59 protein-coding genes and 1 tRNA gene (1 of these 60 only partly in view) are annotated in these 57,671 nt (G+C 39.8%); 38 read left to right on the top strand and 22 right to left on the bottom strand.

The window, feature by feature from the left end; translation table 11 throughout:
- Window positions 1–82: 82 nt before the first annotated feature.
- From J8L71_RS07520 to J8L71_RS07505, 4 genes are all read left to right on the top strand, one after another.
- Window positions 83–457: an Hpt domain-containing protein gene (locus tag J8L71_RS07520; protein ID WP_210999986.1), complete on the top strand. Its 375-nt coding sequence runs from the start codon at window positions 83–85 to the stop codon at window positions 455–457.
- 9 nt (window positions 458–466) lie between these two features.
- Window positions 467–1,864 carry a sigma-54 dependent transcriptional regulator gene (locus tag J8L71_RS07515; RefSeq protein WP_210999985.1) on the top strand — a complete coding sequence of 466 codons (1,398 nt, stop codon included), beginning with the start codon at window positions 467–469 and terminating at the stop codon, window positions 1,862–1,864.
- 112 nt (window positions 1,865–1,976) lie between these two features.
- Window positions 1,977–2,507 carry a redoxin domain-containing protein gene (locus tag J8L71_RS07510; protein WP_210999984.1) on the top strand — a complete coding sequence of 177 codons (531 nt, stop codon included), beginning with the start codon at window positions 1,977–1,979 and terminating at the stop codon, window positions 2,505–2,507.
- Between the two features lie 236 nt (window positions 2,508–2,743).
- The gene (locus J8L71_RS07505) at window positions 2,744–3,190 is read left to right on the top strand and encodes an Hsp20 family protein (protein WP_210999983.1); all 447 of its coding nucleotides are present in this window, start codon (window positions 2,744–2,746) and stop codon (window positions 3,188–3,190) included.
- Between the two features lie 59 nt (window positions 3,191–3,249).
- Here J8L71_RS07505 and J8L71_RS07500 read toward each other — a convergent pair whose 3' ends face one another.
- Window positions 3,250–4,806, bottom strand: coding sequence for a cryptochrome/photolyase family protein (locus J8L71_RS07500; RefSeq protein WP_210999982.1), 1,557 nt, complete (start codon window positions 4,804–4,806; stop codon window positions 3,250–3,252).
- Between the two features lie 326 nt (window positions 4,807–5,132).
- Entirely contained in the window at window positions 5,133–5,594 is a 462-nt protein-coding gene (locus tag J8L71_RS07495) for a globin domain-containing protein (protein WP_210999981.1), read from the bottom strand.
- A gap of 404 nt (window positions 5,595–5,998) precedes the next feature.
- Here J8L71_RS07495 and J8L71_RS07490 point away from each other — a divergent pair.
- The 24 genes from J8L71_RS07490 (at window position 5,999) to J8L71_RS07375 (ending at window position 29,930) form a co-directional block, all read left to right on the top strand.
- Window positions 5,999–6,075: transfer RNA gene (locus J8L71_RS07490), tRNA-Met, on the top strand.
- A gap of 282 nt (window positions 6,076–6,357) precedes the next feature.
- Entirely contained in the window at window positions 6,358–6,813 is a 456-nt protein-coding gene (gene rimP, locus J8L71_RS07485) for a ribosome maturation factor RimP (RefSeq protein WP_210999980.1), read from the top strand.
- Window positions 6,814–6,851: 38 nt separating this feature from the next.
- Entirely contained in the window at window positions 6,852–8,351 is a 1,500-nt protein-coding gene (gene nusA / locus J8L71_RS07480) for a transcription termination factor NusA (RefSeq protein ID WP_210999979.1), read from the top strand.
- Window positions 8,352–8,376: 25 nt separating this feature from the next.
- A complete protein-coding gene (infB, locus tag J8L71_RS07475; RefSeq protein ID WP_058547406.1) occupies window positions 8,377–11,037 on the top strand; it encodes a translation initiation factor IF-2 in 2,661 nt (886 codons plus the stop codon).
- Between the two features lie 109 nt (window positions 11,038–11,146).
- Window positions 11,147–11,554 carry a 30S ribosome-binding factor RbfA gene (gene rbfA / locus J8L71_RS07470; protein WP_210999978.1) on the top strand — a complete coding sequence of 136 codons (408 nt, stop codon included), beginning with the start codon at window positions 11,147–11,149 and terminating at the stop codon, window positions 11,552–11,554.
- Window positions 11,554–12,513, top strand: a complete 960-nt coding sequence (truB, locus tag J8L71_RS07465) for a tRNA pseudouridine(55) synthase TruB (protein ID WP_104642273.1) — start codon at window positions 11,554–11,556, stop codon at window positions 12,511–12,513. The genes rbfA and truB overlap by 1 nt, the downstream gene beginning before the upstream one ends.
- A gap of 144 nt (window positions 12,514–12,657) precedes the next feature.
- Window positions 12,658–12,927: a 30S ribosomal protein S15 gene (gene rpsO, locus J8L71_RS07460; RefSeq protein ID WP_004585888.1), complete on the top strand. Its 270-nt coding sequence runs from the start codon at window positions 12,658–12,660 to the stop codon at window positions 12,925–12,927.
- A 338-nt stretch (window positions 12,928–13,265) separates the two neighbouring features.
- Entirely contained in the window at window positions 13,266–15,392 is a 2,127-nt protein-coding gene (gene pnp / locus J8L71_RS07455; protein WP_210999977.1) for a polyribonucleotide nucleotidyltransferase, read from the top strand.
- Window positions 15,393–15,533: 141 nt separating this feature from the next.
- The gene (gene nlpI / locus J8L71_RS07450) at window positions 15,534–16,412 is read left to right on the top strand and encodes a lipoprotein NlpI (RefSeq protein WP_210999976.1); all 879 of its coding nucleotides are present in this window, start codon (window positions 15,534–15,536) and stop codon (window positions 16,410–16,412) included.
- Window positions 16,399–17,520: a hypothetical protein gene (locus J8L71_RS07445; RefSeq protein ID WP_211000095.1), complete on the top strand. Its 1,122-nt coding sequence runs from the start codon at window positions 16,399–16,401 to the stop codon at window positions 17,518–17,520. Before nlpI ends, J8L71_RS07445 begins: the two co-directional genes overlap by 14 nt.
- Window positions 17,521–17,791: 271 nt before the next feature.
- Complete coding sequence (locus J8L71_RS07440; RefSeq protein WP_210999975.1) at window positions 17,792–20,584, top strand: monovalent cation/H+ antiporter subunit A; 2,793 nt, start codon at window positions 17,792–17,794, stop codon at window positions 20,582–20,584.
- Window positions 20,584–20,937, top strand: a complete 354-nt coding sequence (locus J8L71_RS07435; RefSeq protein ID WP_210999974.1) for a Na+/H+ antiporter subunit C — start codon at window positions 20,584–20,586, stop codon at window positions 20,935–20,937. Before J8L71_RS07440 ends, J8L71_RS07435 begins: the two co-directional genes overlap by 1 nt.
- Complete coding sequence (locus J8L71_RS07430) at window positions 20,934–22,451, top strand: monovalent cation/H+ antiporter subunit D (protein ID WP_210999973.1); 1,518 nt, start codon at window positions 20,934–20,936, stop codon at window positions 22,449–22,451. The genes J8L71_RS07435 and J8L71_RS07430 overlap by 4 nt, the downstream gene beginning before the upstream one ends.
- Window positions 22,451–22,987 (top strand): Na+/H+ antiporter subunit E, encoded by a 537-nt coding sequence (locus J8L71_RS07425; protein ID WP_210999972.1) that lies wholly within the window; start codon window positions 22,451–22,453, stop codon window positions 22,985–22,987. Before J8L71_RS07430 ends, J8L71_RS07425 begins: the two co-directional genes overlap by 1 nt.
- Window positions 22,981–23,250, top strand: coding sequence for a K+/H+ antiporter subunit F (locus tag J8L71_RS07420; RefSeq protein ID WP_210999971.1), 270 nt, complete (start codon window positions 22,981–22,983; stop codon window positions 23,248–23,250). Before J8L71_RS07425 ends, J8L71_RS07420 begins: the two co-directional genes overlap by 7 nt.
- Window positions 23,251–23,259: 9 nt before the next feature.
- Window positions 23,260–23,592, top strand: a complete 333-nt coding sequence (locus J8L71_RS07415; protein ID WP_210999970.1) for a Na+/H+ antiporter subunit G — start codon at window positions 23,260–23,262, stop codon at window positions 23,590–23,592.
- A 305-nt stretch (window positions 23,593–23,897) separates the two neighbouring features.
- Window positions 23,898–24,338: a MerR family transcriptional regulator gene (locus J8L71_RS07410; protein WP_210999969.1), complete on the top strand. Its 441-nt coding sequence runs from the start codon at window positions 23,898–23,900 to the stop codon at window positions 24,336–24,338.
- A complete protein-coding gene (locus J8L71_RS07405; RefSeq protein WP_210999968.1) occupies window positions 24,331–26,574 on the top strand; it encodes a heavy metal translocating P-type ATPase in 2,244 nt (747 codons plus the stop codon). Before J8L71_RS07410 ends, J8L71_RS07405 begins: the two co-directional genes overlap by 8 nt.
- A 10-nt stretch (window positions 26,575–26,584) precedes the next feature.
- Complete coding sequence (locus J8L71_RS07400; protein ID WP_210999967.1) at window positions 26,585–26,938, top strand: cupredoxin domain-containing protein; 354 nt, start codon at window positions 26,585–26,587, stop codon at window positions 26,936–26,938.
- Window positions 26,939–27,034: 96 nt separating this feature from the next.
- Window positions 27,035–27,250 carry a TIGR02450 family Trp-rich protein gene (locus J8L71_RS07395; RefSeq protein WP_210999966.1) on the top strand — a complete coding sequence of 72 codons (216 nt, stop codon included), beginning with the start codon at window positions 27,035–27,037 and terminating at the stop codon, window positions 27,248–27,250.
- Between the two features lie 621 nt (window positions 27,251–27,871).
- Window positions 27,872–28,084: an EF-hand domain-containing protein gene (locus tag J8L71_RS07390; RefSeq protein WP_058547421.1), complete on the top strand. Its 213-nt coding sequence runs from the start codon at window positions 27,872–27,874 to the stop codon at window positions 28,082–28,084.
- Window positions 28,085–28,253: 169 nt separating this feature from the next.
- On the top strand, window positions 28,254–28,454 hold the full coding sequence (locus tag J8L71_RS07385; protein ID WP_210999965.1) for a calmodulin: 201 nt from the start codon (window positions 28,254–28,256) through the stop codon (window positions 28,452–28,454).
- An 81-nt stretch (window positions 28,455–28,535) separates the two neighbouring features.
- Window positions 28,536–28,751, top strand: a complete 216-nt coding sequence (locus J8L71_RS07380; protein WP_058547423.1) for an EF-hand domain-containing protein — start codon at window positions 28,536–28,538, stop codon at window positions 28,749–28,751.
- Window positions 28,752–28,982: 231 nt separating this feature from the next.
- Window positions 28,983–29,930, top strand: coding sequence for an EAL-associated domain-containing protein (locus J8L71_RS07375; protein WP_138683528.1), 948 nt, complete (start codon window positions 28,983–28,985; stop codon window positions 29,928–29,930).
- 43 nt (window positions 29,931–29,973) lie between these two features.
- Here J8L71_RS07375 and J8L71_RS07370 read toward each other — a convergent pair whose 3' ends face one another.
- Both J8L71_RS07370 and J8L71_RS07365 read right to left on the bottom strand, forming a co-directional pair.
- On the bottom strand, window positions 29,974–31,593 hold the full coding sequence (locus J8L71_RS07370) for a M28 family metallopeptidase (protein WP_210999964.1): 1,620 nt from the start codon (window positions 31,591–31,593) through the stop codon (window positions 29,974–29,976).
- 202 nt (window positions 31,594–31,795) lie between these two features.
- Complete coding sequence (locus tag J8L71_RS07365) at window positions 31,796–32,035, bottom strand: RNA recognition motif containing protein (protein ID WP_058547426.1); 240 nt, start codon at window positions 32,033–32,035, stop codon at window positions 31,796–31,798.
- 214 nt (window positions 32,036–32,249) lie between these two features.
- Here J8L71_RS07365 and J8L71_RS07360 point away from each other — a divergent pair, with 214 nt between their 5' ends.
- Entirely contained in the window at window positions 32,250–32,759 is a 510-nt protein-coding gene (locus J8L71_RS07360) for a VCBS domain-containing protein (protein ID WP_348771790.1), read from the top strand.
- 59 nt (window positions 32,760–32,818) lie between these two features.
- Window positions 32,819–32,965 carry a hypothetical protein gene (locus J8L71_RS18625; protein WP_348771789.1) on the top strand — a complete coding sequence of 49 codons (147 nt, stop codon included), beginning with the start codon at window positions 32,819–32,821 and terminating at the stop codon, window positions 32,963–32,965.
- Between the two features lie 85 nt (window positions 32,966–33,050).
- Here J8L71_RS18625 and lipA read toward each other — a convergent pair whose 3' ends face one another.
- From lipA to leuS, 13 genes are all read right to left on the bottom strand, one after another.
- A complete protein-coding gene (gene lipA / locus J8L71_RS07355) occupies window positions 33,051–34,016 on the bottom strand; it encodes a lipoyl synthase (RefSeq protein WP_058547427.1) in 966 nt (321 codons plus the stop codon).
- Complete coding sequence (gene lipB / locus J8L71_RS07350; protein ID WP_104642286.1) at window positions 34,013–34,666, bottom strand: lipoyl(octanoyl) transferase LipB; 654 nt, start codon at window positions 34,664–34,666, stop codon at window positions 34,013–34,015. The genes lipA and lipB overlap by 4 nt, the downstream gene beginning before the upstream one ends.
- A 19-nt stretch (window positions 34,667–34,685) precedes the next feature.
- Window positions 34,686–34,964, bottom strand: a complete 279-nt coding sequence (gene ybeD / locus J8L71_RS07345) for a DUF493 family protein YbeD (protein ID WP_058547429.1) — start codon at window positions 34,962–34,964, stop codon at window positions 34,686–34,688.
- Between the two features lie 179 nt (window positions 34,965–35,143).
- Window positions 35,144–36,304 (bottom strand): serine hydrolase, encoded by a 1,161-nt coding sequence (locus tag J8L71_RS07340; RefSeq protein WP_058547529.1) that lies wholly within the window; start codon window positions 36,302–36,304, stop codon window positions 35,144–35,146.
- Window positions 36,305–36,357: 53 nt separating this feature from the next.
- Window positions 36,358–37,122 carry a septal ring lytic transglycosylase RlpA family protein gene (locus J8L71_RS07335; protein WP_210999963.1) on the bottom strand — a complete coding sequence of 255 codons (765 nt, stop codon included), beginning with the start codon at window positions 37,120–37,122 and terminating at the stop codon, window positions 36,358–36,360.
- Entirely contained in the window at window positions 37,122–38,228 is a 1,107-nt protein-coding gene (rodA, locus tag J8L71_RS07330) for a rod shape-determining protein RodA (RefSeq protein ID WP_210999962.1), read from the bottom strand. The genes J8L71_RS07335 and rodA overlap by 1 nt, the downstream gene beginning before the upstream one ends.
- Complete coding sequence (gene mrdA, locus J8L71_RS07325) at window positions 38,228–40,105, bottom strand: penicillin-binding protein 2 (RefSeq protein WP_210999961.1); 1,878 nt, start codon at window positions 40,103–40,105, stop codon at window positions 38,228–38,230. The genes rodA and mrdA overlap by 1 nt, the downstream gene beginning before the upstream one ends.
- An 8-nt stretch (window positions 40,106–40,113) precedes the next feature.
- Window positions 40,114–40,584, bottom strand: coding sequence for a 23S rRNA (pseudouridine(1915)-N(3))-methyltransferase RlmH (gene rlmH / locus J8L71_RS07320; protein ID WP_058547433.1), 471 nt, complete (start codon window positions 40,582–40,584; stop codon window positions 40,114–40,116).
- A 36-nt stretch (window positions 40,585–40,620) separates the two neighbouring features.
- Window positions 40,621–40,938 carry a ribosome silencing factor gene (rsfS, locus tag J8L71_RS07315; protein WP_210999960.1) on the bottom strand — a complete coding sequence of 106 codons (318 nt, stop codon included), beginning with the start codon at window positions 40,936–40,938 and terminating at the stop codon, window positions 40,621–40,623.
- A 54-nt stretch (window positions 40,939–40,992) separates the two neighbouring features.
- Complete coding sequence (gene nadD, locus J8L71_RS07310; protein ID WP_210999959.1) at window positions 40,993–41,628, bottom strand: nicotinate-nucleotide adenylyltransferase; 636 nt, start codon at window positions 41,626–41,628, stop codon at window positions 40,993–40,995.
- A gap of 14 nt (window positions 41,629–41,642) precedes the next feature.
- The gene (gene holA, locus J8L71_RS07305) at window positions 41,643–42,680 is read right to left on the bottom strand and encodes a DNA polymerase III subunit delta (RefSeq protein WP_210999958.1); all 1,038 of its coding nucleotides are present in this window, start codon (window positions 42,678–42,680) and stop codon (window positions 41,643–41,645) included.
- Window positions 42,680–43,171 (bottom strand): LPS assembly lipoprotein LptE, encoded by a 492-nt coding sequence (gene lptE, locus J8L71_RS07300; RefSeq protein ID WP_210999957.1) that lies wholly within the window; start codon window positions 43,169–43,171, stop codon window positions 42,680–42,682. Before lptE ends, holA begins: the two co-directional genes overlap by 1 nt.
- Window positions 43,172–45,760, bottom strand: coding sequence for a leucine--tRNA ligase (gene leuS / locus J8L71_RS07295; protein ID WP_210999956.1), 2,589 nt, complete (start codon window positions 45,758–45,760; stop codon window positions 43,172–43,174).
- 174 nt (window positions 45,761–45,934) lie between these two features.
- Between leuS and J8L71_RS07290 the strand changes: the two genes are divergently transcribed.
- From J8L71_RS07290 to J8L71_RS07275, 4 genes are all read left to right on the top strand, one after another.
- Window positions 45,935–46,393, top strand: coding sequence for a hypothetical protein (locus J8L71_RS07290; RefSeq protein WP_138683536.1), 459 nt, complete (start codon window positions 45,935–45,937; stop codon window positions 46,391–46,393).
- A gap of 78 nt (window positions 46,394–46,471) precedes the next feature.
- Entirely contained in the window at window positions 46,472–48,895 is a 2,424-nt protein-coding gene (locus tag J8L71_RS07285; protein WP_247655233.1) for an ATP-binding protein, read from the top strand.
- Window positions 48,896–49,372, top strand: coding sequence for an FKBP-type peptidyl-prolyl cis-trans isomerase (locus tag J8L71_RS07280; protein WP_138683538.1), 477 nt, complete (start codon window positions 48,896–48,898; stop codon window positions 49,370–49,372).
- A gap of 138 nt (window positions 49,373–49,510) precedes the next feature.
- Window positions 49,511–50,023: a hypothetical protein gene (locus tag J8L71_RS07275; RefSeq protein ID WP_210999954.1), complete on the top strand. Its 513-nt coding sequence runs from the start codon at window positions 49,511–49,513 to the stop codon at window positions 50,021–50,023.
- A gap of 18 nt (window positions 50,024–50,041) precedes the next feature.
- Here the strand turns inward: J8L71_RS07275 and J8L71_RS07270 are convergent, their stop codons facing one another.
- Together J8L71_RS07270 and J8L71_RS07265 are read right to left on the bottom strand one after the other, a co-directional pair.
- Window positions 50,042–50,566: a CIA30 family protein gene (locus J8L71_RS07270; RefSeq protein WP_210999953.1), complete on the bottom strand. Its 525-nt coding sequence runs from the start codon at window positions 50,564–50,566 to the stop codon at window positions 50,042–50,044.
- 64 nt (window positions 50,567–50,630) lie between these two features.
- Window positions 50,631–50,846, bottom strand: coding sequence for a hypothetical protein (locus J8L71_RS07265; protein ID WP_247655232.1), 216 nt, complete (start codon window positions 50,844–50,846; stop codon window positions 50,631–50,633).
- Between the two features lie 117 nt (window positions 50,847–50,963).
- Between J8L71_RS07265 and J8L71_RS07260 the strand changes: the two genes are divergently transcribed.
- The 4 genes from J8L71_RS07260 (at window position 50,964) to J8L71_RS07245 (ending at window position 54,801) form a co-directional block, all read left to right on the top strand.
- Window positions 50,964–52,031, top strand: a complete 1,068-nt coding sequence (locus tag J8L71_RS07260; RefSeq protein ID WP_210999952.1) for an RDD family protein — start codon at window positions 50,964–50,966, stop codon at window positions 52,029–52,031.
- A gap of 82 nt (window positions 52,032–52,113) precedes the next feature.
- The gene (locus J8L71_RS07255) at window positions 52,114–52,365 is read left to right on the top strand and encodes a type II toxin-antitoxin system Phd/YefM family antitoxin (RefSeq protein ID WP_210999951.1); all 252 of its coding nucleotides are present in this window, start codon (window positions 52,114–52,116) and stop codon (window positions 52,363–52,365) included.
- Window positions 52,366–52,498: 133 nt separating this feature from the next.
- Window positions 52,499–53,779, top strand: coding sequence for a P-loop NTPase fold protein (locus tag J8L71_RS07250; protein WP_210999950.1), 1,281 nt, complete (start codon window positions 52,499–52,501; stop codon window positions 53,777–53,779).
- Window positions 53,776–54,801 (top strand): hypothetical protein, encoded by a 1,026-nt coding sequence (locus J8L71_RS07245; protein WP_210999949.1) that lies wholly within the window; start codon window positions 53,776–53,778, stop codon window positions 54,799–54,801. Before J8L71_RS07250 ends, J8L71_RS07245 begins: the two co-directional genes overlap by 4 nt.
- 79 nt (window positions 54,802–54,880) lie before the next feature.
- On the opposite strand, the gene lnt is transcribed toward J8L71_RS07245, so the two are convergent.
- The 3 genes in view from lnt to ybeY are tightly spaced (at most 22 nt apart) and all read right to left on the bottom strand, a layout consistent with a single transcriptional unit that may run on beyond the window.
- Window positions 54,881–56,443, bottom strand: a complete 1,563-nt coding sequence (lnt, locus tag J8L71_RS07240; protein WP_210999948.1) for an apolipoprotein N-acyltransferase — start codon at window positions 56,441–56,443, stop codon at window positions 54,881–54,883.
- Entirely contained in the window at window positions 56,424–57,308 is an 885-nt protein-coding gene (gene corC / locus J8L71_RS07235; RefSeq protein ID WP_058547447.1) for a CNNM family magnesium/cobalt transport protein CorC, read from the bottom strand. Before corC ends, lnt begins: the two co-directional genes overlap by 20 nt.
- Window positions 57,309–57,330: 22 nt before the next feature.
- Window positions 57,331–57,671, bottom strand: partial view of an rRNA maturation RNase YbeY gene (gene ybeY, locus J8L71_RS07230; protein WP_104642303.1) — the 3' portion only. 118 nt of this gene lie beyond the right edge of the window; only the last 341 of its 459 coding nucleotides appear in the window; its start codon lies off the right edge, out of view — the gene reads right to left on this strand; its stop codon occupies window positions 57,331–57,333.

The following is a 57,671-nucleotide window of genomic DNA, read 5'->3' as shown; positions in this document are numbered from 1 at the left end:
CTCTTATAATATAAATATTTAAATTTATCAGCTAATAGAGTGTATTAGATAAGCTTATTATAATAAAAATTAAAGGACTTTTATGCCCATATCAGAGAAATTTGTTGATAAAAGTATCACAGAGCTCAATGTATTAGCTCAGCTTGAGAAAGATGTCGGGGTTGAGGTTTTAGCTAAATTAATAAAGCTATTTATTGATGAATTAATCACCATGAGTGAACAAATAAAAATAGCAATTGATAACGAAGATACTGTTAAGATTAAAGAAATAACCCATATATTAAAAAATTCAGCTGCTTTATATGGGGCAGCTCCTTTAGCAGCATTAGCAACTCAACTTCACGACTCACCGCCCGCCACCACGGCAGAAAACCTTCACTTAGCACTTATTATTCAGCACAATTTAGATAAAACCCACGATGCGTATCAAATCATCATTAACAATATAGGGATTTAAGGAGCTACCATGAATAATATAAATGATAAAAGGCTTGTATATATTGTTGAAGATAGCATTGCAAGTGGGGCTCTTTATGCGAGTCAGCTTGAACAAGCTGGGTATGAATGCAAGCATTTCACTGATGGTTATTCCGCTTTAGTCGGTATAAAAGAAGAGATGCCAGCGGTAATAGTGCAAGATGTATGTTTACCCGATATTAGTGGTCTAGAAGTACTTCAGTTCGTTAACAAACAGAAAACCCCAGCGAATGTGGTAATGATCACCTCAAACAGTTCTATTGATGTAGCTGTAGAAGCTATGCGATTAGGCGGTTTTGACTTTTTGGAAAAGCCTTTTACAGGACAGCGATTAATTAGCTCAGTAGAGAGCGCGTTAACTCCAAAAGAGCAAGTAAAGACAAAGCCATCTGTGGATAAAAACACTAAAAATCAAGACTTTGTTGGTGAGTCTTTAGCAATGAAGACTGTTTTTAGGCTTCTTGACAGTGCAGCAAGAAGTAAAGCATGTGTATTTATAACGGGAGAAAGTGGCACAGGTAAAGAAGTCTGTGCACAAACCTTGCACGATGCAAGCCCCAGAAATAAAGGCCCTTTTATCGCAATTAACTGTGCGGCTATTCCTGCAGAATTATTTGAATCTGAGTTTTTTGGCCATGTTAAAGGGGCATTTAGTGGTGCTCTAAGTGACAGAAAAGGTGCTGTAGAAGTTGCCAATGGAGGGACTTTATTTTTAGATGAACTGTGTGAAATGGAGCTTAATTTACAAGCAAAATTATTACGCTTTTTGCAAACAGGTATCTTTAGCCGCGTAGGTAGTAGTGAGGTGTTGCACAGTGATGTACGTTTAGTGTGTGCTACAAACAGAAACCCGATTATTGAAGTGGCAGAGGGGCGTTTTAGGGAAGATCTATATTACCGTCTGAACGTTATACCTGTAAAACTGCCACCACTGAGAGAACGTGGCAACGATATATTGCTTTTAGCTGATTACATACTTAAACAAAAAAGTGACAGTAACGCTAAAAGTTTCATTAGCTTTTCTGAAGACGTTAAATCCTTGTTTTGTAATTATGATTGGCCAGGAAATATCCGAGAGCTGCAAAATGTAATAGAAAATACGGTTGTTATAAATGATGCTCAAGTAATAGAAAGAGAGATGCTACCAAGCTCATTCGGCTTAACTGCTTCTGTACCATCAACTAAGTCAATGCCATCTGCGAATATGAGCTCTTCAAACTCAATGCCTTCACCTATGGCTGTGCATGATATAGAACCATTATGGCAGGTAGAAAAAAGGGCCATCGAGAATGCAATTCAGGTGTGCGATGATAATATTCCTCTTGCCGCGGCTTATTTAGGAGTGAGTGCCTCAACCATTTATAGAAAAATAAAGGGGTGGTCTTAAATATTTATAGCGTTGTGATTACATTTTTCAGGTTGAATTAATATAAGTTACCCTAAGGTCTATGGGTAAGAGCAAAATTAATTTTTAATCTGAAAAGTAAAAGGAGATCGCCATGAGTAACACTAGTTTAAAGCCTGCGGATATTATGCCATCACTAATAGTGAGTGATGTAGACGAGCAAAAAATAGACTTAGTAGACAGAGTAAGTGACTCCCCTTGGAAAATGATTGTTGTTTATAGAGGTCAACACTGTCCTAAATGTACTGTGCAACTTAATGAACTGGCTAAAATGCATGAAGACTTTAAAGAGGCTGGCGTTGAAGTTGTTGCCGTTAGCGGCGATAGTCATGAGCAGCTTAATAAGCATTTTGAAAAAATAGATATCAACTTTCCAATTTACTACGGCTTAACCATTAAGCAAATGACCGATTTAGGGCTACATATTAGTGAGCCACGAAGTGATGCCGAAACTGATCACCCATTTGCAGAGCCAGGTATTTTTGTACTTAACGAAAAAAATCAGCTGCAAATGCTCGATATTTCAAACAGCCCTTTCGTTCGTCCTGATTTAGAGCAGTTGTTAGGTGGGATTAAGTTTTCACGAGAAAACGATTACCCAATCCGAGGCACGTTTATTAAATAGTCATATTTTTAAATGAATTAAAAAAGGCACAGTTATGTGCCTTTTTTATTTTATTTAAAATTTTTTTATTTAATTACTTGAAAACAAAATTACTGCCCATAAATAGTTAAGTGAAGACGCCTGATGGGTCTTTATTTAACAGAAGTAATTGAAATTTATATTATTAATTTAATTGTGTTGTACTTGTTCAAAAGAAAAGTAGCAACATTATATCGCTTAAATATGAGGATATTATTATGCGTACAGTAGACTTATCACCACTATACCGTTCATTCATTGGCTTTGATCACTTAGCATCTTTAATGGACGCAGCAGCACGTACAGACAAGCAACCGAGCTTTCCTCCGTACAACATAGAAGCACTCGATAAAGACAAGTACCGTATCACAATGGCGGTAGCAGGTTTTAGTGAAAGCGAGTTAACTATTGAGTCTGAAAACAACACGCTTAAAGTTGCAGGCACTAAAGCAAACAAAGATGAAAACACAGAGCGTAAATTTATTCATCAAGGTATTGCTGAGCGTAACTTTGAACGTAAATTCCAGTTAGGAGATCATGTAAAAGTACTTGGCGCAGATTTAGCCAATGGCTTACTAAGTATTGACTTAGAACGTGAGATCCCTGAAGCGTTAAAACCACGTAAAATTGAAATTGGTAATAGCAACCTAATAGAAGGTAAATAATCTTCTAAAGTACATTTTCCCCTGATTATTTAGCCGCCTCATTTGAGGCGGTTTTTACGTTATAAAGTATCTATGTTTTTGATATAAAGCTTCGCTTGCTCAAGAGTTTGTGTTTGAAGATCGAATGACTGTTTATCCCAGTTTTTATAAACCATGCCTATTCTAGGGTTAGATTGTAACCTATCTCTATGCTTGTTCATAAAGTGCCAATATAGGCTGTTCAGCGGACACGCGTTCTCACCTATTTTTTGCTTTACGTCGTATCGACAGCTTTTGCAGTAATCACTCATTTTATTGATATAATTACCACTTGCAGAATAGGGCTTGGTTGCAATAATACCGTCATCAGCAAACTGGCTCATACCTCGTGTGTTTGGCATTTCCACCCATTCTATGGCGTCTATATAAACGCCTAAATACCAATTATCTACTTCGTTCGGGTTCATGCCTGTTAATAAGCAAAAGTTCCCTATGACCATAAGTCGCTGTATATGGTGGGCATAAGCGGTCTCAAGGCTTTGGGTAAGTGCATGGCTTAAGCAGTTCATTTTTGTGTTTCCATCCCAAAAGTAGCGGGGTAGATTTTTCTTAGCATCTAGTTGATTTTTATCTGCATAATCAGGCATATTCACCCAATAAACAGCTCTTACATATTCCCTCCAGCCTAAAATTTGTCTAGTGAATCCTTCAACTTGTGAAATTGTTATTTGTTGAGGGTTTTGTTCATATTCATTTAATACGCGTTTAATTACATAAAGGGGATGAAGTATTTTTGCATTTAATGCAAACGATAAGCGGCTGTGATACAAGCTGCTGTTATGGTTGGATTGATCTGTCATCGCATCTTGAAATTGCCCAAAGCGACTTAGCAAATTTTTACAAAAGTATTCCAAGCATTCAATAGCTTGCTTTCTGGTGGTTGGCCACTGAAGTAGCTCATCTTTAATTTCTCCAAAATAGCCCACATTATGTTTTTTTAAACGAGAAATTATACTACTAACATCGTTATCAAACATTTTTGGAAGCGGGATATCAGCTAAATCTGTCTTTGAAAATTTATTGCGATTATTACTGTCATAGTTCCATTTGCCGCCTTGTGGTTTATCGCCATCCATCAATATATTGTATTGCTTTCTCATGGCGCGATAAAAATGCTCCATTGTTACATGTTTATTTTTAGCGAATCGTTTAGTTATTTGCTCAAACGGTAATAAAAAGTGTTCTGTGTCAACTGCATTTACGTGAAATGTACTGTCCTTTTTAAATCGATTCATTTGCTCTTTTAATCGATATTCATCTGGATATTGGTACTCTATAGCTGAGCAATTATAGTGCGCAGCTATGCGATTTAATAAACCAGGCAGGTGTTCATCATCATGTGTTTCATCAAGCGTTAAATGAAGTACGCTAAACCCTGCATCTTCTAGTGCACTTGCAAAATTAGCCATGGCTGTAAAAAAAGCACATAACTTTTGAACATGATGTTTTACGTAATTTGTTTCTTGTTTAAGCTCTGCTATTAAATACAGAGTGTCATTGTCTTTATGCTTAAACCATGAATGAGAGGGGTTTAGTTGATCGCCTAATATGAGTCTGAGTGTTTTATAGTTTTTCATAACATGGCCAAATTTTTATATACGTCATTGAGCGGGGAACCGATCTTGATAATTTAATACAGTAGTAAAGTACCTTATCAAACTTACTGGCACATAAATAAACCAGAGTGCTAGAGCCTAATAAAGCTGAGAACTAGATAAAATTTATAAAGTGCATATCTGAAAACAGCGATGTACCTTTATTAATGTTGAGTCAAATGAGTGTATTAATGATGGAGCGCAGCTTTCATTACATCGTGTTTAAATTAATAGGCGTTTTGAATATGCAGTGGTGTGTAATAAGAGGACAGAGCTCAACCGATTATAAAACCGGTTAAGCATTATAATTACGAATTATTACTTTGTTTTTGCTGAATCTTCTGTTGAAACGAAATCACGTTTGAGAAATTGAATAGGGTGCTGTTAGCAAATTTTTCAAAAAAGTTAAGCGCATCTCGCCAAGCAACCTGGCTTTCGTGGGTAAAATACCTGCCAAGGTGTTCTTTAAGCGTATCGTAAAAAGCATCAGCTAAAATAGATATATCATTTTGAGTTGCGCCTGACTTTTTTAAATAAGCTAAATGGTGTACTAAAAAAGGGGCAACCTGTGATGGCTTATTTATGTGTTTAACTATTCGCTCAAGCACGCAAAACAAAGTAAAACTTTTTTCGTTAAAATGCGACGCTGCAGGATAATCCATCTTTATATCAGATTCTGCCAATTTACTATGGAAGCGAGCTGTAAAGGCATGAAAATTCGGTTTAATAATTTTTAAATTATCTAACAATGCTGATTGTTGTGTATTCATTATTATCTCTTCGCAGTGAATTATAATTATTATTCTCAAATCTGTTTACGCTTTATTATAGCGGTGTGCTCAAATACTGCACGCTTTTCAATGTTAAAGTATGGCTTTTGTCTTTTTTAACGTTATTTCTAGCTATTACGTGTGTATAAATCACACTTAAAACTGGTTAGCATAAGCATTTTAAATGTAGCCCAATTAATCAAGTATACAAAGTTACCGTGTTTTGTGAAGCTTATGATTCTAATGCCTATATAAAATTAGCATCTTGGGAACTGGTATTTTTAAAAACTAATTACTTATTATGGTTGCTAATTATGCCACACATCCTTATAATAGCGGCCATTGTTTAGTGTGTTGTAAAACACCTAACAGCGATATTAAATTTTAGGTTTGATATCTATTGGCGCGGGATGGAGCAGCCTGGTAGCTCGTCGGGCTCATAACCCGAAGGTCGTCGGTTCAAATCCGGCTCCCGCAACCAATTCTACTAGTAGGTATTACCTTACTAATTTATATCGCGCATTCTAAGTAATGCGCGTTTTGCGTTTTAAGCTATGTAGTTTAAATTTGGTCAGGTTATTGACCCGCAACCAAGCTTGGCCCTAGGCCACACAGTTTTATGCTTTATTGGTGTGACGCCCCGCTTGGTTCGGGGCGTTGTTGTATCTGCACCTTACGATTTGTGGCAAGTGTCATCAAATCAAAATTTAAACACAGTATTTTAGGGCTATAAGCCCTTTTTTTGTTTGTATGGAGGATTTTCGTGACAAAACTTGAACAAGATTTAGTAACCATGTTAACGCCTGCGGTAGAAATGTTAGGCTTTGAATTACATGGTCTTGAGTTTGTGCAAGCGGGTCGCCATTCTACCTTAAGAGTATATATTGCTCATGAGGATGGGATCTCAGTTGATAACTGTGCGGACGCAAGTCGCCAAATTAGTGCGATTTTAGATGTCGAAGACCCAATTACAAACGAATATGATTTGGAAGTATCGTCTCCTGGTGTTGATCGTCCATTATTCAAACAAGATCACTACGAGCAGGCGCAAGGAGAGGAAGTACGCGTACGTACTAAACTTCCACAAGATGGTCGTCGTAATTTTAAAGGCGACTTAGTAGCTGTTAGCAGCGATATGATCACACTATCTACTGATGGTGCAGAGTATTTAATCATGCTTAGTAACATCGAACGTGCGAATTTAATCGCAAAGTTTTAATTCGAGTGCGAAGGAATAGGGCAAGCGAGGCATTACCCATGGCAAAAGAGATATTATTAGTTGCTGAAGCCGTTTCCAATGAGAAAGCGGTTCCAAAAGAGAAGATTTTTGAAGCACTAGAGTTCGCTCTAGCGACAGCAACAAAGAAAAAACACGACGGCGAAATTGAAGTGCGTGTTGCAATTGACCGTAAAACGGGCGATTACGACACGTTCCGTCGCTGGCAGATTGCAGAAGTTCAAGAAGATGGTTCATTAGAAAACCCTTACAGTGAAATCACATTAGAAGCAGCTCAAGTTGAAGAACCTGATTTGCAAATGGGTGATTATGTTGAAGAACAGATTGAATCTATTAAATTTGACCGCATAACTACACAGATGGCAAAGCAAGTTATCGTACAAAAAGTACGTGAAGCTGAGCGCGCTTTAGTTGTAGAAGCTTATAAAGATCAAGAAGGCGAGCTTGTAACGGGTGTAGTTAAAAAAGCGACTCGTGATGCAATCGTACTTGATTTAGGTAACAACGCAGAAGCGGTTATTTACCGTGATGATATGCTACCACGTGAAAACTTCCGCCCGGGGGATCGTATCCGTGGTCTTCTATACGAAGTTAAACCAGAAGCACGTGGCGCGCAATTATTCGTTACGCGTTCAAAACCAGAAATGCTGATGGAATTATTCCGCATTGAGGTGCCAGAAATTGGCGAAGAAATGATTGAATTACGTGCCGCAGCACGTGATCCAGGTTCTCGTGCTAAAATCGCTGTTAAATCTAACGACAAACGTATTGACCCTGTAGGTGCGTGTGTTGGTATGCGTGGCGCACGTGTTCAAGCTGTATCGTCAGAACTTGGCGGTGAGCGTGTTGATATCGTACTTTACGATGACAATCCGGCGCAGTTTGTTATTAACGCAATGGCACCTGCAGAAGTTGCTTCAATCGTAATGGATGAAGACACTCACTCAATGGATATCGCTGTTGAAGCAGATAACCTAGCACAAGCAATTGGTCGCAATGGTCAAAACGTTCGTTTAGCAAGCCAATTAACTGGCTGGGAGCTAAATGTTATGACTGTTGAAGACATGCGTACTAAAAATGAAGCTGAGTCAGATAAGTTAATTAACTTATTTACTGAAAACTTAGACATCGATGATGAGTTTGCATCACTACTTATCAACGAAGGTTTCTCTACACTTGAAGAAGTAGCGTATGTACCTGCATCAGAGTTTTTAGAAATTGATGGCTTAGATGAAGAAACAGTAGACGTTTTACGTTCACGTGCAAAAGACGCGTTAACGACTAAAGCACTTAAAACGGAAGAAAGCTTAGAGGGTGTAGAACCAGCTGAAGACTTACTTGCGCTTGAAGGCTTAGAGCGTCATTTAGCATTTGTTATGGCAAGTAAAGGTGTAGTTACACTTGAAGACTTAGCTGAGCAAGGCATCGACGAACTAGTTGATATTACAGAGCTATCGCCTGAAAAAGCAGGTGAATTAATCATGGCTGCACGTAATATTTGTTGGTTTGCAGACGAGTAATTTATTAACGGAGGTATTACACACTATGGCAGAAGTAAACGTTGAAAAACTAGCCGGCGATATAGGTACAACTGTTGATAAATTGCTACAGCAGTTTTCACAAGCGGGTATCACTAAGCAGGCAACTGATAATGTAACTGAAGCAGAAAAAGCGACGTTACTTGATCATTTAAGCAAGCAACATGGCGGTACTGGCTCAGATGGCCCAGCGCGTATGACTTTACAACGTAAGAGCAAAAGCACGTTAAGTGTGACTGGTTCTACGGGTAAAGCAAAAGATGTTCAAGTTGAAGTTCGCAAAACACGTACATACGTGAAGAAAAGCGCAATGGAGCAAGAACAAGAGCAACAACGCCTAGCCGCAGAAGAGAAAGCGCGTCTTGAAGAGCAGCAAAAAGCTGCACAAGAAGCCGCTGAATTAAAAGCGAAACAAGAGGCAGAACGTAAAGCGAAAGAAGACGCTGATCGTAAAGCCAAAGAAGAAGCTAAACGCAAAGCAGATGCAGAGCGTAAAGCTAAACAACAGCAGATGACCCCAGAGCAAAGTGCTAAGTCTGAGAAAGATCGCATCGAAGCTGAGCGTCTGCAAAAAGAAGCAGAAGAGGCCGCATTGAAGAAAGCTGAAGAAGAAGCGAAACGTCAAGCAGAAGAGGCAAGAAAGCTAGCTGAAGAGAATTCAGCACGCTGGAAGAAAGAAGAAGAAGAACGTAAGAAACGCGAAGAAACTGCGGATCATCACCTTACGACTTCAACTTACGCACGTGAAGCAGAAGATGTTGCCGATGCTCGTGATGAGCAAGGTACACGCCGTGCGAAGAAAAAGAAAAAAGCACCAGCAAAAGATAAATTTGCTGCGTCTAGAGGCCGTAACAAGTCTAAGTTAAAAGCACCAGCATCGCTGCAGCATGGTTTCCAAAAACCAACTGCTGACGTTAAAAACGAAGTGCGCATTAGCGAAACAATTACAGTTGCTGAGCTTGCATCACGCATGGCTGTTAAAGGCGCTGAAGTTGTGAAAACAATGATGAAAATGGGTGACATGGTTACCATTAACCAAGTAATTGACCAAGAAGCAGCACAACTTGTTGCTGAAGAAATGGGTCACAAGGTTATCATCGTTAAAGAAAACGAATTAGAGCAAACAGTACTAAATGACCGCCATGAAGATGGTAAGTCTGAGCCGCGCGCGCCAGTAGTAACTGTAATGGGTCACGTTGACCATGGTAAAACATCTACACTAGATTACATTCGTTCAGCGAAAGTTGCATCTGGCGAAGCAGGTGGTATTACACAGCACATTGGTGCATACCACGTTGAAACAAACGGCAGCATGATCACGTTCTTAGATACTCCTGGTCACGCCGCGTTTACATCAATGCGTGCTCGCGGTGCTAAAGCGACTGATATCGTAATCCTAGTAGTTGCAGCGGATGATGGCGTAATGCCACAAACTAAAGAAGCGGTTCAGCATGCTCGTGCAGCTGGCGTTCCTTTAATCATCGCAGTAAACAAAATGGATAAAGAAGGCGCAGATCCAGATCGCGTTAAAAACGAACTAGCGCAGCTAGACGTTATCCCTGAAGATTGGGGCGGCGATACGCAGTATGTTCATATCTCAGCTAAAACTGGTTTAGGTATTGATGACCTTCTAGAAGCTGTACTTATGCAATCTGAGCTTTTAGAGCTTACAGCTCCTTCTACAGGTATGGCTGCAGGTGTTGTAATTGAATCTCGTCTTGATAAAGGCCGTGGTCCAGTTGCATCTATCCTAGTTCAATCTGGTACGCTTAACCAAGGTGACATTGTATTATGTGGTCTTGAGTATGGCCGTGTTCGCGCAATGCGCGATGAAAACGGTAAAGACATCAAATCGGCTGGTCCTTCTATTCCAGTTGAGATTTTAGGTCTTTCGGGTATTCCAGCTGCAGGTGATGAAGCGACTGTAGTTAAAGATGAGCGTAAAGCACGTGAAGTTGCTTTATACCGTCAAGGTAAATTCCGCGATGTTAAACTTGCTCGCCAGCAAAAAGCGAAGCTTGAAAACATGTTCACTAACATGGCTGAAGGCGATGTTTCTGAAGTTAACGTGGTACTTAAAGCAGACGTTCAAGGTTCAATCGAGGCGATTTCTGACTCACTAACTAAACTTTCTACTGATGAAGTAAAAGTGAAGATTGTAGGTTCAGGTGTTGGTGGTATCACTGAAACTGATGCAACACTTGCTGCAGCGTCTAACGCAATCGTAGTTGGCTTTAATGTTCGTGCTGATGCATCTGCACGTAAAGTAATTGAGACTGAAAACTTAGACCTACGTTACTACAGCGTAATCTACAGCTTAATTGACGAAGTTAAACAAGCAATGTCAGGTATGTTAGCACCAGAATTTAAGCAAGAGATCATTGGTCTTGCTGAAGTGCGTGACGTATTTAAGTCTCCAAAAATTGGCGCTATCGCTGGTTGTATGGTTACTGAAGGTGTTGTTAAACGCAGTGCGCCAATTCGTGTACTTCGTGATAACGTTGTTATTTACGAAGGTGAGCTTGAGTCACTTCGTCGCTTTAAAGACGATGTTGCTGATGTTCGTAACGGCATGGAATGTGGTATCGGCGTTAAGAACTACAATGACGTTCGCGTTGGTGACCAAATCGAAGTATTCGAAACAGTTGAAGTACAACGTACACTTTAATTGCTCGTGAGCTAAGATTGTAAATGGGGGCTTAGCCCCCATTTGTGTATCCATTATTAAATTATCTTATTATTAAATTTCAATAAGTTATTATTTTAGGACAAATGCAATGAGAGAGTTTTCTCGCACTGATCGTGTTGCTCAGCAAATTCAAAAAGAAATTGCTGTAATTTTACAACGCGAAATTAAAGATCCACGCTTAGGTATGGTGACAGTGTCTGCGGTAGAAGTATCGCGCGACTTATCTTACGCTAAAGTATTTATCACAGTATTTAATACTGAAGATGAAAATGCAGCGAAGCAAAGCGCAAAAATACTTAACGAAGCTACGGGTTATATCCGTTCGTTATTAGGTAAACGTATTCGTGCACGCATAATGCCAGAGCTTAAGTTTGTTGTAGACAACTCACTTATGGAAGGTATGCGTATTTCTAACTTAGTAGATTCGGTTATTCGTGAAGATAATGCTAAGCATGTAGATGACGAAACAGATAGCGAAGAAGGCACTAAAGACTAATGGCAAGACGCAGTAAAGGCCGTCCGGTTGACGGTATTTTGTTGTTAAACAAACCAGAAGGTATTTCGTCTAACAAAGCGCTGCAACGAGCGAAAGGTATTTATTTTGCTCAAAAAGCAGGGCATACAGGTGCACTCGACCCACTAGCAACAGGTATGCTTCCCATTTGTTTTGGTGAAGCGACAAAGTTCACTCAGTTTTTACTCGATATAGACAAAACCTATGTAGTACGCGCTAAATTAGGTGAACGTACAACAACATCAGACTCTGATGGGGAAATTGTTAGTACTAAAGACGTAAACGTAACGTATGAACAGCTAGAGCGTGAAATTGCGGCCTTTTTAGGTGAATCAGATCAGTATCCATCAATGTATTCAGCGCTTAAGTATGAGGGTAAGCCTTTATACAAGTACGCACGAGAAGGCATTGAAGTACCTCGTAAATGCAGAAAAATTAACGTATTTAGTTTAACGCTAGATGAGTTTGATGAGCAAACTAACGAAGTACAAATGACTGCGCATGTGTCAAAGGGTACGTATATTCGTACTATTGTTGATGATTTAGGCGAAAACCTAGGGTGTGGCGCACATGTTATTATGCTTCATCGCTCAGCTGTAGGGCACTACCCAACAGATAAAATGGTAACGCTTGATGAAGTGCAAGCCTTGTTAGATAAAGCGAAAGATGAAGAAATAGCACCATCTACTTACCTTGATGAGTTATTGCTACCTATGGACACTGCTTTAGTTGGTCTTCCTGTTGTAGAAATAACAAAAGAACAAGGGTCGGTGTTTAGTCATGGACAAGCTGTAGATACAGCAACAGATTTACCTGATGGTCCAATAAAAGTACTTGCTGATGGTGTGTTTATCGGCACTGGCGAACGTAATCCAAATGGGCAGTTAAAATCTAAACGTGGACTTGCAAGCCAACAAGATGACTACAAAAAGCCAGAATAAGTACCATATTGAATGCCCTAAGGGTATCTTTAGTATAATTAGCTTGTAGTTATTCCCATAGTTGGTAGAATACGCCCGCTTAATCGTTTTGGCTGAATTAGTGATCGGCTAAGACACCTTTTAAATTTAATTTTTGGAGTTACTATGTCACTAAGCAATCAAGAAAAAATCGATATCATTGCTAAATTTGCACGTGCAGAAGGCGACACTGGTTCACCTGAAGTACAAGTAGCATTACTTACTTTTGATATCAACAAGCTTCAAGGTCACTTTGCTGACCACAAGCATGACTTCCACTCACGTCGTGGTCTGCTTCGTAAAGTAAGTACTCGCCGTAAATTGCTTGATTACCTTAAAGGTAAAGATATCTCGCGTTATACTGCGTTAATCCAAGAGCTTGGCCTACGTCGCTAAGAACTTGATTACGAGAAAAGGAGCTTTATAGCTCCTTTTTTTGTGCCTAAATTTCGTAGCCCGACAACATACCTTCAATTTAAACGCCTTGAAATATAAATAAAACAATTGATAAATGATAAGGCTAAAGTGATTACTTTTATCTTGGGGTAGACTCGCAATTTTACGTCGCTTTGGTATATACTATGCGCGTAGATGAATAGGTTATCTGCAGTCATTAAAAATTTTGCCAATTGTAGTACTTAATTGATTTCCAACTGAATACAATTATGTACTGTAATTGGCCCTTTTAATGACACTTATTAATGAAATATAAAAACATTTAAGGAATATTTTAAGTGCAAGCAATTATTAAAGAATTTCAACTAGGTCAACACACTGTAACCCTAGAAACAGGTGCAATCGCACGTCAAGCAGACGGCGCAGTACTAGCAAGCATTGGCGATACTTCAGTTTTAGTAACTGTTGTTGGTAAGCGTGAAGCTCAACCTGGACAAGATTTTTTCCCACTAACAGTTAACTACCAAGAGCGTATGTACGCTGCTGGTCGTATCCCTGGTGGTTTCCTTAAGCGTGAAGGTCGTCCTAACGACGGTGAAACACTTATTGCACGTCTTATTGACCGTCCAATTCGTCCTCTTTTCCCAAGCGGTTTTGTTAACGAAGTACAAGTTATTGCAACTGTTGTATCTGTAAACCCTGAGATCCAACCAGATATGGTTGCGATGATTGGTACATCAGCAGCGCTTGCTATCTCTGGTATCCCGTTCAGTGGTCCAATTGGTGCATCACGTGTTGGTTACATCAACGGTGAATACGTACTTAACCCTACACTAAAAGAGCTTGAAGAAAGCCAACTTGATTTAGTTGTAGCAGGTACTGATAACGCAGTACTAATGGTTGAATCAGAAGCTGACGTACTTGCAGAAGACGTTATGCTTGGTGCTGTTGTATATGGTCATGAGCAATCTCAAGCTATCATCACAGCAATTAACGAATTTAAAGCAGAAGCGGGCAAGCCTACATGGGATTGGTCAGCACCTGAGAAAAACGTATCGCTTGAAGAAAAAGTAGCAGAACTTGCAGCTGAAAAAGTAGGTGAAGCTTACCGCATTACAGATAAAGTAGCGCGTAAAGAAGCACTTGGCGTAGCTAAAGATGCAGTAATTGAAGCATTAACAAGCGAACTTGCTGAAGGCGAAACGCTTGATAAGCAAGAAGTTGGTAAAGTATTCGGTTCTCTTGAGAAGAAAATCGTTCGTGGCCGTATCGCTGCTGGCGAAAAACGTATCGATGGTCGTGAACCAGATATGATTCGTGCACTAGATGTAATGACTGGCGTATTACCGCGTACTCACGGTTCTGCTATCTTTACACGTGGTGAAACTCAAGCATTAGTTACCGCTACACTTGGTACAGAACGTGATTCACAGTTAATCGATGATTTAACGGGTACACACAAAAACCACTTTATGCTTAACTACAACTTCCCTCCATTCTGTGTTGGTGAAACTGGTTTTGTAGGGTCTCCTAAGCGTCGTGAAATCGGCCACGGTAACCTAGCTAAACGTGGTATTGCAGCTGTAATGCCTACACTTACTGAGTTCCCTTACTCAATCCGTGTGGTATCTGAAATCACTGAATCAAACGGTTCATCTTCAATGGCATCTGTATGTGGTACTTCACTAGCACTTATGAACGCGGGTGTACCAATTAAAGCATCTGTTGCGGGTATCGCAATGGGCTTAGTTAAAGAAGAAGAAAACTTTGTAGTTCTTTCTGATATCTTAGGTGATGAAGATCACTTAGGCGACATGGACTTTAAAGTAGCAGGTACAACAAACGGTATTACTGCACTTCAAATGGATATCAAAATTGAAGGTATCACTCAAGAAATCATGCAAATTGCGCTTAAACAAGCAAAAGCTGCACGTTTACACATTCTTAATGTGATGGACGAAGCGATTTCTGCTCCTTCTGAAGAGCTATCTATGTTTGCACCACGTATTTACACAATGCAAATTCCACAGAAGAAGATTGCAGAAGTAATTGGTAAAGGTGGCGCTACTATTCGTCAACTTACTGAAGAAACTGGTACAACAATTGAAATCGGTGATGACGGTACTATTAAGATTGCTGCTACAGATGGCGAAAGTGCAGCTAATGCAATTAGCCGTATTGAGCAATTAACAGCTGAACTTGAAGTAGGTACTATCTACGAAGGTAAAGTTGTACGTATCGTAGACTTCGGTGCGTTTGTAAACATTCTTCCTGGTAAAGATGGCTTAGTGCATATCTCTCAAATCAGTACTGAGCGTGTTAACAATGTTTCTGACCACTTAAGTGAAGGTCAAGAAGTTAAAGTTAAAGTACTAGAAGTTGACCGTCAAGGTCGTGTACGTCTAAGCATTAAAGAAGCAATGGAATCAGCAGCTCCAGCAGCTGATGAGTCAAAAGACGCATAATTGCTAACTTATTAATCTAGCTATATTAGCTAGATAGTAAAAAAGGGGCTGTTTAGCCCCTTTTTTTATGCTTTAATGAAACCTTACTAGACAAGGTCTGTCTTATATTTATCGCGATATATCTTGGTATTAAGGATTTTAATGATACTCAAACATTTAGCTTTGGCATCTTTTGCTATTTTGTCTTTAAGCGCTTGCCAAACTACAACTGAAACAGAGCCTACATCCATTGTTAATGTGCCTTTTACAGCACCTTTAGCCTCAGATTTTAGAAGTGAAATTGCTATAGCTCGTTATTCTGAGTTATTAAATAGAGCCGACTTAAGTGAAGAGCAGCAAGCTAAGCTTTACTATGACCGGGGTGTGCTTTTTGATAGCCTAGGCATGACCACTCTTTCACGCATAGATTTCAACCGTGCGGTTAAACTTAAGCCCGATTTAGCTGAGGTGTATAACTTTTTAGGTATTCAACATACGCTGATGCAGCAATACGAAAAAGCCTATGAGTTTTTTGATTCAGCACTTGAACTAGATGAAGAGCACGAGTATGCCTATTTAAATAGAGGTATTGCTCTTTATTACGGTGATAGAGCAGGCCTTGCTAAAAACGATTTTGATGAGTTTTTAGCGCGCTCTCCAAACGATCCATACCGTGTTTTATGGGTTTACTTAGCAAGCGCCCAAGACGATAAAGTTAAGGCGTTGGAGTCACTTAAAACCAATGCAACAGCACTTGATGAGTCACAGTGGGCATATCAATTAATATCACTTTATACCGGTGATATGAGTGAACATGCTTTTTTATCAGGTATTAGTGACGGCGTTAAAACTGAGCAGGAGTATGCTCAGCGTTTATGTGAAGCGTATTTTTACTTAGCTAAAATGCATCAGGCAGCGGGTGAAGAGTACTTAGCTGCAGATTACTTTAGACTCGCACTTGCTACCAATGTGCATGAGTTTATTGAGTATAAATACGCGCGTTTAGAACTTGAGTTGATGGCGGGTGTTGACGCAAGTTAACCGTATTAAGTTAATAGGTGTATTACTGTGTAGCCTGATTATTTCAGGCTCAAGTAATCACCATGGCAGAATTGGCTTTTGGAATGTACTAAGCACCAAAGCAAATGTGCTACAAAGTTATTGGAATTTCTCCACTTATTTTTCACACCATTTAGCCGCGCTACCTAACGCCCTCTTGGCAAAACTTGCGCGTCATTCAGTACCCATCGCACAATACACTTACTCTTTGAGGCTTTTAAATGATAAGCAAGGGGATACGGCAAAGAAGTTTTGGTTTGCGAGCATAAATGAGTTAACCATTTCGCAGCGTAAAACATTAGCTAAGCATCTGCTTGAGCAAGCTAGGTGGAGCGATTTAAAATTACTCGCGAGCATAAATTCTCTGCCAGCAGGAGATGTGCTAAATCATCTAAAACTTGAAACAAATACACCGCAAAATAGAGTTTCAAGTACGTTTATAAATAAGCTTGGTTATGCATCGTTGCAGGATCAATTTAAGCCAGATGCACACTGTATGTTTAATGTATTAGCGATGAGCGATCATCGTAGTGGCTTATATAAACTTTCTGAGCTTATTAATACCTATAATAAGCAGCCAGAGCCAAAAGAAAATATTTTTTGTTTTTCTAAACCTATTTATGTTGCGGGCACTATTGAGTGTAACCACAGTACTAATCAAGCGGCAAAGTGCCAGTGGGAAACATCTTTGCTCAAAAAACAACTCCCTAAAAACTTCGACTTTATTATTATGATGCCAAGGCAGGGTATGGCAAATGTAAGCAACGGCACTATGCTCGTTAATTCTAAGGCAAATTACAGCGTGTTTTTACATGAATTAATGCACTTTAGTGGCTTTGAAGATGAATACGTTCTATCTCAATCTAAACAAGCATGGCTATGTAGGCTCAGTGGCTATGTTGCCCCTAATTTATATATTTCTCACAATGACGATGCACCAATAGGTTGGCATAAAGCAAAAAGTTGTCAAAAAGGGGGAGTAGCTTATAAACCCAGCAATAATTGGTCTATTATGCAGTATCAACAATTAGGGCTCTCTGCTCAATACAGGGAACTTTGGTTGAATCATCTAGATATGACTGGCGAATAACTACAATGCCACGCTTATGCGCTTACACTCGCAAATAAAGCTATATAAAAGTGGAAGTTACTCTAGATTATATTCGATTCTCAGAGGCTTATTAATTTGTTGAATCTTGTTTATTAAACATCCATATAGCGTCGCTTTTCGTAGACAAAATCAGTGTTTTTCAGTATAACTATAGTTATTAATGTCGTTTAAAAACAGGTAGTAAAAGCATCTTTAAGTCACCAAAAGAGGGATGCCCTGATAAACTTATGATAATAAAAGGCCCTACATTATGACTTTGCTCTGGATACCCTTGTTATCCTTAATTGGCAGTGTTATTTCTGCATGCACAGGTAAATTAACCCGAAATCAAAGCGCAGGCCTAACCGCGCTTGCTCCTTTGACTGCTTTGGGCATTACTTTATACCATGCACCTGCCGTTTTAGCCGGCGAAACTATCCGTTACTCCTTATCATGGATCCCCTCTATAGGGCTTGATTTATCACTTAGGCTGGATGGTCTTAGCTTATTATTTATGTTCATGATTTTAGGTATTGGGCTGCTGGTCATTTTATATACCCGCTACTACTTAAATGCAAACGATTCAATGCCTAAGCTTTACAGCTATTTAATGCTGTTTATGACCGCAATGCTTGGCATCGTTATGTCAAATAACGTTATTCAGCTTTGGCTATTTTGGGAATTAACCAGCATAAGCTCATTTTTGCTTATTAGCTTTTGGTGGCAAAAATCAGAAGCACGTAAAGGCGCGCGCATGGCGCTTGCTGTAACAGGTGCTGGCGGCCTAGCGCTACTGGGCGGCTTAATGCTAATAGGCGATATTGTTGGCAGTTATAATCTAGATACCATTTTGGCAAGCAAGGCTATAATTCAGTCCCACGATTTGTACGAAGTTGCCTTAGTATTAGTGTTACTTGGTGCTTTTACGAAGTCGGCTCAATTTCCATTTCATTTTTGGCTCCCTCATGCCATGGCAGCACCTACACCTGTTAGTGCATACCTTCACTCTGCAACGATGGTTAAAGCCGGTATATTTTTGTTAGCACGTTTTTATCCTGCTTTGTCGGGTACAGATACGTGGTTTCTTTTAGTTGGCTTAACCGGCTTAACTACACTATTAACCGGTGCATATATAGCGCTATTCAAACATGACTTAAAAGGTTTGCTGGCTTACTCAACAATTAGTCACTTAGGTTTAATCACGCTTTTATTAGGTTTAGATACTGAATTGGCAACCGTGGCGGCTATTCTTCATATTATTAACCACGCTACGTTCAAAGCATCGCTATTTATGGCAACGGGTATTATCGACCATGAGACAGGCACGCGTGATATGCGTAAGCTCAATGGAATGTGGCGATTTTTACCTTATACAGCGACACTTGCGATGGTTGCTGCGGCATCAATGGCTGGTGTGCCCTTGCTAAATGGTTTTTTATCTAAAGAAATGTTTTTTGCAGAAACACTTCATCAGCAAGTATTAGGCTCAATGTCGTGGTTAATACCTGTTTTAGCAACTATTGCCGGTGCTTTCTCGGTTGCTTACTCAGCACGCTTTATTCACGATGTATTTTTTAATGGCGACCCAATAGATTTACCACGTACACCTCATGAAGCGCCACGTTATATGCGTGTACCAATAGAGATTTTAGTTGTTATTTGTTTACTGGTTGGTATTTTCCCACACTTTATAGTGGGTGGTATTTTATCAGCAGCATCATCAGCGGTATTAGGCAAAGCGATGCCAGATTACGAAGTGGCTTTATGGCACGGATTTAACTTACCATTACTGATGAGTGCTATGGCCGTTGCCGGTGGTTTATTTATTTATATAAATCGAAAACACCTATTTCAGTTTCAAGCATCTTTACCGCCATTTAATGCTAAAAAGACGTTTGAACGTGCAGTGTTGTCTGTAATAGCATGGTGCCAATCAAAGGTAAATCACATTGAAAATGGTTCTTTACAGCGCTACTTAGTTATTATGCTAGGGGTTGTATTGTTGTGTGCCGGCTGGCCGCTATTTGAAATGCAAGCATTAGCTGGCACCATGGCGCGAACACCTGTGGATGTGCACAACGCTATTGGCGCTGGTTTATTAATAATAGGCGCTCTAGCCACGGTTATTTGGCATAGATCGCGCGTGGTTGCTTTATTAATGATCTCTATTGTAGGGCTGCTTGTATCTGTTGCATTTACTCGCTTTTCAGCACCTGACTTGGCGCTTACGCAATTAACTGTAGAGGTTGCAACGGTTATTTTACTTATGCTTGCCTTGTTCTTTTTACCGCAACATACACCTAAAGAATCAAGCTCGTTGCGGGTTTTACGTGACTTAGGCATTGCTTCGACGTTGGGTGTAGTGGTTGCAAGTATTTGTTATGCGCTACTCACTCGCCCACTTGAGTCTATTTCAGATTTCTTCATAGCGAATGCCAAAACCGGTGGTGGCGGTACCAATGTGGTAAACGTTATTTTGGTCGATTTTAGGGGCTTTGACACGCTTGGTGAAATAACCGTATTAGGTATTGCAGCGCTGGGAATATATAAAGTACTTTCACGAATTCCATTATTTATGCCTGCAAGTGATGGTGAAGGCCGCCCTTGGGCAAGAGAACGCCATCCTATTTTACTTGCGAGTATTTCGCACAGTTTATTGCCACTTGCTTTGCTTGTATCAGCTTACATTTTTTTGCGTGGTCATAATTTACCTGGCGGTGGCTTTATCGCAGGCTTGGTGACATCTATCGCCTTTATATTACAGTATATGGCACATGGCTCGGCGTGGATAAGTGAACGATTTGCTGTCAATTATCGCAAAATTATCGCATCAGGAATTGGTATTGCATTGTTCACTGGTGTAGGAAGTTGGTTTTTTGATAAACCATTTTTAACCACATGGTTTGATTATTTTGATATTCCATTTATTGGTAAGACAGAGCTTGCAAGTGCAATTGTATTTGATTTAGGTGTTTACCTCACAGTGGTAGGTGCAACATTAATGATTTTAGCAAGCCTTGGTAACATGACCGCTGATACCCAGAAAAAAGAGGTAAATATTTAATGGAATTATTGTACGCGTCATGCGTTGGAGTATTAGTCAGCTGCGGTATTTTCTTACTGCTAAGAGCTCGCACATTCCCTGTAGTGCTGGGTCTTACTATGATTTCATACGCTGTTAATTTATTTTTGTTTTCTGCCGGGCGTTTAACAATTAATAAAGCAGTCGTACTTGGTACGGGCACTGAATATGCCGATCCATTACCTCAAGCCTTAGTACTTACAGCGATTGTTATTGGTTTTGCGATGACAGCGTTTGTGGTTATTTTGGCTATACGTGGTAGAGCCGATTTAGGCAGTGACCATGTAGATGGGCATGTTATCAAAAGTACAACAGATAATAAGGAGCAAAAATGATTCAGCATTTAGCTTCTTTACCAATTTTACTGCCAATGCTTGCTGCGGTAATTCTGCTTTTACCACCGTGCGGTAAAAGCTTACAAATTCGTCGTATTGCTTCATCCATTATGGCAATCATTACTTTTATAACCAGTGTACTGCTTTTACTACATGTTTATGATTCGGGTATCAATGTCTACGCAATAGGTAACTGGTCTGCACCTTTTGGTATTGTGCTTGTTGCCGATATGCTGTCTACATTGTTAGTTACATTGACATCGTTACTTGGCTTAGGTGTTGTTTTATATGGCTGTGCGGGTGATGACGCAAAAGGTAACTTTTTTCATCCTTTAGTCCACTTTTTAATACTTGGCGTAAACGGTGCCTTTTTAACAGGGGATTTGTTTAACGTATTTGTATTTTTTGAAGTACTACTTATCGCATCATATTCATTGCTCATGCATGCTGGTGATAAGCAAAACACCCGCGCCGCACTTCAGTACGTAATATTAAACCTGGTAGGCTCCAGTGTATTTTTAATCGGTTTGGGCATTTTATACGGCGTGCTAGGTACATTAAATATTGCCGATATGGCACAAAAAGTGTCGCTGCTTACAGGCGACGATGTGTATTTAGCAAAGGCCGGTGGCTTATTATTGTTGGTGGTATTTGCGCTTAAAGGTGCGCTTTTACCGCTGCATTTATGGTTGCCAAATACGTATGCGAGCGCAAAACCAGTAGTTGCTGCACTATTTGCAATTATGACCAAAGTGGGTGTTTACGCCATGTTGCGTGTGTACACGGTTATTTTTGGCGAGCAGGCAGGAGAGCTTGAGCACATGGCTCAGTCTTGGCTTTGGGGCTTAGCTATTGCAACAATCATAGTTGGTGCAATTGGTGTGTTAGCGGCGCAAGACCTACGTAAGCTAACGGCTAATTTAGTTGTGGTATCAGTGGGGACGTTAGTGGCGTTAATAGCTCTGCAAAATGTAACGGCGACTGCCGCATTATTATATTACTTAGTACATTCTACACTTGTTTGTGCTGCTTTGTTTTTATTGGCAGATTTAATTGCTACTCAAAGAGGTAAAGTGGGTGACCGTTTAGTCGCAGGCCGCGCTGTTAAACAGCCTTACTTACTGGGTGCTTGTTTTATTATGGCAGCTCTTACCGTTGTAGGTATGCCACCTCTTTCAGGTTTTGTAGGTAAAATATGGATTCTCAAAGCAACATTAAATAGCGAGCAAGCCTTGTTGTTTTGGCCTGTATATTTAATTACCAGTTTTGTATTATTAATTGCACTATCGCGAGCGGGTACAAGTTTGTTTTGGGAGCAAAAAGATAAAAAGAGTGACAACAGTGATGATGAAAATGCACACCCACTTCAGGTTGTTGTTATTGTAGGATTATTGGCTTGTTCGCCTTTGTTGGTAATATTTGGTGGCCCAATGAGCGATTATATGCACGATGCAGCGGTCCAATTGCATGATATAAGTGGCGGTATTAGCGCGGTTATTAGAGGAGGTAAGTAATGAGATTACAAGCCCGTTATCGTTGGTTACCTACACCATTTCGTAGCTTATTTTTATTTTTAATATGGCTACTGCTAAATAATAGTGTTTCACCGGGGCATTTAGTTTTAGCAACTTTTTTTGCGATATTTATACCACTACTTAGTTTTTCTTTGCGAGATCCGCAGCCATTAATATTAAAGCCTGGGTTAGCATTAAAGCAGTTGCTTATTGTGTTGTACGATATTGTTGTTGCTAATTTGCAAGTTGCGCTATTAATTATTGGCCCCGCTAAAAAATTGCGACCCGCTTTTGTAAAAGTGCCTATTGATTTAACTCACGATATGCCAATTACAATACTTGCAAGCTGTGTGTCGTTAACGCCTGGTACGGTTAGTGCTGAGGTGTATCCTATACCTGAATCACTTAGCGAAGGTGAAGAACCATCACAACGTTACCTGCTAATACATGTGCTCGACTTAAAAGATGAAGAGGCACTTATCAAATTAATTAAACAACGCTATGAAGCTCCATTAAAGGAGATATTTCAATGTTAGAAATTGTATTACTCATTGTTTTTTCAATGATAGGCATATCGCTATTACTTAATTTATGGCGACTTATTATTGGCCCATCTGTACCGGATAGAGTGTTAGCACTTGATACAATGTATATAAACGTTATTGCGTTGATTATTTTATATAGTATTAGCATGGGGACAGGTCTTTACTTCGAAGCTGCATTATTAATAGCAATGCTTGGGTTTATTAGTACGGTTGCAGTATGTAAGTATTTACTGCGCGGCGACATAATTGAATAAGGTATTATAATGATAAGCGAATGGGTGGTATCGATATTACTTTTATTTGGCGGCGCTTTTATTTTAATAGGCTCGATGGGCTTAATAAAGCTGCCTGATTTTTTTATGCGTTTACATGGTCCAACAAAAGCTACAACGCTAGGTATGGCGAGTATATTAATTGCAGCAATGGTGTTTTTTGCTAACTCTAAAACAGGATTGAGTGTTAAAGAAATACTGATCACTATATTTTTATTAATAACAGCGCCCATCAGTGGTTATATGTTAATTAAATCCGCTATTCATCATAAATTAAAAGCTAAAGAAGGAACTAAAGGGCTTGATAATATAGAAGATGATTAAGCATGTTGATGTAGCTAAAAAGCCGAATAATTTATTTATTCGGCTTTTTTGTTCAATTTGTGAGTATTATTTCGTGCTTTTAGGGCGTAACTGCGTGTACCGAGCATAAAAATTATGCAAAACCTAACAAGAAAATTCATAAATATTTCAATTTTTTATCTAGTCGCTGCACTTAATGTGTTTGTATTTATTTTACTCAATCAGCCTCAGTAAATTTAAATTATGTTTAACTAAAGTAATGTATTGACCTGTGTGTAACACCTAGGTTTATAGTGGTAGGTATTGAAATACGTTGGAGCTAAATTATGTATGTAAAACAATTAGCCAAGCAAATGGATGTAACCCCTGATACGGTGCGTCACTACACCCGTTTGGGCCTTTTAAACCCAATACGTAGTGAAAGCAATGGGTACCAGCAATATACCAAGGCAGATAAACAACGTTTGCAATTTATAATAAGCGCCCGCCAATTGGGGTTTTCTTTAAAAGATGTGCAACACATTATTAGTGAATCAGAGCAAGGTAATTGCCCATGCCCACTTACGCGTAAGATTATAGCTAAGCGTTTAGAAGAAACAGAAGCGCTGTTTCAAGAAACGCTCAAGTTACGTACGCGCATGCAATCTGCATTAAAACAATGGGATGTATCTGCCGATGGCGCTGTTTCAAGTGATGTATGTAGTTTAATAGAGACATTTGTCGATCCTATTCCAAATCTTGTAACAACAGAGGTGTGTGATGAGTAACAGCAAAAACACCGAACTAAACTTTATAATTGAAGGTGCCAATTGTGGCAGCTGCGTTGCCAAAATAGAAAAAGCCCTAAAAAGCGTACAAGGTGCAAATAATGTTGAAATGAACTTTGCAGAGCGCACAGTACGAGTAGAGGGAAGCGCTGGGCAAAGCGCACTGATAAAAGCGGTTGAAAACATAGGCTATGGCGCAAAACCTATGAGTAATAAGTCTGATCAAGACGCCCTTGACGAAAAAGCAAAGTCGGATGATGCGCACTATAAAAAGCTCATGCGAAATATGATGCTTGCCTTAGGTGTAGGTGTACCTTTAATGGTTTATGGCCTTATTTTTGATATGAGCGTATCAACAACAACGCAGCGTATTGCATGGTTTGTTGTAGGCATTATTACCCTTGTGGTAATGGCGGTATCGGGAAAGCAGTTTTATAAAGGTGCCTGGCAGGCATTTAAAAACCATGCGGCAAATATGGATACGTTAATAGCACTCGGTACAGGCACCGCATGGTTATATTCAATGTTTGTGGTAATTGCACCTAGTTTATTACCTGAGGTAGCACGGCACGTATATTTTGAAGCATCGTCGATGATCATCGGTTTAATTAGTTTAGGCCTTGCCTTTGAAGTAAAAGCTCGAGGGCGCACCTCACAAGCGATTAAGCGCTTAATTGGTCTGCAAGCTAAAACTGCGCGTGTTGTACGCGAGGGGCAAGAGCAAGATATTGATATAAACGATGTGCAAAAAAACGATCACGTACGCGTACGTCCTGGCGAAAAAATACCGGTAGATGGCAATGTACTTGAAGGTAGTAGTCGTGTTGACGAGTCTATGCTGACAGGTGAGCCTATGCCTATAAGCAAACAAGCCGATGATAAAGTTGTTGCTGGTAGCATAAATAAAGGTGGCACTTTATTATTTGAAGCCACGCATGTTGGCCACGAAACCACCCTTGCCAATATTATTAATATGGTAAAACGGGCACAAAACTCAAAGCCTTCAATAGGGCGCTTAGCCGATGTTATTTCGGGTATTTTTGTACCCACAGTGATGATTATTGCCATACTGGCTGCGCTCGCATGGCTAAACTTTGGCCCAGAGCCTTCAATTGCTTATGCAGTGGTCGCGCTTACCACTGTGCTTATAATTGCGTGCCCGTGTGCGCTTGGTTTAGCAACGCCTATGTCGGTAATGGTAGGCGTTGGTAAAGCGGCTGAGTCGGGTATTTTGATTCGTAATGGCGAGTCTCTGCAAACCACCTCTAAAATAACCACCATGATTTTAGATAAAACCGGCACTATCACGCAAGGTGCCCCACAAGTAACAGATGTTGTTACGTTCAATAGTGCAGATGAAAACAACGTTATGCAGCTAGTTGCAAGCCTAGAGAGTAGCTCTGAGCACCCTCTGGCAGAGGCTATTATGCAGCATGCTAAAAAACAAAACATAACCTTGAGTAAAGCGACTGATTTTGACGCCATTACCGGTAAAGGTGTAAGCGGTAAGGTGAATGGGCAAATTTTGTTATTTGGTAATAAAGCGCTTATGGATAAATACGAGATTGCTGTTGATGAGGCTACTGAGCAAGCGCACAGGTTTGCAAAAGAGGCTAAAACACCCATGTACTTTGCTTGTGATAACCAGCTAACAGCGTTAATTGCGGTGGCGGATCCGATAAAAGAAGACTCTGCTGAGGCAATAAAACGACTACAACATAAAGGTATTCACCTTGTCATGCTAACAGGGGATAACAAAGCGACAGCACAAGCGGTTGCCAAAAAAGTAGGAATAGATGATTTCATAGCTGAAGTTTTGCCACAGGACAAAGTAAACGAAGTGAGTAAACGACAGCAACAAGGCGAGATTGTTGGTATGACTGGCGATGGTATTAACGATGCACCTGCGCTTGCTAAGGCGGATGTAGGCTTTGCAATTGGTACTGGCACCGATGTAGCTATAGAAAGTGCCGATATAACGTTAATGCGAGGCTCACTCCATGGCCTAGCTGATGCAATAGCGATAAGCAGTGCAACTATTGGTAACATTAAGCAAAACCTGTTCGGTGCTTTTATATATAACGTAGCGGGTATTCCTATTGCGGCAGGCGTGCTTTATCCATTTTTTGGCTTGTTATTAAACCCTGTGGTAGCGGGAGCCGCTATGGCGCTTTCATCGTTAACGGTGGTTACTAACGCTAATCGCTTACGCTTTTTTAAGCCTAATAAATCTTAGGGAGTAAATTATGTTGATGATTAATATACTCGGCGCCATTTTAATAGCTGCTATTATTTACTGGTTTTGGTTATATAAACCAAAGCAAATTCAAACTGATGACAATGCAGTCACCATAGTAGTAGATAACGGCGTGTACCAGCCTGGCAATATAAAAGTTGCGGCAAATAAACAAGTAGCGCTTACTTTTAATAGAAAAGACAGCGCGCCGTGCGCTGAAACTGTTGTATTTCCAGCGCTTGATATAAGCAAAAGCTTGGCAATGGGAGATGATAATAAAATCACCTTACCTGCACTTAAGGCTGGCGAATACGACTTTCATTGCCAAATGCAAATGTATAAAGGTAAGTTGATTGCTGAGTAACTTAAGCCTAGCTAAGTAATATAAATACGGCCTAGCTATTTGTTGAGCTAAACATTGGGTTAGGCCGTATAACTAAAAAAACGATTATTTAAAGTTATGAATAAATTAAACCCTAAAAAACTACTCAATAGTAAATGGACCGCAACACCAGCCATCAATAAAGAAAAACACTTTATTATTGTCGAAGTTGAATACGACGAAGATGCTAATGTAATTGCGTGCGTTACTGAGTCGGTATTTTCTAAAAACCAATACCCAATTAGTTGGCGCGATTTAAAAGACGCTCAAAAGTGGTGCCAAGGCTGGAAATAGCTTCCATGCATTCAACTTTTACATTTTTTGTATAAGCAAAGCCACTGAGTAAAGGCTTTTACCGGTGGTACTGCATTTAAACTCCCTCCAAAAAACATAATGTTAAAGAGGATTTAATAGGTCTTAGGCTTTGCAAATTTCTCTTTTAAATACAGCGCCCATAATAAAATTCGCCATTTGGCAACAAAACCATGTTTTTCTAAATATTTTTTAAAATCACGATAAAATATTTTTAAATTATTTTAAAACTCATTTATTTCAAAGGCTTAAATTTTTTAGCTTTGTGCTTTAAACCCTGTTTATTTTTCTGTTCATATTAAGTTTATTCTCATAACCATCAAATTATTGGTTTTAGTTTGTAATTAGCTTTTGTGTGTCTTTTTTATTAATTATAACTTATTGATTAAATTGATATATTTATAACCATACTGACTGCTGTTGCTAAAAAGCAACAAAATTACTCCCATCATAATGCTTTGCCGATACATTTTAAGCTTAACTATATGTTTTTAAATAAAAAATAAAACATGGCATCGAAGTTGTTATACCTAAGATGTAATTAGCAAAACGTGATGAAAGCCTCAGGCCTTAATCGCAACAACCCAATGAAGGAATACGATTATGAAAACATTTCAGTCAACATTAGTACTAATGGCTTTAGCTTCTTCATCAGCGGCTTTTGCAGCAACAGATTTTGATACGTTAGACACAGATGGTAATGGCGCAGTTAGCCTAGCCGAAGCATCAGTAGATGCAGAACTTTTAGGCCAATTTGAAGAACTTGATACAAACCAAGACGGTGAGTTATCACAAGATGAGTTTTCAAAGGCATAAGTTAAAACCAGCTAATGCTCTATGATGTGATCTAAATTCTGAGTTGCCAAAGACAACCTAAATAGGCAAGGGAGCCTATTAAAAAGAATAACCAGGAAGTGAATAGTGACCAACATAGAGCAAATTTTTAGAGCTATTTAGATTTTGCATGTAATTGAAGGATTTAATTATGACAAAGCTGCAATCAGCCCTCGTTCTTTTAACACTGGTTTCATCATCAGTGGTATTTGCAAATACAGATTTTAAAACTCTCGATGCACACGAGCAGGCTTTACAATCTCAAGACGAAGTGCAAACAAAGCAATTGATGGAACAACTAAATATGCAAAGTCATGATGGCCTAACTGAAAACGATTTTTTTGAATATTAATTTATACAAAATCGACTCCTAAAGGATCTTCGAAAAGGACTTCTTACCCATTAATCAGGCTTAACGCCTAAGGAAATGATTATGAAAACACTACATAAAACGCTAGCTCTTGCGGCACTTGTTTCTTCTTCAGCGGCCTTTGCTGCGGTAGATTTTAGCTCTTTTGATGCTGATGGCGATGGTGTTATTAGCAAAACAGAAGCAAAAGTTAATTCTCAACTAGTGCAGTTATTTGATCAATTAGACGCAGATGGAAATGGCGAGTTATCTAAAGAAGAGTTTTCAAAGGTTCAATAATTAGCCTATATTAAGCGCATTAAAAACCTAACCGGTCATACTCACAAAGCAGCTAAGTAATTAATACTAAGCTGCTTTTTTGTGCGTGAAAGAAGAATTTAAGCTGATTTGTCACCAAAGGAGTGCAACCTTTAGCTTATTTAAAATATAAGTTATTGAATATGTTTGCTTTTAATACTTGGTTTTAAACTTGCTTAGCTACTTACAGAGTTAATCTATGAGTGTAAAAATATGGCGCGAATGAGTTATATAAGTAGTGTAGAGCGCTACCACGAGTATGAGCATGTAATACATAGCTTGCTCGAATCAATTTTAATGAGTATTGAAGATGGCTTAACTAAAGAGCGAGATACTCGTTATCTTGTAAAGCAGTATCCATTTTTAGAATTACAATATTGCTTAAATGAACAAGGCTTGCAGCAAGGCAATAATGTATGTTTTAAACGCGCGTATGCAAAAAAATTAGGCACAAGCGGGAATCAACAAGATTTAAGTGAGCGGCCCTACTTCTTGCAATCAAAAGCGAATGATGCTGTGTGCTTTACCGACCCTTACATTTCGATTGCAACGCATCATTTATGTATATCGGCAATTAAAGAGCTTAAAAAACCTATTAATAATCAACACTATTTAGTGGTTGATGTAAGTTTAACGCAGCTTATAGAGTTTATTATGGGGGATACTGCACGCGCTAATATGTCACCTTACTTTAAAGCAGGGTACGGTGTTATTGTGGCATGCTTATTTGGCCTTGTGTTATTTTTGCTAAACATTGTTTTTAGCGATATATATGCATTATTAACTCATGTAGACACATCATCAGATCCCTTAGAGCCCTTTAGTATCATTATTTATATCACGCTTGCGTTAGCAGTATTTGATTTAGGTAAAACGATACTTGAAGAAGAAATTTTAATGCACAAGGATATTTTTAGGCATTCATCAACACGGCGCACCATTACCCGGTTTATCTCTACTGTGTTAATCGCTATATCCATTGAAGCGCTATTGACTATGTTTAAGGCAGCGCTAGGGCAGGCTGAATATTTAATGCCAGCTATTGCAATGATGTTAGCAGTGGTAGGGCTTTTAATTGCATTAGCTATTTATGTTTACTTAGGGGCTAAGGCCGAAACTTTATTAATGCGAGCGCGCTTAAAGCAAAAATCCTCCAAATAGGAGGATTTTTATTATATAAAACTCAAACTGCTAAGCTTGGTTACTATGGCTTATCTTGTGCGCGTTTTGCTTTAAAGTCTGAGTCACTAGTCCATTTTGGCCAATCGCCATTGTTGGCAAGCTCTGAGGCTATATCGACAATAAGCTCTATATCTTGCTTTACGCCACCTAAAGACCATTTTGGCGAGTAATCGTCGGCTTCTTTATGGTATTTATGCGCAATGTAATCGGGGTCGGTATCGCCAAGGCTCATAAACAATAAACTAGGAACGCCTTGCTTAGAAAGCGAGAAATGATCAGATCTAAAAAACAAGCCATTTTGCGGGCGAGGATCCATTTTAACAGCGCGACCTTGCGCTTTAGCGGCTTTTGCTAAATAGCTTTCCATTGTTGATAAGTCTTTGCCGTACTGCAAAATATAATCAGTACCATCGAGTACGTTCATACCATCAATGTTTAATAGCCCTACCATTTGCTTGGTCGGTACAACCGCACCCGAGGCAAATTCTTGCGAGCCAATAAGCCCGGTTTCTTCTGCGGTAAAGTTGGCAAAAATAATTGAGCGTTTAAACGGTGTTTGCTGGTGGATTTGATTCATAATGCGTGCAATTTCAAGTGTTGCAGCTGTGCCAGAAGCGTTATCTACCGCACCATTATAAATTTTAGGGCCGCTATCGGTTTGTTTAGTGCCAAAATGGTCCCAGTGGGCGCTAATAACAACGTATTCATTAGGTGCTTCGCTACCCGTAATTTGCGCAACTACATTATGTGATTTGGCATGCGATACTTCGTTTTTAAACGAAAGATTCGCTTTTAAATTAAGTGGTGTGGCTTTAAAGTCATTATTTAGAGCGCTTTGTTTTAAATCTTGATAGTTAAGTTTTGCAGCATTAAAAATTTGCTCAGTAGAATTAAGAGTTAGCCACCCCATAACAGGTAATTTAGAGGCGTTTAAATTGTCATCCATTAAGGTATATTTAGTACCTGTGTTTGAACTTTCAACTACGCCCCAAGGGTAGGCGGCAGGGGCTGTTTCATGGACAATAAATACCGCCTTGGCACCTTGGCGTGCGGCTTCTTCGTATTTGTAAGTCCAGCGACCGTAGTAGGTCATAGCGTTACCCGTAAATAGCGCATCATTTTGAGTAGCAAATCCAGGGTCGTTCACCAATACGATAACTGTTTTACCCTCAACATCAATGTTTTCGTAATCGTTCCAGTTGTATTCAGGTGCATTAATACCATAGCCCACAAATACAATATCAGAGCTTCGCACATCTATCACTGGCTGTAGCTGCTCGGTACGTGCGGTAAAGTCTTTACCCGCAACAAAGCTTAAATCAGCCACATTTAACTGCATATTTTGATCAGCCGTCACCATCGCCATTTTTACCGGCTGTAAGTATTTGCCTTTATAAGCACCTGTTAAACCAAGCGCTTTATATTGCTCGCTTAAGTAACCTACTGTTTTTACTTCACCTTGAGTAAGCGGGCCGCGACCTTGAAAGTCGTCAGAGGCTAACGTTTTAATATGCTGTTTAACGTTATTTAGGCTCACGCCAGAGGGTGTTTCTAGAGGAGAGTGTTCGTTAGCAGGCTCTGAGCAGCCAAAGAGTGCAACTAGCAAGCTTAGGCTAGCGCTTTTTAAAAGTGTAGAGGCCATAGTCTTCATTTTATTTTTTAAAATAGGCTTTTAATATAAATGAATAGCAGTTGTGATGTCGAACTTTAATGTGTTTACTTCAATAAGATAGATGTGGCAAGCCAGCGCAGGTTTAACTTTATGGTCTCAAGCTCAAAACCTTAATGGAAAAAATAAAAAACCAGCAAATAGCTGGTTTTAATCATATATAGCAAGCAGCTAATTACTCATCTGCGTATTTTACGCGGATTTTACTTTTATCAACGCTTAGTTGATTGAGTGCTTTAATAGCGCTTTTGCTTTCTATGTCGTTTGGCATTTCTACAAAGGCAAAGCCTTTTGACTGGCCAGTCTCTTTATCAAGTACTAAGTTACAAGTAGTCACTTTACCGTGAGCTGCAAACAACGTACGAAGTTCTTGCTCGGTAGTAGCGCGAGACAAGTTACGAACTAATAATTTCATATTTAACCTAAATAATGGGTTCAGTAATGATTATCTCAAGTAACTTAGCTTTAGCCTAATTTTATTTTTACCCTCTCATTTAAAGCTGCTTTTATATAGTAGTTAAGCCTAAAAGTATAAAGCCCTATTGGTAATAAAGATTTAGTTATTAAAACAAATAATTGGTAAGTTACACGCTAATTTATTTACATTTAATTAACTCGGGTTGTGCTTTATGTCAAAATTTGGCTTACGTGTTATAACTATTTTTTCTGTTTGTTTTATAGGTTTTTTAGTTGTAGGTTGCGGCAGCTCAGGATCAAACAGTCAGCCTGTAAATGCATTGGTAGCAGCGCAGAGCGCCGTAGTAATTAGCGCTCAAACAGTTGTAAATATTGAAAGCAATCGAGAAATTGCAATTACAGGTGAGCTATTTATAACAGATGCACAAACCGATAAAGTAACTGTAACATCGGCTGATGACACGACAGCTAAAGTGTCTATAACAATTATAGGAGTTGCACGCTCTGACGATTTTTTAGTAAACAAAGAGACAAAGCTGAATGCTGATGGTATCAATACAGGGCTAAGTGCTTATACGTTAATAGAAAATGCTTTTAGTGAAGGTTCGATTGAATCACCCGACATGTATAGCGGGAATCATCAAGATGTTGAGCATATTATTGATGAATGGGTAGCGGTATTTGTTCAAGCTACTTTTAGCGAAGAGGGCAGTTTGATATGACCCTAAGCCGCTTAAGTGACAACGAAGAGCTATTTAATATAAGCGAGTAAAACATAGATATGTGGCGTGGTTTCAGCGATGATGACTTTGCTCGCCCTAAGTGGGGAATTTATCGCTCCATAGTAGAAACCGGTAGCCTTCGGGGTGATGAAGAGCAGGTACGATTTACTGATTTTGTGATTAAAAAAGGCGTTTTAACAAAGTAGCCGAAAGAATGGATGAAGAATACCTATAAAAAAGCCCTTAACAATTTAATTGCTAAGGGCTTTTTTATTACGCGTTAAAAAGTAATTATTTTACTTCTTTACCAGCGGCTTGTTGGTCAGCATGATAGCTTGAACGAACAAACGGGCCAGAGGCTGCATGAGTAAAGCCAATTTCATCGGCATACTCTTTTAAGCCATCAAACTCTGCTGGTGGCACGTAACGTTTAACTGGTAAGTGATGCTTAGAAGGCTGTAAGTATTGGCCAACAGTAAGCATATCTACGTTATGCGCACGTAAATCACGAAGTACTTCTTCTATCTCGCTAATTTCTTCACCTAGACCAACCATTAAGCCAGATTTAGTTTTAACTTCTGGGTGAGCTTCTTTAAAGCGACGAAGTAATTCTAATGACCATTTGTAATCAGCACCTGGGCGCGCAAGTTTGTATAAACGTGGTGCTGTTTCTAAGTTGTGGTTAAACACATCAGGTGGCGTCTCGATTAGTATCTCTAGTGCGCGGTCCATACGGCCACGAAAATCAGGTACTAAAATTTCGATAGTGATAGTTGGATTATGTTTACGAATTTCGCGAATACAATCGGCAAAATGCTGTGCGCCGCCATCACGTAAATCATCACGGTCAACCGAGGTAATTACTACGTAGCTAAGCTTCATGTCTTTAATTGTTAGTGCAAGCTTTTCAGGCTCTGCTGCATCAGGTTTTAATGGACGACCATGAGCAACATCACAAAATGGGCAACGACGAGTACAAATAGCACCTAAAATCATAAAGGTTGCTGTACCGTGGTTAAAACACTCTGATAGGTTAGGGCACGACGCCTCTTCACATACTGAGTGCAAGCCGTGCTTACGCATTGCTTGTTTAATACCGTCTATACGCTCTGTTGATTTTGGTAAGCGAATTTTAAGCCACTCAGGCTTGCGCAACATTTCAGTTTTTTCTGTTGGTAAAACTTTAACGGGGATCAACGCCATTTTTTCTGCGTCGCGTAGTTTTACACCTGGTTCCATTTTGACTGGTTTATTCATTCGTTTTCAAACCCTTCAGTATGCTTAACCTGTGTTGCATTAAGCTTCTTTATCATGTGTTTTACCAGTCCTTCACCTGCGCTTTGTAGGTTTTGAGGACCATTCAATTCTTTCGTTTGCACCATATTCATGCCAGCATAACCACATGGGTTTATGCGTAAAAACGGGCTTAGGTCCATGTTAACATTTAATGCTAAACCATGAAACGAGCAGCCACGGCGAACTCTTAAACCTAATGATGCAATTTTGCTGTCGTTAACGTAAACACCAGGCGCGTCGGCTTTTGCATATGCATCAATACCGTACTCAGCGAGAGATTCAATAATGCACTCTTCAAGCCAGGTAACAAGTTCACGTACACCAATTTTTAAACGACGTAGATTAAATAATACGTACATCATTTGTTGGCCTGGGCCGTGATAAGTTACTTGGCCGCCGCGATCAACTTTAATCACTTCAATGTCGCCTGGGGCGAGCAAGTGCTCGTCTTTACCGGCTTGGCCTTGGGTAAAAACACTGTCGTGTTCAACAAGCCAAATTTCGTCTGGCGAGTTGTCATCACGGGTATCAGTATAAGCCTGCATTTTTTGCCAAATTGGCATATAACGCTGACGCCCAAGCTGGCGAACTATTAAGGTGTTTTCGTTCACAACAAATCTCAACTATGGCTTAAAGCATGTGACGTACGTCATCGATATTGCTGATCACGTTGTAAATTTCTTCAATGTGCTTACCGCTTGTAACCGTAGCCACTAGCGTAACAGATTCATAATTACCTTTGCTGCTAGGTTTTACTTTTGGTGCGTAATCACCCGGAGCAATAGGTTGTAATTTAGTTAGAATTTGATCTGTTAGATTAACGTTCGCTAAACCCATAATTTTAAATGTGAATGGGCAAGGGTACTCTAGGTACTCATCAAATTTAGTATCTTTAACAGGTTGAACCACGACGGTGACTCCTCATACAAAAGTGTGGACTCTATGCAAAGCTCGAGGCTTAATACAGATAGGCAATTAGCAGTGTTGCATATATGGGGCGCATTCTAGCATTTTTCAAGCAAAAAAAAACGCCTCATAACAGAGGCGCTTTGTTTAACAACCCAACAACTGTGGGTTTATTTTTACGTTTACATAATTTGTAAGCGTAAGTAGTCGTAAATTTTGCTAAAGAAGCTGCCTTCTTCAACTTCTTCAAGTGTTACTAATGGGTATTGTGCAATGTCTTCACCCTCTAGTTGTAAGAATAGTGTGCCTACTTTTGTGCCTTTAGCTAGCGGTGCTTCAAGTGTATTATCTAGCTCAAAGTTAGCTTTTAAGTTTTTATGTTGACCGCGTGGAATAGTAATTGGCGTATCTTCTAAAATACCTAACGATACGTTTTCTTTGTTACCCATCCAAATACGTTGCTCTGCAAAGCTATCGCCAGCTTTGTAAGGTGTAATTGTTTCAAAAAAGCGAAATCCGTAGTTAAGTAGCTTTTTGCTTTCTACTTTACGAGCACGTTCACTTGATGTGCCCATAACAACAGCGATTAAACGCATATCGTTTTTAGTTGCAGAAGTAACTAAGCTATAGCCTGCCTCTGATGTGTGACCCGTTTTAATACCGTCTACATCTAGGCTTTCGTCCCATAATAATGAGTTACGGTTGTACTGTTTAATACCGTTGTAAGTAAATGACTTTTGCTTATAAAGTGCGTACTCGTCTGGTACATCGCGAATAAGTGCAGCGCCAAGCGTTGCCATATCGCGTGGTGTTGTGTAGTGCTCGTTAGTATCAAGGCCGTGGCTGTTGATAAAGTGGCTATTACTCATACCTAATTTAGCAGCGTGGGCATTCATCAAATCAGCAAAGGCGCTTTCGCTACCCGCAATGTGTTCAGCCATTGCTACACACGCATCGTTACCTGATTGAATAATAATACCGTGGTTAAGCTCATCAACACTAATTTGCTTACCTACTTCAATAAACATTTTAGATGATTCAGGAAAGTTTTTAGCCCATGCTTTTTCACTTACCGTTACCATATCGGTAGGTGCAATATTACCTGCGTTAATTTCGGTGCCAATTACATAACTGGTCATCATTTTAGTTAAGCTTGCAGGTGCGAGTTGTGTATCTGCTTCACCCTCAGCAATTACTTTACCTGTTGTAAAGTCTACTAAAAAATAACCTTTTGCATTAATTTGAGGTGGTGCCGGAATAATTTGGGCGCTGGCTGAAAATACGGCGGCTGTACAAACTAAGCCGCATACACCTTTGAGGATTTTATGTTTAATAGATTTCATCATACTCATTAATGGTTAAAGTTAAAAATTCGCGTTATGCCATTCTAAAGGTCTTACTGAGTGTAAAGCAAGAACGCGTTTTGAAATTGATTTTGTTTTAATTTTTTTAATACCTGGTCAGCATGTTGGGAGTCTTTAATTGGCCCTAAATGCAACCTGTAAATAGCGTCTTTCTGCACGATATTTGTTGGTAATTTATATTGTGCGCGTAGTGTGCTGGCAAGCGCTTCTATATTAGCAATTGTACTACCTGCTGCTACTTGAATATACGTTTGTCGCGCAGCTGATCCTGCAAGCGTAATAGCCTCTAGCTTAACCTTGGCTGTACCATGATTGTAGTAGCCAAGTTTGTAAGCAGCTGCGTAAGATAAATCTATAATTCTATCATCATGAAACGGGCCTCGGTCATTAACACGTACTATAACTGATTTGCCATTAGCTGTGTTTGTTACTCGCACAAAGCTCGGTAGTGGCAGTGTTTTATGAGCCGCAGTCATGGCAAACATGTCGTATGTTTCGCCATTTGAAGTGTGATAGCCATGAAATTTTCGGCCATACCATGATGCAATCCCTTCTTCTTCATAACCTGTTTCATCAAGCATTGGGCTGTATCGCTTACCCAAAACCTCATAAGGGCGACTCGCACTGGCACTTTTTGTTACTTGTGTTACAACCGCATCTTGCATCTCAAGAGTTGTAGGGGCTCTAAGTGGGGCTGCGTCATGGCGCATACTGTAGCGGCTACTAGGGGCACTACTACATGCACTTAAAAGCAGCATTAATGATGTAATAAATAAAAGCTTAGTTGAGTGTCGCATTATTTTAAAAGCATCCTTTTATCTGTCGCAATCGACATAATAATGCCAAATCCGGCCATTAACGTCACCATTGATGTGCCGCCATAACTAATTAGTGGAAGCGGTACACCTACAACAGGCAGCAAGCCCGAAACCATGCCAATATTTACAAAAATATAAACAAAAAATGTGAGCGTTAGGGCGCCGGCTAATAACTTACCAAATGCATCTTGCGCATTTACAGCAATGTATAAACCTCGGCCAATAATAAATAAGTACAGGCTGAGCAGTACACATACACCAAATAACCCAAACTCTTCGCTTAAAACCGAAAATATAAAATCGGTATGGCGCTCTGGTAAAAACTCGAGCTGCGATTGCGTACCTTGCAACCAGCCTTTGCCCTCTATACCACCCGAACCAATAGCTATTTTAGATTGAATAATATGATACCCCGAGCCAAGCGGGTCGCTCTCAGGGTCTAAAAAGGTTAGTACGCGCTGTTTTTGATAATCGTGCATACCGTAATGCCAAAACGGCCAAGCAGCGAGCCCCACTACAGAGCTTAAAAAGCCAATTAAACGCCAGCTCAAGCCCGATAAAAACAATACAAAAACCCCAGAACTTGCAATTAATATTGAGGTTCCTAAATCGGGTTGCTCTTTTATTAATAGCGTAGGCAACATAACTATTACAAAGCCAATAATTAAATGCAGCGGGCGAGGTGGTAAGTTATTACGTCCTATATACCAAGCAACCATCATAGGGACCGCGAGCTTCATTAATTCTGATGGCTGAAATCGGGTGATCCCTAGATTTAACCAGCGCTGTGCACCTTTGGAGCTTACGCCAAATAAAAGCACGCCAACCAACATAAGTAAGCCTACGCAATAAAGCGGAATAACTAAACGCTTGAGCGTAGCAGGTGAAAACTGGGCAAGTATTACCATGCCAATTATTGCGCCGCCCATACGAGTCATGTGGCGAATCATCATTGCGGTATCTTGGCCGCTGGCACTGTAAACAATGCTAATGCTACCAGCCATCATAACTAATAAAGCAATGAGTAATGGCAAATCGAGGTGCATACGCATCCAAATAGAGCGTTTATCGTGTAATGCAGTCATTATTGTTGTTTCCCTGCAGGCTCAATAGGGTTAGCTGCAAAATAGTAGTCCATTAATTGGCGCGCAATAGGGGCGCCTACTGAACTACCACCACCGGTGTTTTCTACCACAATAGATACGACAATTTTAGGATCGTCATACGGAGCAAAACCAATGTATATAGCGTTATCTCGTTGACGCTCTTTTAGTGATTTTGCATCGTAACGTTCACCTTGAGCAATACTAACCACTTGAGCCGTGCCAGTTTTACCAGCAGGGTCGTAATTAGCGCCTTTAAATGCACGATGCGCCGTACCTGTTACTTTTTTAACGGTGTTGTGCATAGCATCAAGCGCGATACGCCAATTATCTGGGTTATTTAATACAACAGGTGGTTTTTCTTCGCCATTAATTTGTGTAACTTGATCTTCTTTTTTAGCCACTTGGGCTAAATGTGGTGGGTGGTTTATGCCTTTATTAACTAAAATATTGGTCGCGTTTGCTATTTGGATGGGGGTAGCTGTCCAGTAGCCTTGTCCAATGCCTACAGAAATTGTATCCCCGCGCCACCAAGACTCTTTAAAGCGGCCTTCTTTCCATTCTTTTGAAGGCAGTATTGCTGTGGTCTCTTCGTGTATATCTATTCCCGATAGATCCCCAAAGCCAAAACGCGCCATAAAGTTACTAATTTTTGTAATACCTAGGCGATAGGCTGCATCGTAAAAGTAAGTATCGCACGACTCTTCAATCGCTTTGTAGACGTCAACATGGCCGTGTCCCCAGCGTTTCCAGTCACGCCATTTGTGATCCACATTAGGAATTTGAAAAAAGCCCGGATCCCACACCGACGTTGACTCTGTCACTATGTTTTCCTCAAGCGCGAGTATGGCCATGTGAGGTTTTACTGTAGAGGCCGGTGCGTATCGTCCTTGTGTAGTACGGTTTATTAAAGGACGGTCAGGGTTAAGCAATGCTTTATAATCTTTGCTGCTAATACCGTGTACAAATAAATTAGGGTCGTAGCTTGGGTTTGAGTACAGCGCCAATACACCGCCATCTTTTGCATCCATAACCACAATTGCACCACGCATGTCTTTTAAAGAGTGCTGAGCAATTTGTTGTAAGCCAATATCAAGGGTAAGTACTATATCGCTACCCGGTTGTGGTGGAGTCAGACTGAGGGTGCGAATTACACGGCCACGGTTATTTACTTCAACACGCTGTGAGCCAACTTGACCATGTAAAAGTTGTTCGTAATATTTTTCTATACCGAGTTTACCAATGTCGTGCGTAGCACGGTAATTAGTTGCTTGGTCTTCTTGCTCAAGCTTATTGAGCTCTTTACGGTTTAGTTTGGCTACATAACCTAGCGCATGGGTGAGTGTATCGCCGTAAGGGTAATAACGGGCTAGGCGGGCTTCAATACTAAAGCCAGGGAATTTGTGCTGATTAACCGAAAACTTAGCAACATCAGACTCGTTTAAACGAGTTTTAAGTACTTGCGATTTAAAACGGCGAGTGTGCTTTATGTCTTTTAAAAAGTCTTCTTTTTGTTGATCAGTAATAGTAATTATTTTGCTAACCTGCTCAAGTGACTTGGCTAAATCGTCCACCTCTTCAGGAATAACCTCAAGGTTATACACGGGTTTGTTTTCGGCCAGAAGTACACCGTTTCTATCGTAAATAAGGCCACGGTTGGGGGCAATAGGAATTACTTTAATGCGGTTGTCGTTAGAGCGGGTTTGGTAATCCTGGTGATCTTCTACCTGAATGGTATATAGGTTTGAAAGCAAAATAGCTACTAAACCTAATACAAATACAAAACCCACAAATGCACGCCGTGCAAATAAATTTGCCTCTGCTGAGTGGTCACGAATAGTGGGTCTTTGTTTCAACATGGCAAGGTTTACTCGCGATGATAAGGATGATTGTTATTTAAGCTCCAGCCACGATAGAGGCTTTCTGCAACAATAATGCGCACCAAAGGGTGCGGTAATGTTAAATTAGATAACGACCATTTTTGCTCCGAGGCAGCAATGCACTCTGGAGCAAGTCCTTCTGGTCCGCCAATAAGCAAACTTACATCGCGGCCATCGAGTTGCCATTTTTCCATACTTTTTGCAAGCTGGTGGGTATCAAGTGGTTTACCTGTCACTTCCAGTGTAACAATCCGATTGCCTTTAGGAATAGCGGCTAAGGTTTTTTCTCCCTCAATGTGTAAAATACGTTTTATATCCGCATTTTTACCACGTTTGCCTGCCGGAATTTCTATCAGTTCTAGTGCCATATCTCTAGGGAAACGGCGCTGGTATTCTGTAAATCCGGTTTCTACCCATGCTGGCATTTTTGTACCAACAGCAATCATTTGTATTTTCACGTATTACTTCCAAGCTCAATTAAAAAATAGTGGAGTTTAGCCCCACAGTTTTTCTAGATCGTAATAGCTACGTGCTTGGTCTTGCATCACGTGTACAACCACATCACCTAAATCAACAAGCGCCCATTCACCATCGCTTTGGCCTTCATAACCTAGAGGCTCTGCATCTGCATGACGAGCTTCTTTTGCTAAATGATCAGCAATTGATAAAACGTGACGTTTAGAAGTACCAGAACATACGATCATGTAATCTGTGATGTCTGATGAGTTACTTACGTCAATATGAACTATGTCACGTGCTTTCATATCGTCAATTTTATCTAGTGCAAAGGCAAGAAGTTGTTTCGAATCCAAGGTTTTGTCTCAATATTAAATTTAATAACGCGCATTTTAACACGCTAAGGGGTTTTAATCATCACTTTGATAAAGCTGGTGTTGCTCAATGTAATGACTTACGGATTTAGGTAATAGTTCATTCTTTTTATTGGTTTTTTTAAGTTGCTCACGAATCACGCTTGAAGCAGCGTCGAACATGTCCCCAGGTAAAAAATAAAGTTTACCTGCTGGTGCTTGCTCAAGTGCGTGCGCCTTATTTACTTGCGCGTGTTGCATATAGCTTTTGAGTTGCTCAGAAGGGGTAACCGTTTGCTCTGGGCGTTCGTAAACAACAATATGGCAAAGCTGTGTTATGGCTTGCCATTCGTACCATTTATCAAGGTTATTAAACGAGTCCATACCAATTAAAAAGATAATTGGTGTTGTTGGGTGCTCAGCTCTTATTTCTTGCAAGCTTAATAACGAATACGACGGGCCGCTTCGATTTAGCTCTCTTAAATCAAGTTGAAAAAATGAATAAGGAGCAATTGCCGCACTGAGCATATTTATACGGTGCTCGGTGCTAATACCAGGCGCGGTTTTATGCGCAGGCAAAGCACAAGGCATAAAGTACAAGGTATTTAAATTAAATGCTTTTACACATTGCTTGGCCATATTAATGTGGCCTAAATGCACGGGGTCGAAGGTGCCACCAAAAATTGCAATCATTTTAAGTATCTTAATTAGCTAAGTGCGTGGCAAGGCATAGGAATATCAAGCGGCTGGCAAAATTTAATGCAAATATGAGCAAGCCCTTGGTATGGCGCAATTAAATTGCCTTGCTTGTAGCTTGAATCAAACAACGCAAGCTCGCTACTGATATGTTCAAGGGTTTGGATGTTTAATCGGTTTATGGCGTTTTGTACTGGGCCTTGTTGGTTTTTCCAAATTGCTTTTTGCTTAAATAAGTTAGCAATAGGTTCGCCATTTAATAGCCCAAGCTGCACGCTCATTAAAGTGTTAAGTTCTTTATTTATAGCCCATAAAATACTCACTACTTCGGTATTGTCGCTGGCTAATTTATTGAGTACTTTAATCGCTTGTTTAGCGTGCCCATTTAAAAGAGCATCGCTTAAATCAAAAATATCAAACTTGGCTTGATTAAGCAGGCCTTGCATTACCAATTGCTGGGTTATTAAAGCGTTACCGTGTAACAACGAAAGCTTTTCTAGCTCCTGAAAACACGCTAACAAATTACCTTCGGTGGCGTTAATTAAGCTAACCTTTGCATCGTTTTGCATATTAAGAGACAGGCGATTAACTTGATCGTCTAACCAGCGTTTTAAATGACTACCAGCAAGCGGATAACAAGGTACAAATACACCGTGTTTATCTAAGGCTTTAAACCATGCGCCGCGTTGTACTTCTTGGCTGGCTTTAGCACCTTTGATAATTAATAGTGTGTCTGGATTTATTAGCTCAATAACTTTTTTGAAGGTGTTGCTGCCAACTACGCCTGGCTTTTGTTGGTTTAAATCAAGCTCAATAATCGTGCGTGCACTAAACAAAGACATACTTTGATATTGAGCTATAACTTCTTGCCAATCAAATCCTTGCATTAAAGTAAACTTAATTACTTCGTCAAAGCCTTGGGCTTTGGCGGCATCTCGAATTTGTTGTACGCATTGCGCTTCTTGAAAGGGCTCTTCGCCAAACACTAAATAAAAGGGTTTTAAGCCTTTTTTTAATTCACTGGTTAACTGATTAGCGTAACAGCGCATTATAGTTGTGACAGCTCTCTAACAATACGACGACTTGCTTGTTCACGAATTTCGCTAATAAGAAGCTCAAGTTCTTTTGCTTTAGCTAATGCGTGATCAGGGTCGTCTTGGTAGTTACGATAAAGCTCAAAGCGTTTTTCAATGGCTTTTTCACCTGGGCGTTTAACGATGTAAGTTACGCCATAAGCAAGTTCGTATTCAGCAACCTGACCATTTTGAAACAACGACAGGGTTTGACGTTCAATGCTTTCTTTACGAAGGTAGAGCTGTGCAATATCTTTGGCTGACGGTTTTAGTTCAACATTACTCGCTTTTAGCTCATTTTTAAGAGCTGCAAATAAAGTCGATTTTTCGTCATCTCCTTTAAGCGTGAGCGTTTTTAGGTTATCAGGCAGGCTAGAGGCTTTTTTTAAGTGAAAGCCACAGCTAGATAACACAAAACACATTAGCACTAAGGCTAATGTGTTTTTAAGGGCGTTAAAGCTAACCATTTAGTTAGCTACCACGTTAAGAAGTTTGCCTGGTACATAAATAATTTTACGAATGGTTGCGCCATCAGTAAATTTAGTTACGTTAGCTTCTGCAAATGCTAGCGCTTCTACTTGCTCTTGCGTTGCATCTGCTGGCACAGTTAGTTTAGCGCGAAGTTTACCATTTACTTGCACGATGATGAGTTTTTCATCTTCAACAAGGGCAGACTCGTCAACTTTTGGCCATGCAGCATCTAAAATTTCACCTTCTTTACCAAGCTCTTTCCAAAGCTCATGCGATAAATGCGGTGTAATTGGTGCAAGCATAATAATTAATGCTTCAAGCGCTTCGTTAGCAATAGCAACGTCTTGCGTGTCGTTTAATGGTGCTTTTAATAACTTATTAGACAGCTCCATAATGGCAGCAATAGCGGTGTTAAACGTTTGACGACGCTCAACATCATCGCTCACTTTAGCAATGGCTTTATGTAGTTCACGACGAAGTACTTTTTGCGGGTTAGTAAGCGCCGATTTATCAAGTGCTTGGTAACCAACTGTTTTAACGTCTACTGCGTATTTCCATACACGTTTTAAGAAGCGGTGTGCGCCTTCTACGCCTGAGTCTGACCATTCAAGTGTTTGCTCTGGTGGTGCTGTAAACATCATGAATAAACGCACTGTATCTGCACCGTATTGGGCAATTACTTGTTGTGGGTCTATCCCGTTGTTTTTAGACTTAGACATTTTACTCATGCCTGATGAGAATACCGGCTCACCGTCTTCTTTATGCCATGCTTTAGTTACGCGGCCTTTCTCGTCGGTTTCAGTATTTACATCGCTTGGCGAGATCCATATATCGCCGCCTTTTTCATCTTTACGATAAAACGTTTCGGCAAGTACCATACCTTGACAAAGTAGGCGGTCAAACGGCTCGTCTGAATCGACTAAACCAAAGTCACGTAATAATTTATGGAAAAAGCGTGAATATAATAAGTGTAAAATTGCGTGCTCAATACCACCAATGTATTGGTTTACAGGTAACCAATAGTTTGCGGCATCAGGGTCTAACATGCCTTCGTCGTAACGTGGGCTACAGTAACGCGCGTAATACCAAGACGATTCCATAAAAGTATCGAAGGTATCAGTCTCGTGTGTAGCAGGTACACCATTTACTGTTGTTTTAGCCCACTCTGGGTCTGCTTTAATTGGCGATGTAACACCGTTCATTACCACGTCTTCTGGTAAGCGAACGGGTAGCATATCTTCTGTTGCAGCAAGTTCTTGGCCGTCTTCATCGCTAAGCATTGGGATTGGTGAACCCCAGTAACGCTGGCGGCTAACACCCCAATCACGTAGACGGAAGTTTACTTTACGCTCACCAACACCTAGCGCTTCTAGTTTGTCGGCAATAGCGTTAAATGCGCCTTCAAAATCAAGGCCGTCAAACTCGCCAGAATTAACTAATACACCTTTTTCGGTGAATGCTTCTTCTTTTAGGTTTACTTCAAGCTCAGAGCCTTCAACCGGTGCAATAACTTGTTTTATGTCAAGGCCGTAAGCAGTCGCAAACTCATAGTCACGCTGATCGTGTGCAGGTACTGCCATTACCGCGCCTGAGCCGTAATGCATAAGTACAAAGTTAGCTACCCAAATAGGCACTTGCTCGCCCGTTAATGGGTGAGTTGCGTAAAAGCCTGTTGCAATGCCTTTTTTCTCCATTGTTGCCATGTCTGCTTCGGCTACTTTGGTGTTTTTGCATTCTTCAACAAACATTGCAATCGCATCGCTATTTTTAGCGGCTTCTTGTGCAATAGGATGGCCACCGGCAACAGCAAGGTATGTTACACCCATAAATGTATCTGGGCGGGTAGTGTATACGCTAAACTTTTCGTTGTTATCGGTACGCGTAAACTCAATGTCTAACCCTTCAGAGCGACCAATCCAGTTGCGCTGCATAGTTTTAACTTGCTCAGGCCAGTCTTCTAATTTGTCTAAATCGTCTAAAAGCTCTTGTGCGTAGTCGGTAATTTTAATAAACCACTGCGGGATTTCTTTTTGCTCAACCACAGCACCTGAACGCCAACCACGGCCGTCAATTACTTGCTCGTTTGCTAGTACAGTTTGATCAACCGGATCCCAGTTAACAGTCGACATTTTTTTATACACTAGGCCTTTTTCGTAAAGCTTAGTGAAAAACCACTGCTCCCATTTGTAATACTCTGGGTGACAGGTTGCAATTTCGCGATCCCAGTCGTAACCAAAACCTAATTGCTTAAGTTGGTTGCGCATGTAATCAATATTTTCGTAAGTCCACTTTGCAGGGGCTGTTTTGTTTTTAATAGCAGCGTTTTCTGCAGGTAAACCAAACGCATCCCAACCCATAGGTTGCATTACGTTTTTGCCTTGCAGGCGCTGGAAACGAGAAACAACATCACCAATGGTGTAGTTACGTACATGACCCATATGCAGTCGACCACTCGGGTATGGGAACATAGAAAGGCAGTAATACTTTTCTTTGCTCTCATCTTCGGTGACTTTAAATACCTGGTTTTCTTCCCAGTAACTTTGGACTTTTGACTCTATGTCTTGCGGGTTATATTGCTCTTGCATCTATGATTCCAGACTTCTTGCAAACTAATAAAAAATTGCCGATAGGATACCCCAAATAAACGCCTAATCACAGCGTATAAATACGGTTTTGTTAAAATCTAACTTTCAGTTCAGGTTAACCTATACTTATCTATGTTAATGGCTAACACGCCCTTGATTTTGATGGAGTATAAAATGGCAGATTATAAAACATGGCTTAGCGATTTGACTCATTGGCTAAAAGATGTAAAAGATCATGAAGTAAAAGACGCAGTCACTCGATTTGTTGAATCTGAGCAAGCACTTAAAGACTTAGGCCAAGAAAGATACGCTTTATACAAAAGCTATTTGCAGCGTGATATAGAACACGTTCAAGAAAACGAATCACACTATAATTCGCTTGCGTGGCAAGAACTTAAAGAGTCATTGTGGTTTGAGCTCTCGCACATAGAAGACAAAACCCAACTTGAATGGCAATCCCTTAGTCAAGATTTAAAGCACAATGGTGTGTATCACGTGGGCGAATGGATAGCCATGGGCACATTAGTATGTAAGAATTGCACCCATAGTTTTGATATTTATCACGCTACACAAATTACTCCGTGTATTGAATGTGATGGGATCTATTTTAGCCGTAAGGCATTACAACCCTAAATATATGTATTAAGTGGCTTGTAGGCCACTTAATACGCCCAAAAGCCAGCGAATATGTTGGTAAAAAAAGAAGTTAGAATGACGAAAAAATTGCTGCCACTATCTGTTTCACAGCTCGCACCGAGTATTTCTACTAATCACGTAAGCACGTGTATGAGCAATCCATACCCAGAGCAACTTACTTTTATAGGGCAGCAACGTGCCCAAAGTGCCCTGGACTTTTCATTAGGAATGGAATTGCCCGGTTACAATGTTTATGTAATGGGCGAAGCTGCACATGGTCGTTTTACGCTTGTAAAAGATAAACTTAAACAACACGCCAAAGACCGTTCAACGCCAAACGAATGGTTATACGTAAATAATTACGACGACCACCGCGAGCCTATTGCGCTATTTATGCAAGCAGGGCAAAGCAAACAGTTAAGCGACGACATAGACTCGTTTTTAGATGAAGTGCTTGACACTTTTCCGGCAGCGTTTGACAACCCTGCATACCAACGTAAAAAGAAATCTATCGACCGTGAATTTAACGATGCCTACGACAGCGCCATTACCGCTGTAGAAATTGCTGCATTTGAGCAAAGCGTAGCATTAGTTGAAGAAAAAAATTCAGTAGGTTTTGCACCACTTGTTGATGGCAAGCAATTAAGTGATAACGAATTTGCAGAACTTGAAGACAATTTACGCGAAGAGTTTTTTGAAAAAATAGAAAAGCTAGAAGATGCGTTAATAGAAGCGCTCATTGAATTACCTCGTTGGAAGCGCGAATCAAAAGAAAAACAACGTAACCTTAAAAAGTCGACCGCAGAGCAAGCTACAAAACCGCTGTTAAAAGATTTAGAACACAAATATGCGACCCACATTGGTGTACTGCGTTACCTAAAAGATATACGCGTAGAAATTATTGATGCGGTACTTGAGTGGCTTGACGACGAAGACGAAAGCGAAGAAAGCAAAGAAGACTTTGATCGTAAGGGCATGCTTACCGACTTTTTCGCACCTAACATTTTAGTTGAGTTTAAAGAAGACGATGCAGCACCTGTGGTATATGAGCCTAACCCAACGTTTGGCAATATATTTGGCAAAATTGAGTATTCAACTTCGCAAGGCTCACTTATAACAAGTTACCGCTCAATTCAGCCAGGGGCTTTGCATCGTGCTAATGGCGGTTACTTAATTATGGACGCCGAAAAAGTAATGGCTAACCCACAAGTGTGGGATGGTTTAAAGCTTTCGCTTAAAACACACCAAATTAAAAACGATTTACCGTACCAAGACAGCTCAGTTGGCAGTAGTTTTACACTTCGCCCGCAACTGATACCGCTTGATGTAAAAATTATTTTATTAGGCTCTCGTGAGCTTTACTACACCATAGGTGAGTACGACGAAGAATTTGCTGAACTATTTAGAGTGCTTGCCGACTTTGACTATTACTTGCCAAGTAGCGATAAACTACAGTACCAGTTTATTACTAAAGTAACGCAGTATTGTGAGCAAACTTTAAAGTGCACAACAACGCAAGCCGCTATGGTGCGTTTACTTAAGTTTAGCTACCGCCAAGCAGAGCATCATAATAAGTTATCAGCGCGTTTTGCTGATGTACTTGAGCTTGTAGCAGAGGCAAGTTACTACGCCAAACAAGATAATCAAACGCTAGTTGACGCGCATCATATTGATGAAGCTATTGAAGGCAAGCAGTATCGCACCGGCCAAATTAGCGAAAATATGCTAAGCGATATAAAAGAAGGCCACACGCTTATTGCCACACAAGGCCAAGCAATTGGTAAAGTAAATGGCTTAACAGTGCTGCACATTGGCGATACCTCGTTTGGCACACCAGCACGTATAACCGCTACCGTATATGCAGGCGCCGATGGCGTAATCGATGTTGAGCGTGAAGCCGAGCTTGGTAAAGCTATTCACTCAAAAGGCGTAATGCTACTTACCGGTTATTTAGGTAACAAATACGCGCAGCACTTTAGCTTAACGCTAAGCGCCAACATAGCCATTGAGCAAAGCTATGGTTACATAGATGGCGATAGTGCGTCACTTGCTGAGTTATGTGCGCTTATTTCAGCCATTACTAGTTTACCAATTAGCCAATCAATCGCGCTTACGGGCTCTATTAACCAACATGGTGATGTGCAAGCCATTGGTGGTGTAAACGAGAAAATAGAAGGCTTTTTTAAGCTGTGTAAAATGCGCGGCTTAACAGGCGAGCAGGGCGTTATTATTCCAAAATCGAACCAAGTTAACTTAGTACTTGATGACGAAATACTTGATGCCGTAGAGCGCGGTAAATTTAATATTTACGCCGTAGAAACGGTAGACCAAGCACTTAACTTATTAATGGATATTGAAGCTGGCAATATTATTGATGGAGAATACCCAGAGGATTCTGTAAACGGCATTGCTTTAGCGCGTTTAAAAGATATTGCCGATATAGTTAATGGCGATAGCGAAGACGACAAAGATGCAGAGCTTGATGAGGAAAAACACTAAATGATCAATATAATTTTAGCGGTGATCATCGCTATATTTTGTTTTTTAATATTTCAAAATAGTAAAAAAGCAAAGCAACAAGCAGGTATAAATGCACAAATTGAAGCTGACTACCTAGTAGCTAATGCCCAAGTTGAGGGCGTAATAGAAACCAGCTCTGGCTTACAGTACAAAATTCTGCATAAAGGCGAAAGTGAAAATACACCTAGCCCAACCAGCATGGTTAACGTGCACTACCACGGTACATTAATCGACGGCACTGTATTTGACAGCTCAGTAGATCGTAAAACGCCAATTAGCTTCGGCTTACACCAAGTAATTAAAGGTTGGACCGAAGGCTTACAACTTATGAGCCCAGGTGATAAATACATTTTTTATGTACCGCACCAACTCGCCTACGGTGAAAAGCGAGTAGGGAGCATACCCCCTGCATCACTGCTTATTTTTGAAGTAGAATTATTAGCAATAGAATCATAAGTTTTTAGTAATAAACTACTAAAGCCTCACTTTAATAAAGTGGGGCTTTTTGCTATTTGCTAACAATAAAATTTACTCAAGGATTTTATTAATAGGTCGATACCTATAATAGCGACACACTATTTTAGGGATAAAGTAATGAATATTTCACCGTCTCCCATTTCCTATAAAGTACTTAGTAATAACTCTCAGCCTCTAAAGCAGTCAGATAAACAACTTACCGAGCAAGAGAGTGAGGAAGAACCAAACTATGTGTTATCAAAGTTTTTAGATACTAAAGCACAAAAATACAGCGAAGATAACGCAACGTTTGGCAATCAGTATAAAAATTTAGAAAAAGTATATAAACATTTCACAGGTCAAATTGTTGCATTACAAGAGCAAATTAACAAACTTAAGCAAAGCCCAGTTCAGCGAAGTTTATCATTAAATAGTAGCGCCAATGAGCTAAATAAAAGTGATGCAAATTCAGCTTTAGATGCTGATCACCTAGGTGTAAAAAAATATAAAAACACACAACAGCAAGATCAAATAGATAGGCTTGAGCTACAACTCGGGGAATTAAAATCAGAGCAAGCTGCGATAAAGCAGCAAATGATTGAGCTGGTTATCAGCGAAATAAAAAGACGAGGCGATAGCTATACAATTTAAAGGCGCAGGGCTGATAGGTTAGCTTTTAAACTCGATTTTGCTCACCTCAAGTTTGAATTCACCCTCTTGTTTGTCTGCAATTAAAAAGCCCAGTCGTTTAATGTCATTAAAATTAATAGTTGCTTGTTGCTCAAGCACGCGGCCACGAAAAGTTAACGTAAAATCACGTTGAGTAAAGTGAATATCCATCCATTCGTTTTTAGTTGTGTTAAATGAGTGCGTATAGGCTGGCCCATCAAGGTAGTCGGATGTTCTAAGTCTTAGCTGATAGGTTTTTCCATCACCTTTAATGCGTAGCGTTATGCTTTTAGAATTTTGACCTTGGGTGTCAAGTTCGGTACGTATTGATGCGAAACCGCCGTTGTTTTCAAGCGATACATCCCCTTTAAATATTAAACTTGTAGCAGTTTGGCTCACTTGGCTATTAGATACACCGCCCATTACGGAGTCGTTTACTACATACCAATTTTGATTGGCATTAGCATGCGTCGTTAAAAATAACGCATTAAATACAAAAAGTGATGAGAGCTGCAAAGTGGTCATGGCTGTTCCTAATAGCTTTAAATTATCAATACGGCTAAATATATTATTTGTTCACTTATTAAAGCTAATTATTTTTACGGCTCCATTTCTTCATTATTTTTTCAAACATGATTTCTTTATCTGTTTTATCTTCAGGGCAGGGTTTGCCGCTACCTTGAGGCAAACCGTTACTGCCAAATACGGTTGCTGTGTCTATTAAATAACATTTGCCATTAAACTTTTCTAAGCGCTTAGTCCCCGTTGTATTTTGGCTAATTACTTCTGACTTATCAGACTTCACTGGCGTTTTAATAGTGGGCTCGTTGTTTATCTCTTCATTTGTAGAGCCTTTAACTTGAGCTAAAAATAAAAAGCGCGTAAGTTAAATGGGTTACCCATTTTAATAACAAATATAAAAATGAAAGCCAAAGAAATAGAACAATTAGTATTATCGGACTCTGAAACCAAAGACGTGATCACCCCACATGCCTTTAAAATTGACCAAGCGTTATTAGGCATTCCATTAGCGACCCCTATTAAACGTGCAATGGCAATGATTATAGATGTCACTTTGATATTTATGGCCGCTAAGCTAAGCGCGACTTTAATTGCATTTGTAGCTGCGATGGCTTTTTATAAAGGCACTGCGCAGCAATACCTGCCAAAAATGTCATCGTTTTGGCGCAGAGCTCTAAAACTTTTTGCAGCGAGCTTTTTGTTTGTAAGCGCACTCACCGTGCTCTCATTAGCGATAGATTTTTTTGAAGACGATAACGCTATTCAAGGTATACAAATAGAAAAAACGCAGAAAAACGATGAGTTAAGTGAGCATGAAAAATCAATAATACGCACGTATTTGGCGCAAACAGACGATGATAAAAACTGCGATGATGTTTGCCAAAGCGCTGCTCGTGCTAATTTAGTTGGCCAATTACCAGCGCTTGCTGAAATTGAAGACGTTGGCGGGATTGAAGTTACGCGCACGTTATTGCAGTTAATGGCTATTGATGATGAGCCTATAGCGGCAGATGATTTTAAAAATAATGATACAGAGCTAAAGAGCATTTCGGGCGAAGCTTCAGATGAAAGCAATATAGTTGAAAAAGCAGACACTAAAAGCAAGAAAAGCAAACCTGTCACCAGCATTTTGCAGTGGGGCAAAGGCATTATTCAAGACCTAGGCCTTGGCTTTGGTTGGGCTGCCGTATACTTTACGTTGTTCTCGTTATTATGGCGCGGACAAACCCCAGGTAAAAAAGTATGTAATATTCGCGTAGTAGCACTAAGCGGTGAGCCACTAGGTTTATTAGATTGCTTTGGGCGCTACGGCGGCTATGGAGCTGGTTTTGCCACAGGTTTATTAGGCTTTTTACAAGTGTATTGGGACCCAAACAGGCAAGCCATTCAAGATAAAATATCAGCGACAGTGGTTATTCAGGGCAGTGTGAATCAAGTTGTAAATGTTGAAACGGTAAAGATGCAGTGAAAGAGTAAAGTAATTATAAAAATATACAGATTGAGTTAAAAAACCTAAAATTAAGTACAGTTTTAACTTTATCAGGTGTTTTATGAAAGCGTTATTAGCTGATTGTTCAGCAAGTATTTCAGAACTGAGAAAAAATCCAATTGGGCTCTTAAATAAAGCTGGTGGAAAGAGCATCGAAATTTCGAAATATAATAAGACAGTTGCTTATTTAGTTCCTGCACAATTGTATGAGTTGATAATGGATCAGCTTGATGACTATGAATTAGCTAAAATTATTGAAAGTCGTAGAGCTGATTTATCTCAGGAGATTGAAGTTAGCATTGATGACTTATAGCTCTTATCAATTGAATTACATTAATTAGAAAAAGCTAATGCTTAAAGTGACATAAAGTAGCTCAGACTATTTTTCTGTTTATATTAGGGCGTGTTAGCATATAAAAAAGTAAATATTGAGTACATGGATGAATATGGTCACTTTTTCTCGTTATACGACATTAATTTTATATGGTGTTATTACCTATATTTTGTTTTTAATTATGTCTTCAGTAACCATTATTCAAGAATTGTTGCTCGCTTGGACTAATCTTCTTCAAAAAACATTTAATACTTCAAATTTCACACCTTTGTATGGTTACGCTACATTATTATTTTTAGCAGGCTTAGCCGTAAACAAAATTGCAGATAGCTTTTCTATCTATAATTCAAAAAGGTATTGGCAATTTAATTGGCGGTATCCTTCGCAAATGCTATCTGTAATATGCACTATTGCTATTTGGTTGTTTTTTGAATCTAAAGCAACTGGTTCTGTGGTTAGTTTAGAGTTAGTATTTTTATACTTACCTCTTATAGCCGGATTGGCATTTTTACCTGTATTAGAACTTTTTAAAACTCGTACTAAACGTAATACACCAAAAAATAATGCTTCAACGCGGCATATTGCTAAACAAATTGAAAAAACTTTATGCGATAAGAAAAATCCAGCGAAGAGTAAGCGCATTTTAATATGTGGAGCTTTTGGTGTCGGGAAAACAACGGCAATAAATTTAGCTGTTGATGAACTAAAAAATAAAAAAGAATTGCCTAAATTAGTTCACTGTAATATTGACCTATGGGGTGTTGAAGCTGAATCTATTATCCAATATGTATTGGATGAAGTGCTAATAGCACTTAGTAGTGAAATTGATATGTGTAAGTTCCGTTCTTTACCGTCGCACTATATTTCAGCTATGAATGCAGGTAATACGTCTTCTAAAATATTTGCAGCGTTTATGCATAAACCTACATCTCCAGATGCACTTTTAAAAAGCTTAAGTGATGTCATTAACACAGCGAATTTAAGATTATTAGTAACAATTCAAGACCTCGATCGTAATCAAAAGGCGCTAGACAGCCTCCATGCGCTTGCTGGCCTGCTAGATAGATTAGAAGAACTGCAAAGTATTGATTATATTTTTGCAGGTGAAAACCGCCCCGAATTTTCAGATACGTTACTGCGCATTTGCCCAATTCGGTTTGACTTTTGTATACCAAATTTTATAAAGCAAATTAACGAGTTAGAAAGTGAGTTAATAGATGCCGACATGCAAGAGTATTATCAAAGAGCTCTTTTGGATCAATATATACCTGGATGCCCACAACTCATTAATCAATTATTACCTTCATTTAGGGCATTACACACTCTTGAAGAGCAAATTAAATCTGCTTGGCTGGAGTTGGGTGGTGAAGTATTGTTTTACTTCAGGCATTGAAAAATAATAACCCAGCTATTTACGATGCACTGATAGTGCCATTAAATAACAAGTCCTTTAAAAGCCAACCATTAACTGAATTTATTGCAGATAACTTCTCTCCCGACGATAATTTAGATAAAGAGCTTATAAAAAGTTGTTTAGTTCACTTTGGCTTAATTGATTTTCTCATTATTAATGAGAAAAGTAACGAAATATGCGTTTCAAAAGATAACCCGCCTGCTCATGTTTTATCATTTTATAAACACGAGCATATAAGTAGCTCATTAATCGAAGGCAGACTTACAGCGAAAAAGCTTAAACAAAGGCACGTTTTTAAAACGTTGAATGAAATTTCTAGTGGTGATAGCCGTATTATTAAAAACCAAGCAATTACTGACTTATGTGCCGCTGTGGAAGATAATGAGACTTCTGGTTTTTGGCTTGAGTCAATCAAGTATTATGGTTGGCATATTCTTTACAATGAAATTAAAGATGAAGTGACCGTTATGCAATTATTTGAAAAAGCGATTAATGTTCGGTCATCAAGGAAATCTTTAGAACTTCTAACATCATTTGCTGTAAGAGGCTATGATGTTGACTCAAGTAGCGCATTTGTTAAATACCTTTTTTCAGAAAGGATAATAAACGACTTATTTGAGCAACGTACCTCTTTTAAACATGGAACCTTGTTTGCACTATTGAAAATTTATAGTAATTTAAGCTCATTTGGACGTTTTGGTAGTGAACCCAAAAGTTATAAAGTTCCTATGAATAATCTTATTTTACAATTTATTGATGGCAATGATTCTGTCAGCGATGCTAATTTGTTGTATTTGTTTTCAAGAAATGCCGATGATATTCCTGATTTATTACTTGCTCTAAATAAATCGACTCTAAATAAAGTACAGTCTTTGATTAAAAATATTAAATCAGAAAACACCCGTGTGATTTATAGTCAAATAGCTGAAGCGCGAGAAGCAAATGATGATGAATTTGAAGGTATAAGAAGTGATGCATTAAAATTTATATCGCGAATGTGAAAGCTTTAGTTTCAATTAATTGAGGCTGCTATTTTGGCTTGAAATTAAAGCGCGATAATTATCTTACCGCGCTTTAATCTTAAGTATTTATTTTATCTTTCAGTTTTACCCCAAACCCTAAAGCACCCAGTAACACCACAAATCCCCATACAAACATGTTTCCGTATTGGCTGTACACGCTGTCGCCTTGTATAAGCTTTATATCGGCTTTCATGGTCGCAGCTTCAAACTGCGGCATGGCTTGTTGTGTGTGGCTTATTGGGTCGTATACGGCACTTACGCCATTATTGGTAACACGTACCAGTGGGCGTTGTAGTTCTAATGCGCGCATGCGGGCTATTTGCATGTGTTGCAATGGCCCAATAGAGTCACCAAACCAGGCGTCGTTACTTACGGTAAAAAGTAGGTCTGAGCCGCTTTTGTAGTTACCGCGTACTAAATCGGCAAATACTATTTCGTAGCAAATGGCGGGTAGCAGGTTAAAACCATTGGCACGTAAGTTGTTTTGTACTTTATCACCACGGGTAAACGACGACATAGGTAAATCAAACAGTGGTGCTATTGGGCGCAATATATCTTGAAACGGTACAAATTCGCCAATAGGGAGTAGCTGATGTTTACGATAGCGGTTTTTGCCTAAGTAGCGATAGTGGCCCTGCTCGTCGTTGCGCTCTTTATTACCGACCACAATAAGAGTGTTGTAAATGGTTTTAGTGTCTAGTTGGTAGTCAACAATACCGGTTACAAGGGCGGTTTTATTAAACGATGCTGCTTTGTCTAAATTGGCTAAGTAGGTATCGGCCAGCATTTCTATTTCGGGCACTGCGGCTTCAGGCCATACAATTAAGTCGGCATCCCAATGTGGGCGGGTTAAGTCTTGATACTTGCTCATGGTGGTCCAAAACTCACTAGGCTCAAAGCGCAAGTGCTGTTTTATATTACCTTGCACAAGCAGAGTTGACATGTGTTTACCTGAATACTGATTTGAGCCTGTATTTAATGCGCTAATAACAAGTATTACAAAAGCAGCGGCGGTTGCTAATGGCGTTTTAAAATCTTTTTGAGTAAGCCTATAAAGTGCAAAAGCAATGGCTACGCAGGTAAGGGTTAAGCCAAATTCGCCAATGTAGGGGGCAAGTATTCTAAGCGGGCCATCGGTTTGCGTATAACCAAAGCTTAACCAAGGAAAGCCTGTTAATACGGTACCGCGTAAATATTCACTAATTGCAACGCTTACTATTAGTAATGCACCAAAGCTTTTAGGGCCGCTTGCAAAGCGAGTCGCTGCCCAAAACGCAAGCGACGGGAATAATGCTAAATACGCGCATAAAAATGCCATTAATGAAAGTGAGGCAATAAGTGGCATGCCACCAAAAGTGGCTATTGATACATGCACCCAACTTATACCAGCACCAAACCAGCCTAAACCAAATATAAAACCATATTTAGCGGCCGTTTTAGCGTGTGCTTTACCTGTGTTGTTTGGATTAATGCAAAAAATAATGGCGGCAAGGCTAAAAAATACGATGGGCCAAATTTGAAAAGGGGCGTAGCCAAAAGTTAAAACTAGGCCCGCAATAAGTGCGAGCCATGCTTTTTTATCTTTTGCTAACAGGGTGAGTTTAGTTAGCAGAGTCTTCACTGTCGTTTTCATCAACCTTAGGTACGGTGACTTGCAGTTGTAAGATACGACGATTGTCAGAGTTGGTTACTTTAAACTGGTAACCTTCTATGTCTATTGTTTCACCGCGACTTGGCATATGGCCAAATGCGTGTAATACAGTGCCGCCAATAGTGTCGGCTTCGTCGGTGCTGTAACCTGTTTTAAAGTACTCGTTAAAGTCATCTACAGGGGTAAGCGCTTGTACTACGTATACGTGCTTAGCAAGCTGTCGAATATCTTGTTGATCTTCTTCTTCGTCGTGCTCATCTTCGATTTCGCCAACGATTATTTCAAGAATGTCTTCGATTGTTACAAGGCCCGATACACCGCCGTATTCGTCAATAACAATAGCCATGTGGTAGCGTTGCTGACGAAATTCGTTTAATAGGGTATCTACGCGTTTACTCTCTGGGACTACCATAGCTGGGCGTAAATAATCGCGCAGTGATGGTAGGTGCTCGTCTTTATTTAAAATAAGCGGTAGCAAATCTTTAGCGAGCAATATCCCCTCTACGTGGTCTTTATCTTCACACACTACCGGAAAGCGTGAGTGAGTTGAGTCGACCATCATTGGGATGAGTTCTTCTAATGGGCTATCTACCTCAAGAGTGATCATTTGTGAGCGCGGGATCATTATGTCACGCACTTTAAGCTTAGACACGCCAAGCACACCTTCAATCATCTCTTTAGTTTCTGGATCTATTACGTCACGCTCTTGCGCATCGGCTATTACTTCAACCAGCTCTTCTCTATTCTGGGGTTCCCCTTGCAACATTTGGGCTATGCGGCCCATCCACGTTTTGCCAGAAGAACCCTGGCTAGATTGCGAGTTATCGTCGCTCATTGCGTCTAATTGCTCCGTTAATTTAAATATCGTCTCGGTATGGGTCGGCTATGTTTAGCTCGCCAAGTAATTGCTTTTCTATACTTTCCATCTCGAGTGCGTCCTCACTCTTTATATGGTCAAATCCAAGTAAATGCAAGCATCCATGAATAACCATATGAGCAAAGTGGTCATGAAATGACTTCTCTTGCTCAATTGCTTCAGCCAAAACAATGGCTGGGCAAATAATTAAATCGCCCACAAGAGGAATGTCTATTCCTGGTGGCGCTTCAAATTCAAATGAGAGTACGTTGGTTGGTTTATTTTTACCGCGGTAATCGTTATTTAGCTGCTGCGATTGCGCTTCGTCGCTTATTACAATGC

This window comes from Pseudoalteromonas sp. MMG007 (genome assembly GCF_018100985.1).
Lineage (GTDB): Bacteria > Pseudomonadota > Gammaproteobacteria > Enterobacterales > Alteromonadaceae > Pseudoalteromonas.
The sequence above is the reverse complement of the archived record's forward strand: the minus strand, read 5'-3'. Positions and strand labels throughout refer to the sequence as shown.

Excerpts from the sequence above, each read along its gene's own strand:
- J8L71_RS07520 (WP_210999986.1), top strand. The coding sequence starts at position 83 with ATGCCCATATCAGAGAAATTTGTTGATAAAAGTATCACAGAGCTCAAT.
- J8L71_RS07515 (WP_210999985.1), top strand. The coding sequence starts at position 467 with ATGAATAATATAAATGATAAAAGGCTTGTATATATTGTTGAAGATAGC.
- J8L71_RS07510 (WP_210999984.1), top strand. The coding sequence starts at position 1,977 with ATGAGTAACACTAGTTTAAAGCCTGCGGATATTATGCCATCACTAATA.
- J8L71_RS07505 (WP_210999983.1), top strand. The coding sequence starts at position 2,744 with ATGCGTACAGTAGACTTATCACCACTATACCGTTCATTCATTGGCTTT.
- J8L71_RS07500 (WP_210999982.1), bottom strand. The coding sequence starts at position 4,806 with ATGAAAAACTATAAAACACTCAGACTCATATTAGGCGATCAACTAAAC.
- J8L71_RS07495 (WP_210999981.1), bottom strand. The coding sequence starts at position 5,594 with ATGAATACACAACAATCAGCATTGTTAGATAATTTAAAAATTATTAAA.
- nusA (WP_210999979.1), top strand. The coding sequence starts at position 6,852 with ATGGCAAAAGAGATATTATTAGTTGCTGAAGCCGTTTCCAATGAGAAA.
- infB (WP_058547406.1), top strand. The coding sequence starts at position 8,377 with ATGGCAGAAGTAAACGTTGAAAAACTAGCCGGCGATATAGGTACAACT.
- rbfA (WP_210999978.1), top strand. The coding sequence starts at position 11,147 with ATGAGAGAGTTTTCTCGCACTGATCGTGTTGCTCAGCAAATTCAAAAA.
- truB (WP_104642273.1), top strand. The coding sequence starts at position 11,554 with ATGGCAAGACGCAGTAAAGGCCGTCCGGTTGACGGTATTTTGTTGTTA.
- rpsO (WP_004585888.1), top strand. The coding sequence starts at position 12,658 with ATGTCACTAAGCAATCAAGAAAAAATCGATATCATTGCTAAATTTGCA.
- nlpI (WP_210999976.1), top strand. The coding sequence starts at position 15,534 with ATGATACTCAAACATTTAGCTTTGGCATCTTTTGCTATTTTGTCTTTA.
- J8L71_RS07440 (WP_210999975.1), top strand. The coding sequence starts at position 17,792 with ATGACTTTGCTCTGGATACCCTTGTTATCCTTAATTGGCAGTGTTATT.
- J8L71_RS07435 (WP_210999974.1), top strand. The coding sequence starts at position 20,584 with ATGGAATTATTGTACGCGTCATGCGTTGGAGTATTAGTCAGCTGCGGT.
- J8L71_RS07430 (WP_210999973.1), top strand. The coding sequence starts at position 20,934 with ATGATTCAGCATTTAGCTTCTTTACCAATTTTACTGCCAATGCTTGCT.
- J8L71_RS07425 (WP_210999972.1), top strand. The coding sequence starts at position 22,451 with ATGAGATTACAAGCCCGTTATCGTTGGTTACCTACACCATTTCGTAGC.
- J8L71_RS07420 (WP_210999971.1), top strand. The coding sequence starts at position 22,981 with ATGTTAGAAATTGTATTACTCATTGTTTTTTCAATGATAGGCATATCG.
- J8L71_RS07415 (WP_210999970.1), top strand. The coding sequence starts at position 23,260 with ATGATAAGCGAATGGGTGGTATCGATATTACTTTTATTTGGCGGCGCT.
- J8L71_RS07410 (WP_210999969.1), top strand. The coding sequence starts at position 23,898 with ATGTATGTAAAACAATTAGCCAAGCAAATGGATGTAACCCCTGATACG.
- J8L71_RS07405 (WP_210999968.1), top strand. The coding sequence starts at position 24,331 with ATGAGTAACAGCAAAAACACCGAACTAAACTTTATAATTGAAGGTGCC.
- J8L71_RS07400 (WP_210999967.1), top strand. The coding sequence starts at position 26,585 with ATGTTGATGATTAATATACTCGGCGCCATTTTAATAGCTGCTATTATT.
- J8L71_RS07395 (WP_210999966.1), top strand. The coding sequence starts at position 27,035 with ATGAATAAATTAAACCCTAAAAAACTACTCAATAGTAAATGGACCGCA.
- J8L71_RS07390 (WP_058547421.1), top strand. The coding sequence starts at position 27,872 with ATGAAAACATTTCAGTCAACATTAGTACTAATGGCTTTAGCTTCTTCA.
- J8L71_RS07385 (WP_210999965.1), top strand. The coding sequence starts at position 28,254 with ATGACAAAGCTGCAATCAGCCCTCGTTCTTTTAACACTGGTTTCATCA.
- J8L71_RS07380 (WP_058547423.1), top strand. The coding sequence starts at position 28,536 with ATGAAAACACTACATAAAACGCTAGCTCTTGCGGCACTTGTTTCTTCT.
- J8L71_RS07375 (WP_138683528.1), top strand. The coding sequence starts at position 28,983 with ATGGCGCGAATGAGTTATATAAGTAGTGTAGAGCGCTACCACGAGTAT.
- J8L71_RS07370 (WP_210999964.1), bottom strand. The coding sequence starts at position 31,593 with ATGGCCTCTACACTTTTAAAAAGCGCTAGCCTAAGCTTGCTAGTTGCA.
- J8L71_RS07365 (WP_058547426.1), bottom strand. The coding sequence starts at position 32,035 with ATGAAATTATTAGTTCGTAACTTGTCTCGCGCTACTACCGAGCAAGAA.
- J8L71_RS07360 (WP_348771790.1), top strand. The coding sequence starts at position 32,250 with ATGTCAAAATTTGGCTTACGTGTTATAACTATTTTTTCTGTTTGTTTT.
- J8L71_RS18625 (WP_348771789.1), top strand. The coding sequence starts at position 32,819 with ATGTGGCGTGGTTTCAGCGATGATGACTTTGCTCGCCCTAAGTGGGGA.
- lipA (WP_058547427.1), bottom strand. The coding sequence starts at position 34,016 with ATGAATAAACCAGTCAAAATGGAACCAGGTGTAAAACTACGCGACGCA.
- J8L71_RS07340 (WP_058547529.1), bottom strand. The coding sequence starts at position 36,304 with ATGAAATCTATTAAACATAAAATCCTCAAAGGTGTATGCGGCTTAGTT.
- J8L71_RS07335 (WP_210999963.1), bottom strand. The coding sequence starts at position 37,122 with ATGCGACACTCAACTAAGCTTTTATTTATTACATCATTAATGCTGCTT.
- rodA (WP_210999962.1), bottom strand. The coding sequence starts at position 38,228 with ATGACTGCATTACACGATAAACGCTCTATTTGGATGCGTATGCACCTC.
- mrdA (WP_210999961.1), bottom strand. The coding sequence starts at position 40,105 with ATGTTGAAACAAAGACCCACTATTCGTGACCACTCAGCAGAGGCAAAT.
- nadD (WP_210999959.1), bottom strand. The coding sequence starts at position 41,628 with ATGATTGCAATTTTTGGTGGCACCTTCGACCCCGTGCATTTAGGCCAC.
- holA (WP_210999958.1), bottom strand. The coding sequence starts at position 42,680 with ATGCGCTGTTACGCTAATCAGTTAACCAGTGAATTAAAAAAAGGCTTA.
- lptE (WP_210999957.1), bottom strand. The coding sequence starts at position 43,171 with ATGGTTAGCTTTAACGCCCTTAAAAACACATTAGCCTTAGTGCTAATG.
- leuS (WP_210999956.1), bottom strand. The coding sequence starts at position 45,760 with ATGCAAGAGCAATATAACCCGCAAGACATAGAGTCAAAAGTCCAAAGT.
- J8L71_RS07290 (WP_138683536.1), top strand. The coding sequence starts at position 45,935 with ATGGCAGATTATAAAACATGGCTTAGCGATTTGACTCATTGGCTAAAA.
- J8L71_RS07285 (WP_247655233.1), top strand. The coding sequence starts at position 46,472 with ATGACGAAAAAATTGCTGCCACTATCTGTTTCACAGCTCGCACCGAGT.
- J8L71_RS07280 (WP_138683538.1), top strand. The coding sequence starts at position 48,896 with ATGATCAATATAATTTTAGCGGTGATCATCGCTATATTTTGTTTTTTA.
- J8L71_RS07275 (WP_210999954.1), top strand. The coding sequence starts at position 49,511 with ATGAATATTTCACCGTCTCCCATTTCCTATAAAGTACTTAGTAATAAC.
- J8L71_RS07270 (WP_210999953.1), bottom strand. The coding sequence starts at position 50,566 with ATGACCACTTTGCAGCTCTCATCACTTTTTGTATTTAATGCGTTATTT.
- J8L71_RS07260 (WP_210999952.1), top strand. The coding sequence starts at position 50,964 with ATGAAAGCCAAAGAAATAGAACAATTAGTATTATCGGACTCTGAAACC.
- J8L71_RS07255 (WP_210999951.1), top strand. The coding sequence starts at position 52,114 with ATGAAAGCGTTATTAGCTGATTGTTCAGCAAGTATTTCAGAACTGAGA.
- J8L71_RS07250 (WP_210999950.1), top strand. The coding sequence starts at position 52,499 with ATGGTCACTTTTTCTCGTTATACGACATTAATTTTATATGGTGTTATT.
- corC (WP_058547447.1), bottom strand. The coding sequence starts at position 57,308 with ATGAGCGACGATAACTCGCAATCTAGCCAGGGTTCTTCTGGCAAAACG.